This window comes from Streptomyces sp. WAC 04229 (genome assembly GCF_003947455.1).
GTDB lineage: Bacteria > Actinomycetota > Actinomycetes > Streptomycetales > Streptomycetaceae > Streptomyces.
Genome location: NZ_QHJH01000041.1, coordinates 1 through 47,340 on the forward strand (window position 1 = coordinate 1; position 47,340 = coordinate 47,340).

Below are 47,340 nucleotides of genomic sequence, written 5' to 3' on the forward strand. Positions count from 1 at the left end.
CCCCCGGCCCCCCCCCCGGCCGGAGAACCCCCCCCCCCGCCCCCCCCCCCCCGGCCGCCCCCCCCCCCCCGCCCGGGCGGCCCCGCGCCCGGCCCCCCCCCCCCCCCCCCCCCCCCCCCTCCCCCCCCCCCGCCCCCGCCCCCCCCCCCCCCCCCCGCCCGCCCCCCCCCCCCCCCCCCCCCCCCCCGCCCCGCCCGCGGGCGAAGCGGGCGGGGCGGGTGAAGCGGGCGGGGCCGGTGGCGTGTCCGGGGTCTGCGTGAAGGTCATGCGAGGAAGTTAGGACGGCAGTAGGACGGATCACGTCCTAGATGTGCGGCATCCTCGGTGCCATGACGACGGACACTCCGGCCCGGCTGCTGACGCTCCTCTCCCTCCTCCAGACGCCCCGCGAATGGCCCGGCGGCGAGCTGGCCGACCGGCTCGGGGTCTCCCGCCGCACGGTCCGGCGCGACATCGACCGGCTGCGCGAGCTGGGCTACCCCGTGCAGGCCACCATGGGCGCCGACGGCGGCTACCGGCTGGTGGCCGGAAAGGCGATGCCGCCGCTCGTCCTCGACGACGAGGAGGCGGTGGCCATCGCGGTCGGGCTGCGCGCGGGCGCCGGGCACGCGGTCGAGGGCCTGGACGAGGCGTCGGTGCGGGCGCTGGCCAAGCTGGAGCAGGTGCTGCCGTCCCGGCTGCGGCACCGGGTGACCACGCTGCAGGCCGCGACCACGCCGCTGACCAGCGGGGACGGCCCGAGCATCGCACCCGGCACGCTGACCGTCATGGCCTCGACGGTGGCCGGACACGAGCGGCTGCGGTTCGCCTACCGCGCGGGCGACGGCACCGAGTCGCGGCGCGTGACGGAGCCGTACCGGCTGGTGTCGACGGGACGCCGCTGGTACCTGATCGCCTACGACCTCGACCGCGACGACTGGCGGACCTTCCGGGTCGACCGGGTCAGCGAGCCCTTCGCCACCGGCGCCCGGTTCACGCCCCGGGAGCTGCCCACCGGGGACGCGGCCGAATACCTGCGGCGCTCGATGCAGCGGCGCAACGACTCCTACGGGATCGAGGTCGTCTTCCTCGAACCGGCCGAGGCCGTCGCGGCACGGCTGCCGCAGTGGCTCGGGGCGCCGGAGGCGGTCGACGGCGGCACGTCGTGCGTCCTGCGGGCGACGGTGTCCGACGCGCCCGAGTGGATGGCGGTGCGGCTGGCGATGACGGGGCTGGAGTTCCGGGTCCGGCAGCCGGCGGAACTGGTGGACCGGGTGAGGGAGCTGGGGGCGCGGCTGGGACGGGCCGCGGAGCCGGACGCCGGGTGACGGCGCGGCTCAGTCCCGCTCGGCCGGTCCGTCCTCCCACGCGAAGCCGCGGAGGTCCGCCAGGTTCCGCACGGCCTGGTCCAGGGGGCTGCGGGCCGTCTCGCCCGAGGTCGCCCAGTGCTCCGCCGCGACGCGCACGGCGGCGCCCGCCACGGCAGCCGCGAAGTGGAGCCTGGGCGAGGCCGCGAGGCGTTCGGCAACGTTGTCGTCGCCGCCGGACATCCGCGCGGCCAGCGCCTCTACGAGTCCGCGTTCCGTGCTGTGGCAGACCTCCGCCCACACCTTGCGCAGCGCCGGGCTGCTCCCGGCCAGGCGGATCAGGGTGCGGGCCCACTCCCAGGAGGCGGCCGAGACTCCGGCCCCCGGGGTCAGGGTGTGCCGGACGGCGTGTTCCAGCGCCTCGGGCGGGGACAGCTCGGCCGGGGCGTCGCGGACCGCCCGCACCCAGCGCTCGGCGCCGAGGGCGTACAGCGGGGCGACGGCCTCCTCCTTGGCCGCGAAGTAGCGGTAGAAGGTGCGCGGGGCGATTCCGGCGGCGCGGGCGATGTCCTCGGCCCGAGTGGCTCTGAGGCCCTGGCCGACGAAGAGGCGGGCCGCCGCGCGGGCGATCTCCATACGGGTCTCGGCCTTGCGCCGTTCGGTCAGGGAGACCGGCCTCGACCAGGGGTCGGGGAGTGCGGGGATGGTGCTGCTCACTTCGGCAGGCTATGCCGCTGTGGCACAATCTGCCATTCGGCGGGCCACCCCGGGGTTCAGGTTCGGGGTGTCCCGCCGACCCGCCCGGGCTCGCTGCGAAGAGGGAGCCGGGCTGCGGCACCCCGGGGGGAGGGGCGCCGAGCCCGGCTCGGGAAAGTCCCGGCACCGGGGGGAGTGCGTCGGGACGCGGTCCTCAAGGGCGGCGGTCCGTTGGTTCGGGCCGCCTGCGGGTGGGCCCGGAGTTCTTTTTCCCGGGCCCCCGCGGGTTGAAGCAGCGTTGTACGGCCATGTTTGCGCGGGGTTCGGCCACCGGCGTGCGCCCCACCCGGCACGTCACGCCCCCCGCGTCACGCTCCGGCGCTACGCCGCCGCCTCGAAGCCGGTCGAGCGGGCCAGCTTCTTCAGCTCGAGCAGCGCGTGCTTCTCGATCTGCCGGATGCGCTCACGGGTGAGGCCGTGCTCCTTGCCGACCTCGGTCAGGGTGCGCTCGCGGCCGTCGACGATGCCGTACCGCATCTTGATGATGGAGGCGGTGCGCGGGTCGAGGCGGCCGATGAGGTCGTCCAGCTCCTCGCTGCGCAGCAGGGTCATCACCGACTGCTCGGGCGACACGGCGGAGGTGTCCTCCAGCAGGTCGCCGAACTGGGTCTCGCCCTCGTCGTCCACCGACATGTTCAGCGAGACCGGGTCGCGGGCCCAGTCGAGCACGTCGGTGACGCGCTCCGGGGTCGAGCCCAGCTCGGCCGCGATCTCGGCGGGCTCCGGCTCGCGGCCGTGCTCGCGGTTGAACTCGCGCTGCACGCGCCGGATCCGGCCCAGCTCCTCCACCAGGTGGACGGGCAGCCTGATGGTGCGCGACTGGTCGGCGATGGACCGGGTGATGGCCTGGCGGATCCACCAGGTCGCGTAGGTCGAGAACTTGAAGCCCTTGCGGTAGTCGAACTTCTCGACCGCGCGGACCAGGCCGGCGTTGCCCTCCTGGATCAGGTCGAGCAGCGGCAGTCCGCTGCGCGGGTAGCGGCGGGCGACCGCGACGACCAGGCGGAGGTTGGACCGGATGAAGACGTCCTTCGCCCGCTCGCTCTCGTCGATCAGGGCCTGGAGTTCCTCACGGGTGGCATCCGCCCCGGTCTCCTCGTAGCCTTCGAGGACCTGCCGCGCGAAGACACCCGCCTCGATGGTCTGGGACAGCTCGACCTCCTTGGCGGCGTCGAGCAGCGGCGTACGCGCGATCTCGTCGAGGTACATGCCGACCAGATCGCGGTCGGCGAGCTCTCCGCCGTTGGCGCGGACGCTGGTTGCCGCGCCGGAGGTCTCGCCGGTGGCGGACTTACGACGGGCGACGGCACGGGTTGCCATGCGTGCTCCCTTGCGATGGTGGTTCAGCGAGTGATCCGGTGGACGCTCAGCACTGTGGGGGACTCTCCTCGGGTGCCCTGCATCCGATGGAAACAACGACTGGAATCCGGACAGAATTCCCAACCCGCCCCTCGATTTTTCTGATCATGCAGTACCCTGTGCCGCCGCAGGAGGTGGCGAGATGCCGACGGAACGTACGGATGTCCAGGTCAGACCGGGAGTCGAGGACGACCTCAAGGCACTCACCGACCTCTACAACCACTACGTGTGTGAGACGCCCATCACGTTCGACACGGAGCCCTTCACGGTGGAAGAGCGCCGCCCTTGGCTGCTCTCCCACCCTGAAGACGGCCCGTACCGGCTGAGGGTTGCCACGGACGCGGACTCACGGGAGATTCTGGGGTACGCCACCTCCAGCCCCTATCGCGCCAAGCCCGCCTACGGGACCTCGGTGGAGACCACCGTCTACGTCGCCCCGGGCGCCGGCGGCCGGGGCGTGGGCACGCTGCTCTACACGTCCCTCTTCGAGGCGCTGGCCGGTGAGGACCTGCACCGCGCCTACGCGGGCGTCGCCCAGCCCAACGAGGCGTCGGCCCGGCTGCACGAGCGCCTCGGCTTCCGGTACGTCGGCACCTATCGCGAGGTGGGCCGCAAGTTCGGCCGCTACTGGGACGTCGCCTGGTACGAGAAGCCGCTGTAGCCCGCCCGGGCGGGGCTCAGCCGAACTGCACCGACCGCTTGGCCAGACCCATCCAGAAGCCGTCGATCACCGACCGCCGCAGATCCAGCTCGCCGGCCGCGTCCGCGGCCCCCATGGTCACGAACAGGGGCGCGAAGTGCTCGGTGCGCGGGTGGGCGAGCCGCCCCGCCGGGGACTTGCGGGCGAAGTCGAGCAGCCCGTCCACGTCCCCGTCCTCCAGCGCGCGCCGGCCCCAGTCGTCGAACTCCGCGGACCAGGAGGGGACGCCGCCCTGGCGCAGCGCGGCCAGGTTGTGGGTGAAGAAGCCGGAGCCGATGATCAGCACGCCCTCGTCGCGCAGCGGGGCGAGCCTGCGGCCGGTCTCCATCAGGCGCTCCGGGTCGAGGGTCGGCATGGAGACCTGGAGGACCGGGATGTCGGCCTCGGGGTACATCTCGACGAGCGGCACGTAGGCGCCGTGGTCGAGGCCGCGGTCGGGCACGTCCTGGACGGGCGTGCCGGGGGCGCGCAGCAGCTTGCGGACCGACTCGGCCAGCTCGGGGGCGCCGGGGGCCTCGTAGCGCACCTGGTAGTAGTGCTCCGGGAAGCCCCAGAAGTCGTACACCAGGGGCAGGGTCGTGGTGGCGCCGAGGGCGAGCGGGGACTCCTCCCAGTGCGCGGAGACGACGAGGATCGCCTTCGGCCGGGGCAGTCCGGCGGCCCACGCGGCGAGCTGGCCGGGCCAGACGGGGTCGTCGGCGAGCGGCGGGGCGCCGTGGCTGAGGTAGAGGGCGGGCATGCGCTCCTGCGTGGCGGCGGTCATGACGGCTCCCGGTACTTGAACTCTCAATCTCTACGCCGTCAATCTATCCCGGACTTGTTTAACTTTCAAGGAGTAGTTCCGTAGAGTGGGACCCATGAACGACGAACCCCGCTGGCTCACCGACGAGGAGCAGCTCGTCTGGCGCTCCTACATCGAGGCCGCCACCCTCCTGGAGGACCACCTCGACCGGCAGCTCCAGCGCGACGCGGGCATGCCGCACGTCTACTACGGTCTGCTGGTCAAACTGGCCGAGTCGCCGAGGCGGCGGCTGCGGATGACGGAGCTGGCCCGCTACGCGAAGATCACCCGCTCCCGGCTCTCGCACGCGGTCGCCCGGCTGGAGAAGAACGGCTGGGTCCGCCGCGAGGACTGCCCCTCCGACAAGCGCGGCCAGTTCGCCATCCTCACGGACGAGGGGTACGCGGTGCTGAGCCGGACCGCTCCGGGGCACGTGGACGCCGTGCGGCAGGCCGTCTTCGACCGGCTCACCCCCGGACAGCAGAAGTCCCTCGGCGAGATCATGCGGATCGTCGCCGAGGGACTTCAGCCGAGCGAAGCGGGTGCGGACCTGCCCTGGCTGCGCTGAACGCGCGGCCGGGGCAGGTCCTGGGAGCCGTGTGCGGAGGGCGTCCCCTCCCCCCGCACACGGATGGAACGAAGGGCCCGAGCGGGTACCGGGTCCGGCGTCAGTGGGCGACGACCGGCACCGGCAGCTCGTCCTCGACCCCGTCACCGGCGGCCGACCCGGTGACGGTGGTGCCGCCCGGGCGTCCGGCGTTGATGAAGGTCAGGGCGATCACGGCGGCCGCCACCAGGATGCCGACGGCGAACCAGATGGCGCTGGTGTAGCCCTGCACCTGGCCCTGGAGCTGGACCAGCTGCTGCTGGGACCGGGAGGTGGCGCCGCCGATGTGGTCGGCGACGTAGGACGTGGTGGCCGAGGCCGCGATGGTGTTCAGCAGCGCCGTACCGATCGCGCCGCCCACCTGCTGAGAGGTGTTGACCATCGCCGAGGCGACACCGGCGTCCCGCGCCTCCACGCCCATGGTGGCCATGGACATGGCCGGCATGAACGCCGTACCCATGCCGAGGCCGAGCAGGAGCATGCCGGGCAGCAGCACACCGGCGTAGGAGGTGTTGATCTCCAGCTGGGTCAGCAGCAGCATGCCGACGGCGGCGACCAGGAAGCCGGGGCCCATCAGCAGCCGGGGCGCGACCCGGGTCATCAGGCGGGTGCCGATCTGGGTGGAGCCGGTGATCATGCCCGCGATCATCGGCAGGAAGGCGAAGCCGGTCTTCACCGGCGTGTAGCCCTTCACGACCTGGAGGTAGTAGGTCAGGAAGAGGAACAGGCCGAACATCGCGATGATCGCCAGGCCCAGCGAGAGGTAGATCCCGCCGCGGTTGCGCTCGGTGATCACACGCAGCGGCAGCAGCGGGGCCTTGACCCTCGACTCGACGATCACGAAGGTGAGCAGCAGCACCGCCGCGGCGACGAACATGCCGACGGTCAGCGCGTCGCTCCAGCCGTTGGACTCGGCGCGGGTGAAGCCGTAGACGAGCGAGACCAGGCCGAGGGTGGAGAGGATCACGCCGGGGATGTCGAGCGGCGAGCGGTTGCGGCCGCCCTGGGGCTCACGGATGACCAGGTAGGCACCGGCCGCGGCGACGATGGCGAACGGGATGTTGACGAAGAACGTCCAGCGCCAGTTCAGGTACTCGGTGAGGAAACCGCCGAGGATCAGGCCCACGGCGCCGCCGCCACCGGCGATCGCGCCGTAGATGCCGAAGGCCTTGGCCCGCTCCTTGGCGTCCGTGAACATCACGGCGAGCAGGGAGAGCGCGGCGGGCGCGAGCAGGGCGCCGAAGACGCCCTGGAGGGCGCGGGAGCCGAACATCATCGCCTCGTTGGTGGCCGCGCCGCCGAGCGCCGAGGCGACGGCGAAGCCGGCCAGGCCGAGGACGAAGGTGCGCTTGCGGCCCCACAGGTCGGCTATCCGGCCGCCGAACAGCAGCAGACCGCCGAAGGCGAGGGCGTAGGCCGTGACGACCCACTGCCGGTTGCCGTCGGAGATGCCGAGGTCCTGCTGGGCGGAGGGCAGGGCGATGTTCACGATGGTGGCGTCGAGGACCACCATCAGCTGGGCGAGCGCGATGAAGACGAGCGCTTTCCAGCGTCCGGCGTCCGGGACGCCGGGAGCCTTGACGGCTGTTTCAGACATGGGGATACCCACTTCGGGACTTCGTGACGGATAAAGGTGAGTAAAAGGGACGACTGACCTACGGCGACGGCCGGAGGGTCGGGTGTCGCGGGGCTGCTGGAGCTACTGGTCGCAGGGCCGGCGCAGATCCTCCATGGTCACTTCGCTGCCGGGCAGGACGGAGCGGGCCGGTGCCCGCAGTCCGTCCAGGAACAGCTGGAGATGGCGGTGGACGAACCGGTCGGCGCTCAGGCACCCCGTACCGGCCGGGGGCCGGCTCAGCTGGGCGGCGGCGATCATCAGGTCGCCCACGCCCACGTCGTTACGGAGCTGACCGGCCGCCTTCGCCCGGTCCATGACCTCGGCGACGAGTCGCTCGACCCGTTCGCGCGCCGCTTCCAGGTCGGGGTGGTGCTGGTCGAACGTGCTGGAGACCATGGGGCACAGGGCGCTGATCCGCTCGTCGGCGGAGGCGTGCACGAAGCGCTCCAGCGCCTCGAACGCATCACCGGTCTCCGCGAGGGCCAGCTCGGCCGCCCGTGCCGTGCGGTCCATGACCGAGCAGACGACCTCACGGACGATGGCGTCGCGGTCGGGGAAGTTGCGGTACACCGTGGCGTTGCCGACGCCGGCCCGGCGGGCGATCTCGTCGAGCGGCACCTCGGGGCCGTGCTCGACGAACATCTCCCGGGCGGCGGTGACGATCCGCTCCCGGTTGCGCAGAGCGTCGGCACGGGGCCTGGACACCTTGCGCTGCTCGGGGGTCGCGGTCTGCACGGCGTACTCCTTGGCGTGGGGTTCGCGATCCGGGGAGGCACTCCCCGTTTCGCTCGGACACAGGACTAAACGGGGAAACGATCCCCGGTTATTTCCCGGACTCGAGAAGAAGCACCGTGACCTGAGTCACACCACCGGAACGGATCGGCCCCTCACCCTCCGTGATCCCTCAACGCCCGTGCCCCGGACGGAAGCTACCGGCGGGAAACCCACGATCGGCCGCTCCAGCGCGCGCCCGCACACCCCTCGGCACAGGGTGAGCGCAGGAGCGCAGCCGGTGGTGCCGGGCGGCTGCCGTGATCCGGGGAGGTCCGCATGCAGGCGCAGCCGCCGAGCCGACGCATACGTCCGCGCCGGCTGGCCGCGATCGGGACCGTCGGCGTCCTGACCCTCGCGCTCAGCACCTCGGCGAGCACCGGCGGCCTCGCGCCGGGCACCGCGCCCGCGGGCGCCGGACCGGCCGCCCTCTCCCGCTCCTCCGCGCACGGCCCCTGCATGATCAGTGGTGGACCCGAGATCCAGATGTCCGAGGGCGTCCCGACCTCCGCCGGCTACGCCCCCTCGACCGGCACCGTCCGGGCCCTGAACCTGATGATCGACTTCTCCGACGCACCCGGCGAAGGCGAGGCGCTCGACCGGTTCGCGGAGTTCTTCCCGAAGACCGAGGACTGGTTCCGCACCAGCTCCTACGGCCGCCTCGACTACCGCCCCGAAACCCCCATAGGGGACTGGCTGCGGATGCCGAAGTCGTTCGCGGAGTACGGCATAGAGCGCGGCGCCCCCTTCGAACCCGGCTACCGCAAAATGGTCCAGGACCTCGTGGCGACGGCCGACGCGGACGTGGACTTCCGCTCCTACGACCTGCTGAACGTGCTGGTCACCCCCAACGCGGGCCCGTCCGCCCTGGACACGGTGCTGTCCGTGACCTTCGCCGGGAACGCCGACGCCCCGGTCGCCGACGGCGTCCCGGTGGCCAACGCGTCCTTCGTCTACTCCCGCCAGGACGACGGCTCCGGCTCCTACGACGAGACCGGCTACCGGGTGCTGCCGCACGAGAACGGCCATGTCTTCGGACTCCCCGACCTCTACACCCAGGAGGGCGGGGGCGCGGTCGGGCACTGGGACATCATGAGCGAGGACTGGGGCGCCAACAACGACCTCCTCGGCTGGCACAAGTGGAAGCTGGGCTGGCTCGACCCCTCCCAGGTGCACTGCGCCGCCGCGGCCGGGACGACCGAGTACACGCTGACGCCACTGGCCCGCAAGGGCGGCGACAAGCTGGTGGTCGTCCCGCTGGACGGCGAGTCCGGCTACGCGGTGGAGCTGCGCACCCAGGCGGGCAACGACGAGACGGTGTGCCGGCCGGGTGTGCTGGTCTACAAGGTCGACGCGGACGTCGACACCGGCATGGGCCCGGTGAAGGTCTACGACTCCCAGCGCGACAGCGGCGGCTGCACCCGCGGCCCGAACGTCCACGCCGAACTCTCCGACGCCGCCTTCACCCCGGGCGAGACCTTCGAGGACCCGGCCCGCGACGTCACGATCAAGGTGTCGGGCGCGGACGGGAACGGCGACCACCGGGTGCGGGTCACCCGCGGCGAGCGGGATTAACGTAGCCCTGCCGCGAACGCCGTACCGGAGAGCCGATGCCCGCCAACACCACGAACGCCGTCGCACGCGACGGGGCCGCCGCCGTGCCGGACGAGGCGGTGGCGCCGCTGCTGCGCGGGATCGCCGTGCTGCACCGGCTGACCGAGGCGGACGGCGGCGCGCTCAGCCTCAGCGCACTGGAGAAGGCCACCGGACTGGCCCGGTCCACCGTCGACCGCCTCACCGCGACCCTCGCCCGCGTGGGATACGTCCGCCTGGACGGCCGCGACGTGTCCCTCGCCCCCCGGCTGATGGAACTGGGCAACGCCTACCTCGCCGCGCTGCGCCTGCCCGACCTGCTGGCCGCCCGCGCCGACGCCCTCGCCGACGAACTGGACGAGTCGGTGTCGCTGGCGGTCGGCGACCGGGACGGCATCCGCTTCATCCACCAGGCCACCCGCCGCCGCGCGATGTCCCTGAGCTTCCGCATCGGCGACCTCCTGCCCGCCGAACGCACCGCGCCGGGACCGCTGTTCGCTGCCGAGTGGACGCCGGCCGACTGGCACCGCTGGCACCGGCGCCGGGCGGCCGACCCGGAGGACCGCGGCTTCCCCGCCGTACCGCCGCGCGAACACGGCACCCCGGACGAGGACTTCGAGCGGCGTACGGAGCGGGCGGCGGGCGACGGCTGGGCGCTGGACGACCAGTTGATCGAACCGGGCCTGGTCGCGGTCTCGGTCCCGGTGCGCGACCCCGGCACCGGACGGGTGGCCTGCGTGGCGAGCGTGGTGAGCCACACCAGCCGCCACACGGCACCGGACCTGCGGGCCGCCCTGCTCCCCCGGCTGCGCGCGGCGGTCGCCGCGATGGAGGACGACCTGCGTACCGCGCCGCCACCGGAACCGGGGCCGCCGCCCTCCGGCCTGGCCGGCTGGACCGGTGCGTCCAAGCAGGAGCTGGGCCGGGAGTTCGTGGAGTCGCTGGCCCGCGGGCTGACCGTGCTGACCGCCTTCGGCGCGGGCCGCCCGGCGCTGACCCTCACCGAGGTCGCGAAGGCCACCGGCCTGGCCCGCGCGACCGCCCGCCGGGCGCTGATCACCTACGAGCACGCGGGACTGGTGGCAGCGGCGCCCGACCGGGCGTTCGCGCTCACCCCCCGGGTGCTCTCCCTCGGCTTCCCGCCGCTCTCCCGCACCTCCCTGCCCGAGATCGCCCAGCCTCACCTGACCGCGCTGGCCGGCCGCGTCCACGAGTCGGCGGCGCTGGCCGTCCTGTCGGAGACGGGCGAGGAGATCCAGTACACGGCCCGGGCGTCCACCGGCCGCGTGCTCAGCGCCCGGGTCACGGTCGGTACCCGGCTGCCCGCGTACGCGACCGCGCTGGGGCGCGTGCTGCTGGCCGGCCGTCCGGACGGCGCCGCGACACCGTCCGACGTGCTGCGGGAGGTGCGGGAGCGGGGCCACGCCCTGGTCGACGAGGAGCTGGAGGCCGGGCTGCGCGCCGTCGCGGTCCCGGTGCGCGACCGTACGGGACGGGTGGTGGCCGCCGTGAACGTGGCGATGCACGCGGCCCGCCGGACGACGGAGGAGTGCGTGACGCGGGTCCTGCCGGAGCTGCGGCGCACGGCGGACCTCATCGAGACCGAACTGCGGGTGGCGGGGCGCTTCTGCCGGGTGCCCGCCGTCTGACCCGGCGGAAACGCCGGCGGCCCGGGGGCGGCGGTCCGCAGAGGCCGGATCGCCGCCCCCGGGCCGGTTCGAACGGAGCCTGCGGGGGAATTTCAGGCCCTGGCACGAGGGTACGGAGACCGCCCCGCGCGCCACACCTGACGTTCGTCAGGCGTGGAACTTACCTTCGGCAGTACGGCTCACGCCCCGCTGCGCTGCTCCCGGAGGAACTCCGCGACGCGGAAGGCGAGTTCGATGGACTGGGCGGCGTTCAGGCGTGGGTCGCAGGCGGTCTCGTAGCGGCTGGCCAGGTGGGTGTCCAGCACCTCGTCCAGGTCGCCGCCCAGGCATTCGGTGACGTCGTCGCCGGTGAGTTCGAGGTGGATGCCGCCCGGGTGCAGGCCCTCCTCGCGGTGCACGGCGAAGAACTCGGCCACCTCGGTGGTGATGTCGGACAGCCGGCGGGTCTTGTAGCCGCTCTCCGAGACGAAGGTGTTGCCGTGCATGGGGTCGCAGGCCCACACCGGGGTGTGCCCGGCGTCCCGCACGGCCCGCAGCAGCGGCGGCAGCAGTTCCGCGCCGCGTCCGGCGCCGAGCCGGCTGATCAGGACGAGCCTGCCCGGGGCGCGGTCCGGGTCGAGCCGTTCGCACAGCTCGCGCAGGTCGTCGGCGCCGGTGGACGGGCCCACCTTGACGCCGACCGGGTTGTCCACCCCGGCCAGCAGCTCCACATGCGCCCCGTCGAGCCGCCGGGTGCGGTCGCCGATCCACAGCATGTGGGCGCTGGTGTCGAACCAGCCGCGCCGCTTCTCGTCGTAGCGGATCAGGGCCTGTTCGTACTGGGGCAGCAGCGCCTCGTGCGAGGTGTAGAGCTGCACCTGGTGCAGGGCCGCCTGGGAGCGGGTGTCCAGGCCGCACGCGGACATGAACCTGAGCGCCCAGGTGATGTCGTCGGCGGCCTTCTCGTACCGCTGTCCGGCGGCGCTGCGCCGGACGAACTCCTGGTTCCAGTCGTGCACCTGGCCCAGGTCGGCGTAGCCGCCCAGGGTCAGCGCGCGCAGCACGTTCAGGGCCGCCGAGGCGTGGTGGTAGGCGCTCAGCAGCCGTCCGGCGTCCGGGCGGCGGGCCTCGGCGGTGAACTCGGGCCGGTTGACGATGTCGCCGCGGAACGCGGGCAGTTCGACGCCGTCGACGGTCTCCGTGGGGCGGCTGCGGGGCTTGCCGAACTGGCCGGCGATCCTGCCCACCTTGACCACCGGCAGCCCGGATCCGTAGGTGAGCAGGATGGCCACCTGGAGGATCACCCGCAGTTTGCCGCGCACCCCGGCCTCGGTGCAGGAGCCGAACCGCTCGGCGCAGTCGCCCGCCTGGAGCAGGAAGCCCTCCCCGGCGGCGACCTGGGCCAGGGAGCGGCGCAGGTCGAGGATCTCCTCGGGGAGCACCAGCGGCGGCCGCAGCGCGAGGGTGTCCTCCACCCCGCGCAGCTCCTCGGGGTCGGGCCAGTCGGGCTGCTGGGCCGCCGGACGTCCGCGCCACGAGTCCGGGCTCCACGCGCCCCGTCCACCGCCGCCCGCCGTCCGGGTCCCGTCGGGGACCGCCCGTCGTGTCGTGTGCGTGTCGCTCGCCGTCATCCGACCAGTTCCTTGATCGTGGCACCGGGATCCCCGGCCCGCATGAGCAGTTCTCCGACCAGGACCGCGTCGACCCCGGCCCCTTCCAGCGCACGGGCGTCCGCCGCGCCGCGGACTCCGCTCTCCCCGACCATGACGCGTCCGGTGCCCACCCGCCCGCGCAGCCGGGCCGAAAGAGTCCGGTCGATCGAGAAGTCCCGCAGATCCCGGTGGTTGACGCCGATGACGTCGGCGCCCGCCGCGAGGGCCACGTCCACCTCCCGCTCGTCGTGCACCTCGACCAGCGCCTCCATGCCCTGAGCCCGGGTGTGCGCGAGGAGTTCGGCCAGCCGCTCCGGGCTCAGCGCGGCGACGATCAGCAGCAGGGCGTCGGCGCCGAGCGCGCGGGCCTCCAGGATCTGGTACTCGTCGGTGACGAAGTCCTTGCGCAGCACGGGCAGCTCGCAGGCGGCGCGGGCGACGGCCAGGTGCTCGGGGCTGCCGCCGAACCCGGCCTCGTGGGTGAGCACCGACAGGGCGTGCGCGCCGCCGTCCCGGTAGGCGCGGGCCAGCTCGGCGGGGCGGTAGTCGTCGGTGAGCGGCCCCTTGGAGGGGCTGCGGGGCTTCATCTCGGCGATGACCGCGAGGCCCGGTCCGCGCAGTGCGGCGGCGAAGTCCCGGGCGGGGGGCGCCGCGGCGGCCAGGTCTGCCAGTTCCGCCTCGGGACGTGCCGCGCGGCGGCGCCGCGTCTGGAGTTCCGCGTCGGCGACGAGGGTGGTGAGGATGCCGGTCATGCCGGCACCTCCACGTCCGCGTCCGCGTGCTGCCAGGAGGCGCGGGTCCAGCGGTCGAGCAGGTCGGCGGCGGCGCCGTCGTCCACGGCGGTCCCGGCGGCCCGCAGCGCGTCGGGCCAGGTGCCGGCCAGGCCTGCGACGCGCAGGGCGGCTGCGGCGTTGAGCAGCACCACGTCCCGCGCGGGGCCGCGTTCACCGGCCAGGACGCGGCGGACGACGGCCGCGTTGACGGCGCGGTCGCCGCCGGCCAGGTCGCCGGGCCGGGATCTGGCCAGTCCGTGGTCGGCGGGGTCGAAGCGGTGGGTGGTGCGGCGGCCGTCGCGCAGCTCGACCATGTGCGCCGGTGCGCCGGTGCTCAGTTCGTCCATGCCGTCCTCGCTGTGGAAGACCAGGGCGCTGGTGACGCCGAGCCGGTGGAGGACCTCGGTCATCGGTTCCACCAGCTCCCGGCTCGGCACGCCCAGGGTGCGCAGCCGGGCGCCCGACGGGTTGCACAGCGGCCCGAGCAGGTTGAAGACGGTCCGCGCGCCCAGTTCCCGGCGCGGGCCCGCCGTGTGCCGGAAGGCCGGGTGGAAGACCGGGGCGAACAGGAAGGTGATCCCGGCGCGGTCCAGGCAGGCCGCGGCCTCCTCGGCGCCGAGGTCGATGCGGATGCCCAGTTCCTCCAGCACGTCGGCGCTGCCGCAGGCGGAGGAGGCGCTGCGGTTGCCGTGCTTGGCGACCCGTACCCCGCAGGCGGCGGCGACGATCGCGGACGCGGTGGAGATGTTGAAGGTGTTCAGCCCGTCGCCACCGGTTCCGCAGGTGTCGAGCAGGTCGCCCTCGCACGGCACGGGCGTGGCGAACTCCTGGGCGGCGCGGGCCATGCCGACCAGGTCGTCCACGGACGCGCCGCGCACCGTGACGGCCAGCGCGAACCCGGCGATCTGGGCCGCGGTGGCCTCGCCGCGCATGATCACGCGCATCGCCTCGGCGGCCTCGCCCTCGGTGAGGGGGCGCCGCACGAGTGTTCTCAGGGACTCAATCATCAGCGCACTCCAGGAAGTTCGCGATCAGCTGCTTGCCCTCGGGGCTGAGCACCGACTCCGGGTGGAACTGCACCCCGTGGACGGGGTGCTCGCGGTGGCGCAGGCCCATGATCGTGCCGTCCGCGGTGCGGGCCGTGACGACCAGTTCGTCCGGCAGACCGGTGGGCTCGACCACGAGCGAGTGGTACCGGGTGGCGGTGAACGGGTCGGGCAGGCCGGCCAGGACGCCGCTGCCGTCGTGGTGCACCGCGGACGCCTTGCCGTGCGCCTGCTCGCCGCGCACCACCGAGCCGCCGAAGGCCGCGGCGATGCTCTGGTGGCCCAGGCAGACGCCGAGGATCGGCAGCCGGGCACCGAGTGCGCGGACCGCCTCGACGCAGATCCCCGCCTCGTCCGGCGTGCCGGGGCCGGGCGAGAGCAGCAGCAGGTCGAACGCGGCGAGGTCGGCGAGGCCGACGGCGTCGTTGCGGAAGACCGTGGGCCGGCCGCCCTGTTCGGCGACGTAGTGGACGAGGTTGTAGGTGAACGAGTCGTAGTTGTCGACGACCGCGACGCGAGGCCCGGCACCCGGGCGGGTCCCGTGCGGGGCGCTCATGTCCCGGCCTCCGCCCGCCGTACGGCCGTGAGCATCGCCCGCGACTTGTGCAGCGTCTCGCGGAACTCGGCGGCGGGGTCGGAGTCGGCGACGATCCCGGCGCCCGCCTGCACGTGCACCTGCCCGTCGGCGACGACCATGGTGCGCAGCGCGATGGCGAAGTCGGTCAGGCCGTCCGCGCCGACGAACCCGAGGGCGCCGCCGTACACGCCGCGCCGCTCGGGCTCCAGCTCGGCGATGATCTCCATGGCCCGGATCTTGGGCGCCCCGGAGAGGGTGCCGGCGGGGAAGGCGGAGCGCAGGGCGTCCAGCGCGTCCCGGCCCGGTGCGAGGTCTCCGGCGACGGTGGACGACAGGTGCATCACGTGGGAGAAGCGCTCGACCCGCATCAGCCGCTCCACCCGGACGGTGCCGGGTTCGGTGACCCGGCCGAGGTCGTTGCGGCCGAGGTCGACCAGCATCACGTGTTCGGCGCGCTCCTTCTCGTCGGCGAGCAGTTCCCGTTCCAGCCGCAGGTCCTCGGCGGGGTCGGGGTGGCGGGGTCGGGTGCCGGCCAGGGGCCGGGTGCGTACCGTGCGGCCGGTCGCCTTGACGAGGAGTTCGGGCGAGGCGCCGATGATGTGCCGGCCGCCGCCGAGGCTCAGGTGGTACATGTACGGCGAGGGGTTGGTGGCACGCAGGTGCCGGTACAGGTCGAGCGGTGCGGCGCGCAGGGGTCTGCTGAGCCGCCGGGAGAGCACGATCTGGAAGGCGTCGCCGGCCGCGATGTGCTCGCGGGCGCGGGCGACGCGGTCCGTGAACTCCGCCTCGGTGAGGTTGGCGGTCCAGCCGTCCGTCTCGGTGTCCGCCGGTACGGCTCCGGCGAGCGGCCGGCCGGCGAACCCGGCGGGCCGGTCCGCCTCGCGCAGCCTGCGGTTGAGGTGCGTGATCCGGGCGACGGCGTCGTCGTAGGACTCCCGGGCCGGGCGGTACAGGGTCATCAGCAGCACCCGGCGCGTCGCGTGGTCGAAGACGACGAGGTCGTCGGCGGCCAGGAAGGCGGACTCGGGCAGGCCGGGCGGCGGGCCGGCGGCGACGGGGAGGTCCTCGAAGTGGCGGGCCGCCTCGTAGCCGAGATAGCCGACGATCCCGCCGTGGAACGGCGGCAGTCCGCGCACCGGGGCCGCGGACCGCGCCTGGAAGCCGCGCAGCGCGGTCAGCGGGTCGCCGCCGGGCAGGTCCAGCGGGACGGGACGGTGGCCGACGTACGAGTAGCGTGCCACCCCGCCGGAGACGGGCACGCTCTCCAGCAGGAAGCCCGCTTCGTCCGGTCCGCACAGCTGGGAGAAGGCGTTGACGGGGCTGACGGAGTCGTCCAGGAACTCCTGGTGGAGCGGGATGACGTCGTGCTCCCGGGCCAGTGCCGCGGCGGCGGAGCGGTCCGGGACGGTGGCGCGGGCCGCCTCGGCCGCCTCGCGGGGGTCCGGTGCGTACGCCGTGCGCGCCCCGGCCTCGGCGGCGTGGGTGGTCATGCCGCCTTCCCGGCGGCGGAGGAGACCCGGCCCACCGCGACGACGGCGCGCCGCGGGATGGTGACGCGGGAGGCGGCGCTCGCGGTCCCAGCCGCCTCCCGGGCGGCGATCCGCCTCACGTCGTCCCCGGTCACGGGGTGTCCGCTCGTCTGTGCGTGCATGCGTCGGGATCTCCTCGGGTGGGGGTGGGCCGGCGCGATGCCCCGGCTGCCGGCACGACGCTAGGAGCGTCAACTTTCTGCTCGATATCGATCGGCTTTCGACCCGCCGGGCCAAGATCCGTCCCTGTCGAAAGTAAGGCGCAAGAGACGTCGTTCGTGCCTGGTGGCGGTGGATGGCGGGCTCCTACAGTCACGTGGCGGGGGACGCAGCCGAGACCGGAACTGAGCGCGGAGTCGAGCCCGGGAGGGCGTCAGGGATGAAGAACCAGTTGGACGAGCCGGGGGGCACGACGCGCGTCGGCGGGAGAGTCGGCCTGAGCGCGGCGGAGGTCGCCGAACGGGTCGCGGCGGGGCAGGTCAACGATGTGCCGGCCCGGTCTAGCCGCAGCATCGGCGAGATCGTCCGGGGCAACCTGTTCACACGCATCAACGCGATCATCGGCGTGCTGTTCGTCATCGTGATGATCGTCGGGCCGGTGCAGGACGGACTGTTCGGCGGGGTCATCCTCGCCAACACACTGATCGGCATCGTCCAGGAGGTCCGTGCCAAGCGCACCCTGGACCAGCTCGCCATCGTCGGTGAGAGCCGGCCGCGGGTCTGGCGGGACGGGCAGCGGGTCGAGCTGAGCGCCTCCGAGATCGTCATCGACGACATCATCGATCTCGGTCAGGGCGACAAGATCGTGGTGGACGGCACGGTCACCTCGGGCGACAACCTGGAGGTCGACGAGTCACTGCTCACCGGCGAGGCCGACCCGGTGGTAAAGCAGCCGGGCGACCCGGTGATGTCCGGCAGCTTCGTGGTCGCCGGATCGGGGGCGTTCACCGCCACCCGGGTGGGCCGGGAGGCGTACGCCTCGCAGCTCGCCGAGGAGGCCAAGCGTTTCAGCCTGGTCAACTCCGAGCTGCGCAACGGCATCGACCGGATCCTGAAGTTCGTCACCTGGGCGATCATCCCGGCGGGCATCGCGCTGATCATCACCCAGTTCGTGGTGAACGACGACGACTTCTCCGAGGCGATCCGGCGCATGGTGGGCGGTCTCGTCCCCATGGTTCCCGAGGGCCTGGTGCTGCTGACCTCGCTGGCCTTCGCGGTCGGCGTGGTCCGGCTCGGCAAGAAGCAGTGCCTCGTCCAGGAGTTGCCGGCGATCGAGGGACTGGCCCGGGTGGACACGGTCTGCCTGGACAAGACGGGCACGCTCACCGAGGCGTCGATGGACGTCGACGAGGTCCTGCCGCTGCTGCCGGACATGCCGGTCGAGGCGGTGCTCGGCGCGCTCGGCGCCGCCGACGAGCGACCCAACTCCAGCCTCCAGGCGATCATCGAATCCTACCCCGCTCCCGGGGACTGGCGGCGCACCGCCACCGCGCCCTTCTCGTCGGCGCGGCGCTGGAGCGGTGCCTCCTTCGTCGAACCGTCCGGCACCGAGTCGGCGTGGCTGCTCGGCGCGCCGGACGCGATGCTGCCGGCCGGCCACTCGGTGCTCACCGCCGCCGACTCCTACGGGGCGCGGGGGCTGCGTGTGCTGCTCCTCGCGCGCTGTTCGCGGCCGCTGGACGCGCTCATGGACGACCCCGCCGCCGTGCCCGACGCGGTCACGGCGGCCGCGCTCGTCGTGATCAAGCAGCGGGTGCGCCAGGAGGCGCCGGCGACGCTCCGGTACTTCGCCGACCAGGGCGTGACGGCGAAGGTGATCTCGGGCGACAACGCCGTCTCGGTGGGCGCCGTCGCCTCCAGCCTGTCGCTGCCGGGTGCCGAACGGCCGGTGGACGCCCGGTTCCTGCCCGAGGACCCGAAGGAACTGGCCGACGCCGTCGAGGAGAACTCCATCTTCGGCCGGGTCGGGCCGCAGCAGAAGCGGGACATGGTGGGCGCCCTCCAGTCGCGCGGTCACACCGTGGCGATGACCGGCGACGGCGTCAACGACGTCCTCGCGCTCAAGGACGCGGACATCGGCGTGGGGATGGGCTCGGGCAGCCCGGCCACCCGGGCGGTCGCGCAGATCGTCCTGCTGAACAACAACTTCTCCGCGCTGCCCTCGGTGGTCGCGGAGGGGCGCCGGGTGATCGGAAACATCGAGCGGGTGGCCAACCTGTTCCTCACCAAGACCGTGTACTCGGTGGTGATGGCGCTGGTCGTCGTGCTCGCCCAGGTGCCCTACCCGTTCCTGCCGCGCCACATCACGCTGATCGGCTCCCTCACCATCGGCATCCCGGCGTTCTTCATCGCGCTCGCCCCCAACAAGGAGCGTGCCCGGGCCAACTTCGTCGGCCGCGTCCTCAGGTTCGCGGTCCCGGCCGGCGTGCTGGCGGCGACCGCCACCTCGGTGGCCTACCTGGTCGCCCGGGCCGTGTACGACGACAACCTGGACGCCGAGACCTCGGCGGCGACCCTCGCGCTGTTCCTGACCGCGCTGTGGGCCCTGGCCATCATCGCCCGCCCGTACACCTGGTGGCGGGTGGCGCTGGTGCTGACCATGGCGGTGAGCTTCGCGGTGGTGCTCGTGGTGCCGTGGCTCCAGGAGTTCTTCCAGCTGAAGCTGGTCGGTGTCGCCGCCCCGTGGACGGCGGTCGCCTGTGCGGCGGTCGCCGGACTGCTGCTGGAGGTGGTCTGGGCCCGCATGCGGCGCGGGCTCGACGCCGAGTGAGCTACCGGGCGGTCATCCCCCGTACCGCCCGGTGAGAGGAAGGGACGCCCGGCCCGTGCCGGGCGTCCCTTTCGTCTGTGCGTCTGTACGGCTCCCTGACGCCAGGAGCGTCACGATCCAGCCAAACCTCCGCACCGGTCCCCCCGGACGCGACGGCTCCGGAGCGACCCGGACCCCGGCGGCCGTGCCCGCCGGGGCGGGCCACAACATCCGCCGCCACCAGCGGAGTTCACATCTTTTACACAATCCGCAGGGGCGGTGACCGGCGGGTAACCGCGGGGGCCGGTCCAAGCCCCGGGACAATAGGAAACGACGCACTGACCAAAGCCAGGGCAGAGACCTGACGAAAGTTGAGTGTTGGACCCAAAGAAGGTCCGTATTATTCGACTGCAGGCAGGGGGGAGCCAGCTACGACGGATAAATTCCGCAGGTCACATTGGGCCGAGCCGCAGGCGGTGCCGCGCCGGCGACCACGACAGTGACATTCGCGACGTTCTCCCTCTCACACTGCCGCCCGGCCACCGGGCCGGGCGTATGAACCCGAGCGGAAGTGAGGAACTCACACAACCCAGGAACTCCTGACGAAGCAACCTGATCCGGAGGTGAGCGACATGGCGACGAGGTCCCTACCAGCGGTGAACCCGGCTGACCCGATCTTCGCGCAGTTTTCATGTCCGCGGCACCCGATGGATCCGGAGCATTTCGGCACGCAGAAATCAGCACAACTTGACGCGGGGGTATCAAGAGGTCATGGATCTTCGGCTGATAGAACCGATACACAAGAGAATCGACACCGCGGAGAACTCCCAAAAGGAAATACCCGCCATCGGTGTTGAATTCGGAGTGCTCGGGCCGCTCGAAGTAAAAATGAACGGCCGAGGTCTTACGGTGGGCGGTCCCAGGCAACGGGCCGTACTCTCCGCCCTGCTTCTCTCGTTCAATCAGGTCGTTTCTTTTGATTCCCTGATAGAGAAGGTCTGGAACGGGCGCCCGCCGAGTACGGCGCGCACTCAGGTGGCCATTTGCATCGCCACTCTGCGCAAGATCCTCCGCACCGCGGGCTGGGACCAGGAAACCATCATCACGGCCACGCCCGGTTACATGCTCAGCCTCGCCGGTCACTCGCTCGACTCGCTCCGTTTCGAGCAACTGGTCGCCCGGGCCACGGAGCTGACGGCGGAGAACCGTGCGGCACCGGCGGCGGAGGCGCTGCGCCAGGCCCTGGCCCTGTGGCGCGGCCCCGCGCTCGGCGGCGTCTACGCGCCCTTCGCCGAGACCGAGGCGGCCCGCCTCGACGAACAGCGGATGCTGGCCGTGGAACAGCACATGGCGCTCCGCCTCCAACTCGGCGAGCACCAGGCCGTACTGGGTGAACTCCAGGCCCTGGTCGGCGCCTGCCCGCTGCGGGACCGACTGCGCTACTACCTGATGCTCGCCCAGTACCGTTCGGGCCGACGGGCGGAGGCGCTGACGACATTCCGCGACGGAATGCGGCACTCCATCGAAGAGATCGGTCTCGAACTGGGCACCGACCTCCAGACACTGCACGACTCGATCCTCCGGGACGAATTCCCGCAGCTCGACGTCCCGGGCATAGCGGCGCCGCGAAGAGAGGTCCGGCAGACCGTTCCGAGTCAGCTTCCGGAAAGCGACGCCTACTTCATCGGGCGTAGTCGGGAGCAGTGGCTGATGGATGATGTGCTGCTCGACGGATCGACACAGAATCCATCCCCCATCGCCTACATCACCGGAAGTCCCGGAATCGGAAAGACGAGCCTCGCTGTCAACTGGGCGCACCGCACGGCACACAGATTTCCCGACGGGCAGCTCTTCGCCGACCTCCGGGAGAGCGACACGCCGGCTGTGCTCCACCAGTTCCTGCGCCAGCTGGGAGCCGAGGGCCCACTGCCCGCCGAGCCCGCGGACGCGGCCGAGCGGTACCGCGGGATGCTGGAGGGACGGCGCGTCCTGATCGTGCTCGACCACGCCTCGTCGTACGCCCAGGTGCGTCATCTGCTGCCCACGAGCGGCGGGTGCTGTGTCCTGATCACCGGCCGGGCCAACCTGGACGAGCTGATGCAGAAGTACCGCGCCCTGCGGCTGCGCGTCGCGCCGCTGTCGGACGACGAGTCCCGGGAGACGCTCACCAGTGTGCTGCGGGACGCCAGGGCGGAGGACTCCCCCGAGGCGACCAGCCGCCTCGCCGCGCTGTGCGGGCACACGCCGCTGGCGCTGCGGGCCGCCGCGGCCCGGCTGCTCACCAAGACGCACTGGCGGGTCCTCGATCTGGTCCGCCGCCTGGAGCGCTCGGGCGACCGGCTGGCGGAACTCAGCATCGGTGACGACTCGTTGCGCGCCCGGCTGGACCGCAGCATGCGGGACCTGGATCCCCGGGTGGCCGCCGCCTACCGGGAGTTGAGCCGGCTCGACGACGCGGAGTTCGAGGCGGCGGAGGCGGCGAAGGTGCTCGGCACGGATCTGCTGGAGGCCGAGGATCTGATCGAGACGCTGGTCGACGCCCAGCTCGTGGAGGCGGTGGGCCGCAGCGCCTGGGGCGAGATGCGCTACCGGTGGCAGGAGCTGGTGCGGCTGCACGCCTTCCACTGCCTGGCGGCCGCCACCCCGTGCGGGGTGGGCACCGACTGATCCGGCCACGACTACGGCCCGTACGCCCCTGCCGGGGCCGTACGGGCCGTCGCGTCGTGCGGGAGCGTCAGCTGCCGGCGCTCATGGCCTCCACGAGGCTCCTGGGCCGCATGTCCGTCCAGTTCTTCTCCACGTACTCCAGGCACGCCTCCCGGTCGGACTCGCCGAAGGCGACCGTCCATCCGGCGGGCACGTCCACGAACGACGGCCACAGCGAGTGCTGCCCCTCGTCATTGACCAGCACGAGGTAGCGGCCGTCTGCGTCTTCGAACGGATTGGTCACTTCACATTCCTTCCGGGAGCGTCGGGCAAAGACTCTGCGCGGGTTGCGGACCCTGCCGACCACCGTCAAGGTACGGGGGCCGTTTTTCCTTCCGATATCGATCCGTTTTTCCGCGGGCCGGCGCGGGTCGCCAAGGGCCGCTCAGCGGCCGTGGTCGACGACCTCCGGGGCGGTCCGGGCCGCCGTGTCGAGCCGGGGGCCGTGGAGGCGCAGCCGCTCGTCGAGGAAGGCCACCACCAGCTCCCGGGTGATCCGCTGGGCGTCCGCCGCGCCGAGCGTGACCCCGGGGCCCGCCGCGCCGGTCCGCTCCAGGAGCGGCGCGTAGTCGGTGAAGGACAGGTGGCCCGCGCCGCGCAGCGAGAGCCAGCGGCGCGGCCCGGACAGGTCCTCCCAGGCCCGCTCCCAGGTGGGGTCGGCGCCCGGACGGCCGTGCCCGCCCGCGCCGAGCAGCAGGAACGGCCGGTCCACCGGGCTCTTCCCGCCGGTGTGCACGGTGCCGTCCAGGTTGGCGGCGGCGGCGAAGCCGGTATCGGTGCGCAGCGCCTCGAAGGCCGCGGCGCCGCCCACGGAGTGGCCCACCACCGCCACCCGCGACGGGTCCAGCGGCATCAGCCCCGCGGTGGCGGGCGACCGCAGCAGGCGCTCGCGCAAAAAGCGGAGGTCGGCGGCGCGGACGGCGGCCACCCGGGCGCCCTCCGGGCGTCGTTCGCAGGCCAGACAGCCGGTCACGCGGCCGTCGGAGTGGCTGATGGCCGGGGCCTCGTAGGCGTGGTCCACGGCGGCGACGGCGTAGCCCCGGCTGGCCAGTTCCTCGGCGAGCCCGGTCAGCGAGGTGCGGGGCAGCGTGAAGCCCGGTGACAGCAGGACGAGGGGCAGCCCGCGCGGGGGCGCGGGCAGCGGCGGCGGGGCCAGGCGGGCGTGGACGCGGGTGCGGCTGAGCAGGTCGGCGGGGACGCCCTTCACCCGGTGGAAGCGCAGGATCAGCTCCGACTCCCGCGCGGTGACGTAGGAGGCGTGCGGCGCCCGGGAGGGCAGCGCGGGGTACCAGAGCGACACCGTCAGCTCGCGGTGCCGGTCCGGGTTCCAGGGGTCGCGCCGGGAGGTGTCGCTCAGCTCTGCCGTGCGCAGGCCGACCGGCAGGGCGCCGGTCGGCGCGGGCAGGGCGGGCAGGGCGGTGGGCGCGGCCCGCGCCACCTCGGGGGCCGGGGCGGCGGCCGCGCTCCGGCCGGCCGCGCAGGAGGGTGCGACGGCCAGCAGCAGCGCGGCCGCGAGGGCGGCGCATCGACGCGCCGGACGGCCGGACCGGGTCACCTTCGTCATCGGCGCTCACTTCGTCGGAAGCAGGAACACCGATGACGTTAGGAGTGGGAAAGGCGTGGTGAAAGCGGGGACGGCGGATTCATGACCTTGGTCGGCAAGGGTCTGTGCGATCTCCGTGGGCCGAACGGTGACACGCCTCGACTTTCGTCGGGGCCGTCACATGAAGATCGTCGTGAGGCTCGTGTCCCGCACCCCGGTGACGTTCTCCGGGCCGTGCTCCGACTCGGTCGGATCGTAGGCGAACTCGACGTACGCCTCGCCGCCCGGGAAGTGGGGGCAGGCCATGGAGCTGGTGCTGGAGGCGGTTCCGGACGCGGTCTCCCAGGTGATGTACCAGGCCACGCAGGCGGAGTCGCCGCCGGTGAAGGGGCCGCCGGGCTTGAGGTCCTCGACATGGCCGGTCACGCGTACGCCGTCGTCGCCGACGCAGACGGTGATCTCGCCCCGGCCGAAGTCCTCGGTCCCGCTGTCCGTCACACAGCCCTGCGCCGCGGCCCGGCCGGGCGTGGCGGAGGCCGCCGTCGAGGGGAGCAGGGCGGCCGCGCCGATCGCCGCGGTGAGAGCCGTGGCGCGCAGGATCCCGCGCATGGTCGTGTCCTTCCGTCGGTGGTGCCGGTCCGAGGTCCTGTTCCGTGGTCCTCCCCGGTCTCAAGGCCGGGGTGTGTCCGGTTCCCGGATGCGGGCCCGGCCCGCCACGCCGAAGCGCAGGGTCTCCCGCAGCCGGACCGGCCCGGTGGCGTCCCCGGACCGGGCGGCGTCCCGCAGTTCGCGGGCCATGGCCTGCGCCTCGGCCGCCCAGTCGTCCAACTGGTCGGCGACGGGACCGGCGTTGGCGGTCAGGGTCCGGGCCCACCGCTCGGGATTGCCGTCCGCGGTCCTGGTGACGTCGCGCAGGTCCTGGCCGGCCAGCCGCACGGCCGACTCGTCGCCGCCCAGCAGGCGCGCGGCGACGAGGCTCGCGACCAGGTGCGGCGCGTGCGAGACGAGGGCGACGGCACGGTCGTGGGCCTCGGGGTCGAGCAGCACCGAGACCGCCCCGCACAGCGCGACCAGTTCCAGCGCGCAGTTCAGGGCGAGGTTCCCGGTGGCCTCGGTGGGGGTGAGCGCCCAGGGCCTGCCGTCGAAGAGGTCGGCCCGGGGCTGCGCGGGGCCCTCTCCACCGCCGACCACGGGGGCGCCGCTGACCAGCGAGGTCAGGTCACAGCCGTAGGCCCTGACCTCGCGGTGCAGGCGTACCTTGACGCCGGAGACGTCGGTGTAGCAGCGGGCCGTGCCGAGCTTCTGGTGCTCGGCGAGGACCGGGGCGACCTGGTCGGGCGGCACCGCGAGCACCGCGATGTCGGCCTGCCGCGGGGGATGCGCCGCGAATCCGGCCCCGCAGCGTTCGCCGGCCAGCGCCGCCTCGGGGTCGGCGTCCTCCAGGTAGGTGGTCACGCCGTGCCGTCGCAGTGCGAGCCCCACGGAGCGGCCGATCACCCCGGCGCCCACGATGACGACGCTGCGCATCCGTCTTCCTCTCCTCGGCCAGGACCTGGTCCCGGGCCCGGTCCCGCTCCCGCCCTCGCTCCCGCTCAGCCGAAGATCTTGACCGCCTGGTAGTAGGTCCAGGCGGTGCTGTTGCAGGCCGTGTTCTTCTCGCCGGTGTAGCCGGTGCAGACGCGCTTCATGTCCTCGTAGAAGGCGCTGTCGATGCGGCTCTTGTTGGCGTCGAACTGGCCGGCCGCCTTGTAGTTGCGGTAGCCGAAGTCGTGGCGCGCACAGGCGTTGTCGAAGGGGAAGCCGAAGGGGTTGTCCGGCGCCTGGGTGCACAGGTCGGTCGACCAGTCGAATCCGTAGGCGGCCCAGGCGGACTGGTTGCGGTTGGCCGCGAGCCACGCGTTCTGGCTGGACGCGCTGGTCTGTGTGAAGGAGGAGAGCACCTGCGGCTTGTCCGCGGGGGCCGCCTGGGCGGGGGCGGCGGCGATGCCGAGCGCGAGCGCCGAACCGAGGGCGGCGAGGGTGGTCCTGGTCTTCGTCGTGGTGCGCATGGGACGACCTCCAAGGGTGGGGTGAGGATGCGGCTCAACCACCTTGGCGAGACCCGCTATGGGCCCCTTATCGCACCGCTATCGCGCCCCGCCGGACGCGGCGAAGGTGACACGGCGAAGGTGACACGGCGAAGGGGCCGCACCCCGGCTGTCGGAGTGCGGCCCCTTCCTCTTCCGTGGGGGGAGGAGTACGGGCGTCCTAGGCATCTCGGCGGCGCAGGACCGCGGCGCCGGCGAGGTAGGCGGCCAGCGCCCACAGCAGGAGGACCAGCAGCGCGGTTCCGCCGCCGTACGGGTCGCCGTCCTGGGTCAGCAGGACGGTGCCGGCGACGCTGGGCATGTAGTCGGAGGCGGTCTCCAGCCACTTGGCGCCCACGACGCCCATCAGCTGGGGCAGGGCGAGCAGCACCATGATGAGGGTCGTGATGGTGCCCGCGGCACTGCGCAGGACGGTGCCGAGTCCGATCGCCATGACGGCGAGGAGGGCGAGGTAGACCCCGGCGCCGAGCGCGGTGCCGAACAACTGGCCGCCGGTGTAGTCGCCGTGGTCGCCCATCAGGGGTGCGGCCACCAGGGTGCCCAGCAGGCTGAAGACGAAGCCGGCGACGACCACGACCGCGGCGATCACCAGCGTCTTGGAGCGGAGCATCCGGCCGCGCTTGGGCACGCTCTGGAGCGTGGTGCGGATGGAGCCGCTGGAGTACTCACTGGTGAGGGCGAGGGTGGCGAGCACCACGATGGTCAGCTGGGAGATGAGGAAGGCCTGGGAGGCGTGGTGCGGGGCGGGCATCGTGACGTCGACGCCCTTCTTCGCGCTGGCGTCGGCCGACGCGCCGACGATGGCGGCGAAGCCCACGGTGAGCAGCAGGCCGACGGCCAGGTTCCACCAAGTGGCCCGGACGCTCCAGAACTTGGTCCACTCGAACGCGACGGCGCCCTTGAAGCCGCCGCCCTTCACAGGGCCCACGAGCTTGGGGACGGTTGTAGTAGTCATATCCAGTTACGCCTTCTGGTGGTCCGGGACTTCGGTGACCTGGGAGAGCGCGGGAGAGCCGTACTCCACACTCGCGGCGGTGAGTTCCATGTACGCCTGTTCCAGGCTGGCCTTGCGCATGCTGAGTTCGTGGATGGGGACGCGGTGGTGGAAGGCCAGGTCGCCGATCTCCTCCAGGGTGCCGCCCACGACGAGGAGTTCGTCGGGCTCGGAGCCGGCGTCCGGCTCGACCCGCAGACCGAACTCCAGCAGCTCGCGCCTGAGCACGTCGGGCTGCGGGGTCCGGACCCGGACGGCGGTGAGCGAGCTGCCCGCGATGACCTCCTCGATCGGCGCGTCGGCGATGATCTTTCCGCGGCCGATGACCAGGAGGTGGTCGGCGGTCTCCTGCATCTCGCTCATCAGGTGACTGGAGACGAAGATCGTCCTGCCCTCGGCGGCCAGGGAGCGCATCAGCTCGCGGACCCAGCGCACACCGTCGGGGTCGAGGCCGTTGACCGGCTCGTCGAAGAGCAGCACCTTCGGGTCGCCCAGCAGGGCCGCGGCGATCCCGAGCCGCTGGCCCATGCCGAGGGAGAAGGAGCCGATGCGCTTCTTCGCCACCTCGGTCAGGCCGACGGTCTCCAGGACCTCGGCGACCCGGGAGGCCGGGATGCCGTTGCTGCGGGCCAGGCCGAGCAGGTGCTGGTGGGCCGAGCGGCCGGGGTGGCCCGCGCGGGCGTCCAGCAGGGCGCCGACCTCGCGCAACGGGTGCCGCAGCTCCTCGTACGGCTTGCCGCCCACCAGGGCCCGCCCGGACGTCGGCGCGTCCAGACCGACGATCATGCGCATGGTCGTCGACTTTCCCGCGCCGTTCGGGCCGAGGAATCCGGTGACCTTTCCCGGGTTGATCTCGAACGAGAGGTCCGAGACGGCCGTCTTGTCGCCGTACCGCTTGGTCAGTCGGTCCAAAGTGATCATCGCCTGGTGGCTCCTTCCAAAGTCACGTCCTCAACGCTAGGGAGAGGGGAAGGGCGAAAACATCTGGCGATCGGCAACGACCGCATTCGACTTTCGGCAGATCCGGAGCCCGCAACGCCTCTTGTAGCGTGCTGGAATGCACCGATGGCAGGCCGTGCGCCGACGAACCGAATCGCTTCTGCGGATCCTGGGCTCCGAACGTCCGTTCGCCCGGCGTGGCGATCTGGTGCTGCTCCTGGTGCTGCTGGCCCCCTCCGCCTTCACGACCGAGACACTCGTGAGCACGCCGGTCAGCTGGCTGACCGCCTGCCTGGTCATCACGGCCGCGGTGGCGGTGCAGCGCACCGCGCCGCTGCTGTCGCTGCTGCTCGCGGTGCTCCTCACGCTGTTCTATCCGTGGTTCGGCGCGAGCCTGTGGCCGTCGATGGCGGCGGTGGTGCTGAGCTGTCTCGCGGGCCGCAGACTGACCCGTCTGTGGCCGGCGCACCTGGTGTTCCTCTGCGTCGCGGTCGCCGGGCTCCTGCTGGTGAGCACGGTCGCCCAGTCCAAGGACTGGCTGAGCCTGCTGATGACGGAGTTCGTCGCCTGCGTGCTGCCCTGGTGGGCGGGCAACTGGTGGAGCCAGCGGACCGCGTTGACGCACGCCGGCTGGGAGCACGCCGAGCAACTGGAGTGGCGCCAGCGCTACATCGCCGACCAGGCCCGGCTGAAGGAGCGGGCCCGGATCGCGCAGGACATGCACGACTCCCTGGGCCACGAGCTGAGCGTGATGGCGCTGCTCGCCGGCGGTCTCGAGCTGGCCCCCGGCCTGTCCGAGCAGCACCGGGAGTCCGTCGGGCAGTTGCGCGAGCGGTGCACGATGGCCACCGAGCGGCTGCACGAGGTGATCGGGCTGCTGCGGGAGGACCCCACGCCCTCGCTGACCCCCGCCCACGAGTCCATCGCCCAGCTCGTGCGCCGCTTCCAGCGGTCGGGCACGCCGGTGGAGTTCCGGGAGGACGGCGCGCGGGACCGGCCGGGAGCCCCGCCGCTGTCCGACCTCGCGGCCTACCGGGTGGTGCAGGAGGCCCTGACCAACGCGGCCAAGCACGCGCCGGGCGCCTCCATCACCGTACGGGTCACGCACACGGCGGACGAGACCGTGGTCTCGGTCGTCAACGAACGGCCGGAGCAGGGCGCGGACGCGCCCGCGACGGGCAGCGGGTCCGGGCTGATCGGCCTCGACGAGCGCGTCCGGCTCGCGGGCGGCACGCTGCGGACCGGCCCGCGGGCCGGCGGCTTCGAGGTGCACGCGCGCCTGCCGCGCAGCGCGTCCTCGCCGTCGCGGCACGTCGGACCGCCGGGCACCGGCACCGGCGGTCCGGGACCGCACCCCGACGACCACGACACGGTCGGCGGCGACGAGGACGCGGGTGCCGGCGCCGCTACGACCGCGCGGGGCCCCGGGGCGGACACGGCCCGGCCGGCGTCCGCCGCGCCGTGGCTCAGCGCCTCGCGGACCGCGCTGCTGCGCACCCGGGCCCGGCTCAGACGCGACGCGCGGCGGGCCGCGCTGATCCCGGCGGTGCTCGGTGCCGCCATCGTGGCGCTCCTCGGGGGGCTCTACGTCTTCACCTCGGCGACGACGTCGCTCAGCCCCGAGGACTACGCGGGGATACGTGTCGGGGAGACCCGCGACGAGCTGGCGCCGGTGCTGCCGGACCGGCGGATCAGGAAGCCGCCGCCGGTCACCTCCGAGCCCGCCAAGCCGGCCGGGGCGACGTGCGAGTACTACCGGGCGAGCAGGAATCTCCTCGACTTCGGCGACACCATGTACCGGCTGTGTTTCGAGGATGATGTCCTCATGGCCAAGGACACGCTCTGACCGACCATCTCTCACCACCAGGGAAGAACCGGATGATTCGCGTACTGCTCGCCGACGACGAGACCATCATCAGGGCCGGGGTCCGCTCCATCCTGACGACCGAGCCGGGCATCGAGGTGGTCGCCGAGGCGTCCGACGGGCGGGAAGCGGTCGAACTGGCCCGCAAGCACCGCCCCGACGTGGCGCTGCTCGACATCCGGATGCCGGAGATGGACGGCCTGACCGCCGCGGGCGAGCTGCGGACCACCAACCCGGACACCGCGGTCGTCGTCCTCACCACCTTCGGTGAGGACAAGTACATCGAGCGCGCCCTCGACCAGGGGGTCGCCGGATTCCTGCTCAAGGCGTCCGACCCGCGCGACCTGATCTCCGGCGTGCGGGCCGTGGCGTCCGGGGGGTCCTGTCTCTCCCCGCTGGTGGCGCGGCGGCTGATGACCGAGCTGCGCCGGGCGCCCTCGCCGCGCTCGGAGGTGTCCGGGGAGCGCACGACGCTGCTGACCAAGCGGGAGCAGGAGGTCCTCGGCATGCTGGGGGCCGGGCTGTCCAACGCGGAGATCGCGCAGCGGCTGCACCTGGTCGAGGGCACCATCAAGACGTATGTCAGCGCCATCTTCACCCAGTTGGAGGTCCGCAACCGGGTGCAGGCGGCGATCATCGCCTATGAGGCGGGGCTGGTGCAGGACGCCGATCTCGGGCCTGTCTGACCATTCCCGTCGTCGCCCGGAGGGCGGCCTCGCGGCGTCAGGTGCGTGCTCTCGGCGTGCCGGGCGTAGAGCCTCGTACTGGATGTACTTGGCTCTGCGCCCGGTGCGGCGAGAGTGCGTGCATGGCGTCGCGAGGCAGACGGGAATGGTCAGACAGGCCCGAGGGGCGTTGAGCGGTCCTTGACGAAGCGGGCCAGCCGGGCCGCGCCCTCGGCGGCCCGGTCGGTGGTGAGGTAGCTGCACGAGAGCCGGATCTGCCGGTCGCCCGCGTCGTCCAGGTGGAAGTGGCGCATCGGGGTCCAGATGACGCCGTACTTCTCCGCGGAGACGTCCAGCGCGGCCTCGTCCGCCTCGAAGGGCACGTCGAGGGTGAGGAAGAAGCCGCCGTCGGGGTCGTTCCAGCGCACCCCGGCCGTCTCCGGTGAGCCGGGCGGCAGTTCGGCGGCGAGCGTCTCCCGCAGGCACCTCATGGTGGCCTGGTAGTGGCGTGCCGAGGACTCGTTGGCCGACCGCAGCCCGCCGCCGTTCTGGAGGAGCAGTCCGGCGACCGCGGCCTGGCTGAGGCTGGAGGTGTTGACGGTGACCATGCTCTTGACCTTGGCCACCTCGTCCGCGAGCAGACCCGGCGGGCGGCCGTCCGCGCCCGCCACCAGCTGGTCGGCGACGACGAATCCGACCCGGGCGCCCGGGAAGGCGGTCTTCGCGAAGGAGCCCAGGTAGACGACGCGCCGGTCGGTGTCGAGGGACTTGAGCGTGGGACGGCGCACCCGGCTGAACACACCGTAGGGGTTGTCCTCCAGGAGCAGCAGCCCCAGCCGGGCGGCGGTGCCGAGCAGGGCGGTGCGGTCCTCGCGGCGCATGCTGACGCCGGTCGGGTTGGAGCAGTCGGGCACCACGTACAGGCACCGGGCTCGCCGGCCGCTCGCCTCGATCTCCCGGACGGTGCGTTCGAGCCCTTCCAGGCTGGGGCCGTTCGGGGTGCCGGGCACGGGCACGACGGGGATGTCCAGCAGACTCGCGGCGCCGGTGATGCCGACGTAGGCGGGGCTGTCGACGAGGAGCACGTCGTCGGGGCCGGTGAACAAGGCGCGCAGGGTGAGGAGTACGGCCTCCTGGCAGCCGACCGTCACGACGACGGAGGCCGGGTCGACCGTCATGTCCTCGTCGACGGCGAGCATGCCCGCGACGATGTCCCTGATCTGGCCGGCGGTCTCGCCGTACTGGTAGAGCGCGGTACGGACGCGGTCCTCGGGCAGGCCGCGGGCGCGCAGGTGGTCGAGGTAGGTCTCGATGAGCCCGGGGACGCGCGCGACGTCGAAGTCCCCCTCGTACGGCCGCCCCGGCGCGAAGGAGATCGCCTGCGGATAGCGGAGGGTGACCTCGTTGAGGAAGGTCATCGTGTCGAGCAGCGGCGCGGAGAGGCTGGCGTGCAGACCGCTCCGCGGCAGCACACCCGCCGGCTCCGTGCTCACGCGGGCGGTCGTCATCCGTGGCTCCTGTCTGTGTGCGGCGCCGCACGGCTCGCGGCGGTCTGGCCTGGGTGGGGCGGGAACAGCGTGTCCGGGGTGATCGTCCCGGTCGTCGCGTGGCCCGTGAGGGTCATCGTGTCGGCGAAGTCCGCCGTCAGCAGGGTGAGCATGCGGCGTACGGCCGGTCCGCCGCCCGCCGCGAGGGCGTACAGCGCGGGACGGCCGAGGAAGACCGCGCGGGCGCCGAGGGCCAGGGCGGCGAGGACGTCGGCGCCGGTGCGGACGCCGCCGTCGAGGAGGACCGGGACGCGTCCGCGCACGGCGGCCGCCACCTCGGGCAGCGCCTCCAGGGTGGCGGGCGCGCCGTCGAGCTGGCGGCCCCCGTGGTTGGAGACGACGACGCCCGCGACACCCGCCCGCACGGCCGCCTCGGCGTCCGCCGCGCTCAGGACGCCCTTGGCGAGCACCGGCAGCCCGCTCTCGGCACCCAGCCGGGCCACGAAGGACCAGTCCAGCCGGCGGTCGAAGGCCAGCCTGCTGTGCGCCGAGGGGGCCGCGCTGCCGGCCGCCGCCGAACCGGCCAGGTTGGCCGGGGTGATGTGGGCGGGGACCGCGAAGCCGTTGCGCAGGTCGCGCAGCCGGCGGCCGGTGAACGGGGTGTCGACCGTGAGCACCAGCGCCTGGTAGCCGCTGTCCCGCGCGCGGCGGGCCAGGTCCAGGGTGGTGCCGTGGTCGCGGAAGCAGTACAGCTGGAGCCAGAGCGGCGCGCTCGCGGCGTGGGCCACCTCTTCGAGGGACCGGCTCGCGAAGGTGCTGACGACCAGTGGGAGCCCGAGCGCGCCGGTGGCGGCGGCGGTGGCGGTCTCGCCGTCCGGGTGGGCGAGTTCGTGGTAGGCGACCGGCGCGATGCCCACCGGTGCCGCCCACCGGGAGCCGAGCAGCTCCACCGAGGTGTCCGGCTCCTCGATGCCGGGCAGCGCCCTGGGCCGCAGCCGCACCGCGTCGAAGACGGCCTCGTTGGCGGCGAGGGTCCGCTCCCGTCCGGCGCCGCCCGCGATGAAGTCCCACACCGCGGACGGCAGTTCCGTGCGGGCGAGCGCGGCGAAGTCGTCGAGCGTGAGCGGCTCCCGCGCCGGGTCCCCGGCGGTGGCGTCGGCGGGCCGCCGGGTGGCGGTCGTCATCGACCGGCCACTTCCCGCTCCCTCTCGACGGCCTCGTACAGCGCCTTGATGTTGGAACTGCCGAAGCCGCGGGCGCCGTTGCGCTGGATGTACTCGTAGAAGAGCGTGCCGCGCGGGTAGGGCGAGCGGGTGAAGATCTGCAGCAGGTAGCCCCACTCGTCGCGGTCCGCGAGGACGTTGGTCTCGCGCAGGTCGCCGATGGCGTCGGCCATGGCGCCGACCCGCTCGGTGAGCAGGTCGTAGTAGGCGCCCGGGGTGCGCAGGAAGGCCACGCCTCGGTTGCCGAGCGAGCGGACCGAGTCGACGATGTCGTCCACCAGGAAGGCCAGGTGCTGGACGCCCGGACCGTCGTGGGCGGTCAGGAACTGGTCGATCTGGCCCGGCACCCGGGTGTCGTCGGGCTCGATGAGCGTGAAGGTGATGCCGCCGCCGGCGTTGCGCACGACGATGGAGTCCATCGCCTGCTCGCCCACCTCGATGTACTCGGAGGAGTAGTAGGGCATGTCGAAGGCCGCCTCGTAGAACTCCGCGGTGCTCCGCAGCGTGCCCGCCTCCAGGCAGACGGCGACGTGGTCGAGGAAGGGCCGGGGGCCCGCGTGGCCGGTGGCGGCCGGCAGCAGGGCCCAGTCGCGGTCGGGCGGCAGCAGCGCCGCGCCGTCCCCGTCGGTGGCGACCAGCGTGTGCCGCAGGTCCCCGAAGCCGGAGACGGCGGCGAACCAGGCGTCCTGGCCCGCCCGTTGCGAGGGCGTCGGCGTCTGCAGCGCCCTGGCGCCGGCGAGGACCGCGCGGTCGAAGCAGGACCGCACGTCCTCGCAGCTGAAGGCGAGGTCGGCGATGGAGTCGCCGTGCCGCTCCACGTACCGGGCGATGTCGGTGTCCGGCCGCAGCGCCTGGGTGACCACGAGGGTGACCTCACCGCTGCGCAGCACGGTGGACCGGCGGTCGTGCGTCCCGGTGGCGGGGCCCGCCACGGCCAGGGGGACGAAGCCGAGGCTGTCGACGAGGAAGCCGGAGGCGTCCCGGTCGTCCGCGACGTACAGCTCGGCGTACGCGATGGCACTGGGCGGCATGCGGATCTCCAATGAATGAAGGGGAGAAATGCGGGAGCACCCGCCGGGGAAGAGGGGTCACCGCATTCTCGGGCAGTAATGGAAAATGCGCGTGACCACACTCTACAAATGGCCCGTATAACCTCGCTATCGGCTGGTTATCAAGCCTCCTACCTGCGGTTATCTACTCGGATAACTATATTGACCATCTCGTCGCAGCCTTGCTAGCGTCCCAGTTCGCCCTTAATTGAATGCCATCCGGGCAACACCTTGTTTGTTTTGGTGCGCGCCACTGAGAGGCCGGGGGTTCCGGCGGAGGATTGTGAGGAGACAGGTGTCTGAGAACTCTTCGGTTCGGCACGGTCTGACCAGCGCCCAGCACGAGGTGTGGCTCGCGCAGCAGCTGGACCCGCGCGGCGCGCACTACCGGACCGGGTCCTGCCTGGAGATCGACGGGCCGCTGGACCACGCGCTGCTGAGCGCGGCCCTGCGGCACACCGTGGCCGAGACGGAGACGCTCTGCTCCCGCTTCCTCACCGACGAGGAGGGCCGGCCGTACCGCGCGTACTGCCCGCCCGCGCCGGAGGGTTCGGACGCCGTCGAGGACCCGGACGGGGTGCCGTACACCCCCGTGCTGCTGCGCCACATCGACCTCTCCGGCCACGAGGACCCCGCGGGCGAGGCACAGCGGTGGATGGAGCGGGACCGCGCGACGCCGCTGCCGCTCGACCGACCCGGCCTCAGCAGCCACGCCCTGTTCACGCTCGGCGGCGGCCGGCACGTGTACTACCTGGGCGTCCACCACATCGTCATCGACGGCACCAGCATGGCCCTGTTCTACGAGCGGCTGGCCGAGGTCTACCGCGCGCTGCGGGACGCGCGCGAGGTGCCGGCGCACTCCTTCGGGGACACGGACCGGATGGTGGCCGGCGAGGAGGCCTACCGCGGCTCGGCGCGGCACGAGCGCGACCGCGCCTACTGGACCGGCCTGTTCGCCGACCGTCCCGAGCCCGTCTCCCTCACCGGCCGGGGCGGCGCCCGGGTGCTCGCGCCGACCGTGCGGAGCCTGTCCCTCGGCCCGGAGCGCACGGGCGTGCTCGACGACGCCGCCGAGGCGACCGGCGCGCACTGGGCCCGCGTGGTGATCGCCGGCGTGGGCGCCTTCGTGCACCGGATGACGGGCGCCCGGGACATCGTGGTCTCCGTACCGGTCACCGGCCGCTACGGCGCGAGCGCCCGGGTGACGCCCGGCATGGTCTCCAACCGGCTGCCGCTGCGGCTGGCCGTGCACCCCGGTGACCGCTTCGCGCGGGTGGTCGAGAACGTGTCCGCGGCGATGAGCGGCCTGATGGCGCACAGCCGCTACCGCGGCGAGGACCTCGACCGCGAGCTGGGCGGCTCCGGGGTGTCGGGACCCACCGTCAACGTCATGCCGTACATCAGGCCGGTGGACTTCGGCGGGCCGGTCGGCCTGATGCGCAGCATCAGTTCGGGCCCGACGGCCGACCTGAACATCGTGCTGTCCGGCACCCCCGAGGCCGGGCTCCGCGTCGACTTCGAGGGCAACCCGCAAGTGTACGGCGCCCGGGACCTGGACTCGTTGCAGGAACGCTTCGTCCGGTTCCTGACCGAGCTGGCGGCCGACCCCGCGCGCTCCGTCGACGACGTGGCGCTGCTCACGCCGGACGAGCGGGACCTCGTCCTCGACGGGTGGAACGACACCGTGCGCGAGGTGCCCGCCGCGACGCTGCCCGGACTGCTCGCCGCGCGGGCCGCGCGCACCCCGGACCACGAGGCCGTCGTGTTCGAGGGCACCTCGCTGACCTACGCCGAACTGGACGCCCGCGCCGAGCGGCTGGCAGCCGCGCTGGCCGCCCGGGGCGCCGGTCCGGAACGCTTCGTCGCGGTGGCCGTGCCCCGGTCCGCCGAGCTGGTCGTGGCGCTGGTGGCGGTGGTCCGGACGGGCGCGGCGTACGTGCCCGTCGACCCCGGCTATCCGGCCGACCGCATCGCGCACATCGTGCGGGACGCGGGCGCGATGCTCGTCCTGACCACGCGCGAGGCCGAGGAGCGGCTGCCGCGGGACGGCACGCCCCGGCTGCTCCTCGACGACCCGGCCGCCTCCCCGGAGCCCGCCGCCACCGCGCCGACGGCGGCGCCCTCCCCCGACCACCCGGCCTACGTCATCTACACCTCGGGCTCCACCGGCCGCCCCAAGGGCGTCGTGGTCTCGCACCGGGCGATCGTCAACCGCCTGGCCTGGATGCAGGACACCTACGGCCTGGAACCGTCCGACCGCGTGCTGCAGAAGACGCCCTCCGGCTTCGACGTGTCCGTGTGGGAGTTCTTCTGGCCGCTCGTCCAGGGCGCCACCCTGGTCGTCGCCCGGCCCGAGGGCCACCTGGACCCCGCCTACCTGGCCGACACCGTCCGCAGCGCGGGCGTGACCACCCTGCACTTCGTGCCGTCGATGCTCGACGTGTTCCTGCGCGAGCCGTCCGCGTCCGCGCTGAGCGGCCTGCGCCGGGTCTTCTGCAGCGGCGAGGCCCTCTCGGCGGAGCTGCGCGCCCGCTTCCGTGCCGTGTCGGACGTGCCGCTGCACAATCTGTACGGGCCCACCGAGGCCGCCGTCGACGTGACGTACTGGCCGTGCGCCGAGGACACCGGTGACGGGCCGGTGCCGATCGGACGCCCGGTGTGGAACACCCGGATGTACGTGCTGGACGCCGCGCTGCGCCCGGTCCCGCCCGGCGTGCCCGGCGAGCTGTACATCGCCGGCGTGCAGCTGGCCCGCGGCTACCTGGGCCGCCCCGGACTCAGCGCCGAACGCTTCACCGCCGACCCGCACGGGGCGCCCGGCAGCCGGATGTACCGCACCGGCGACCTCGCGCGCTGGAACCACGACGGCAGCCTCGACTACCTGGGCCGCGCCGACCACCAGGTCAAGCTGCGCGGCTTCCGCATCGAACTCGGCGAGATCGAGGCGGCGCTGGTGCGGCAGCCGGAGGTCGCCCAGGCCGCCGTCGTCCTGCGCGAGGACCGGCCCGGCGACCAGCGGCTCGTCGGCTACACCGTGCCCGCGCCGGGCGCGGAGGCGGACGCCGCACTGCTCACCGCGCGCCTGCGCGAGCTGCTGCCCGGCTACATGGTGCCCGCGGCCTTCGTCACCCTGCCCGAGCTGCCGGTCACCCCGAACGGCAAGCTCGACCGCAGGGCCCTGCCCGCCCCCGCCCGCACCGAGCGCTCCGCCGGGCGGGCCCCGGGCACCCCGAACGAGGAGCTGCTGTGCGCGCTCTTCGCCGAGGTGCTCGGCGTCGACGAGGTCGGCGTCGACGACAGCTTCTTCGAACTGGGCGGCCACTCCCTGCTCGCCACCCGGCTGATCAGCCGCATCCGCGCCGCGGCCGGCGCGGAGGTGCCGATCCAGCGGGTCTTCGAGTCGCCGAGCGTGGCGGAGCTGGCCCCGGCGCTGGCGGAGACCGGGCGGGCCCGCGCGGCGGTCACCGCCCGGCCGCGCCCCGAGCGGCTGCCGCTCTCCTTCGCGCAGCAGCGCCTCTGGTTCATCCACCAGTACGAGGGACCCTCGCCGCTGTACAACATCCCGGCGGCGCTGCGGCTGACCGGCGCGGTGGACGAGGCCGCGCTGTCGGCGGCCGTCGGCGACGTGGTGGCCCGGCACGAGAGCCTGCGCACGGTCTTCGCCGAGGACGCCCACGGACCCCACCAGGTGATCCTCTCCCCCGAGGGGGCCCCGTGCCGCCTGGAGACGCTGGACAGCGCCCCGGAGCGGCTGGCCGACGACCTGGCGCGCACCGCCCGGCACCGCTTCGACCTCACCCGCGACGTGCCGCTGCGGGCCACGTTGCTGCGGGTGGCGTCCGAGGACCACGTCCTGCTCCTCGTGCTGCACCACATCGCGGGCGACGGCTGGTCGCTGGCGCCCCTCGCCCGTGACCTGGGCACCGCCTACGCCGCCCGGTCGGCCGGTGCGGCCCCCGACTGGGCGCCGCTGCCGGTGCAGTACGCCGACTACACGCTCTGGCAGCGCGAACTGCTCGGCACCGGCGGCGACGAGGCCGGGAGTGCGGGCGGCGAGGGCGCCCGGCAGCTCGCGCACTGGCGCAAGGCGCTCGCCGGGCTGCCGGAGCGGCTGGAGCTGCCCACCGACCGGCCGCGTCCCGTGCGCCGCGACAACTCCGGCGCCCGCCTCGACCTGACGGTGCCCGCCGCCCTGCACCGCTCGCTGGCCGCGCTGGCCGCCGAGACGCGGACCAGTGTCTTCATGGTGCTCCAGGCGGCCCTCGCGGGGCTGCTGACGCGGCTCGGCGCGGGCGAGGACGTGCCGATCGGCTCGACCATCGCCGGCCGCACCGACGCGGCGGTGGAGAACCTGGTCGGGTTCTTCGTCAACACGCTGGTGCTGCGCACCGACACCAGCGGCGACCCGGCCTTCCGCGACCTGCTCGGCCGGGTCCGCGAGCGCGACCTGGCCGCCTACGCCCACCAGGACCTGCCCTTCGAGCGGCTCGTCGAGGCGGTCAACCCCGACCGCGCCACCTCCCACCACCCGCTGTTCCAGGTGATGCTGACCTTCGACACCACCCAGCAGGACGCCCTGGGCGAGCTGGGACGGCTGCCCGGGATCAGCACGTCGCGACTGCCGGTGCACACCGGGCTGTCCCGCTTCGACCTCGTCCTCGCCTTCGACGAGCGGCGGGACGCGGACGGCGGGCAGGCCGGTCTCGACCTCGCCGTGGAGTTCAGCACCGAACTCTTCGACGCGGGGACCGTGCGCACACTCACCGAGCGGCTGCTGCGGCTGCTCACGGCGGTCGCCGACGACCCGGACCTGCGGCTGGGCGACGTCGACGTGCTCGTCCCCGGCGAGCACCACGACCTGCTGGTGACCGCCAACCGGCCGGACGGCGCGCCCGCTGCCTCCTCGCCCGTCACCGCCACGCTGCCCGAGCTGTTCGAGCGGCAGGCCGCCCGGCACCCGGGCCGGACCGCGCTGACCTTCGAGGGCACCTCGCTCTCCTACGCCGACCTCAACGCCCGCGCCAACCGCCTGGCCCGGCAGCTGACGGCGCGCGGCATCGGCCCCGACGCCCTGGTCGCCCTCGCCCTGCCGCGCTCGCCCGAGCTGGTCGTGGCGCTGCTCGCGGTGGTCAAGTCGGGCGCCGCCTACGTGCCCTTGGACCCGGACTACCCGGCCGACCGGCTCGCCCACGCGCTGTCCGACTCCGCGCCCGCGGCCCTGCTCACCGACCGCGCCACCGCCGACCGGCTGCCCGCCCACGAGGTGCCCCGCATCGTCCTCGGCGAGGCGGACGGCCACCCGTACCCCGCCACCGACCTGACGCAGGACGAGCGGGTCCGGCCCCTCGACCCGGCGGACACCGCCTACGTCATCTACACCTCCGGCTCGACCGGACGCCCCAAGGGCGTGGCCGTGCCGCACCGCAACGTCGTGCGGCTCTTCTCCGCCACCGAGCACTGGTTCGGCTTCGACGAGCACGACGTGTGGACGCTGTTCCACTCGTACGCCTTCGACTTCTCGGTGTGGGAGCTGTGGGGGCCGCTGCTGCACGGCGGCCGGCTCGTCGTCGTCCCGCACGACGTGAGCCGGGACCCCGCCGCGTTCCTCTCCCTGCTCGCCCGCGAGCGGGTCACCGTCCTCAACCAGACGCCGTCCGCGTTCCACCAGCTGGCCGCCGCCGACCGCGAGAACCGCGAGGAACTCGCCCTGCGCACCGTGGTGTTCGGCGGCGAGGCCCTCGACCTGTCCCGGCTGGCCGACTGGTACGAGCGGCACGCCGAGGACGCGCCGGCGCTGGTCAACATGTACGGCATCACCGAGACCACCGTGCACGTCTCGCACTTCGCCCTGGACCGCGCCACGGCGGCCGCCTCGTCGGCGAGCACGATCGGCGTCAACATCCCCGACCTGCGCGTCTACGTCCTCGACGACCACCTGCGCCCCGCCCCGCCCGGCGTCACCGGCGAGATGTACGTGGCCGGCGCGGGACTGGCCCGCGGCTACCTGGGCCGCCCGGCGCTCACCGCGGACCGGTTCCCCGCCGACCCGTACGCGGCCCTGTTCGGCGAGCACGGCACCCGGATGTACCGCACCGGTGACCTGGCCAGGCGCCGCACCGACGGCGGCCTGGACTACCTGGGCCGCGCCGACCAGCAGGTGAAGATCCGCGGCTTCCGCATCGAGCCCGGCGAGATCGAGGCCGTGCTCGCCGCGCACCCCGCCGTCGACGACGTGGCCGTGGTGGCGCGCGAGGACGTCCAGGGCGACCCGCGGCTCGTCGCGTACGTGGTCACGGGCACCGACACGTCCGCCCGCGCGCTGCACGACCACGCCGCCGGGCACCTGCCCGACCACATGCTGCCGTCGGCGTTCGTCACCCTGGACGTGCTGCCGCTGACGCCCAACGGCAAGCTCGACGCCAAGGCGCTGCCCGCCCCCGCCCACGCGGGGCAGGTCACCGGACGCGCCCCGCGCGGCCCGCGCGAGGAGATCCTGTGCTCGCTCTTCGCCGAGGTGCTCGGGGTGCCCCGGCTGACCGTCGACGACAGCTTCTTCGACCTCGGCGGCCACTCCCTGCTCGCCACCCGGCTGGCCGCCCGCATCCGCAGCACCCTCGGCGTCGAACTGTCCGTGCGGCGGCTGTTCGAGAGCCCGACCGTGGCCGGGCTGTCCGCCGTCCTGGACGGGGCCGAGCGGGCCGGGACGGCGCTGACGGCGGGGCCGCGCCCGGATCGGCTGCCCCTGTCGTACGCCCAGCAGCGGCTCTGGTTCCTGCACCAGCTCGAAGGCCCCTCCCCCACCTACAACATCACCGGCGCGCTGCGGCTGACCGGCGCCCTCGTCCCGGAGGGGCTGCGCGCGGCCTTCCAGGACGTCGTCGTACGCCACGAGAGCCTGCGGACCGTCTTCACCGAGGACGCGCAGGGCGCCCGGCAGACCGTCCTGGACGCCGCCGGCGTGCGCTTCGGCCTGCCGGTCACCGACCTCACCGAGGACGCGCTCGGCCGCCGCCTCGAAGAGGCCGCCCGGCACTGCTTCGACCTGACGGCCGACATCCCGGTGCGCGCGGAGCTGTTCCGGCTCGGCGCGGACGAGCACGTCCTGCTGCTGATGGTCCACCACATCGCCGGTGACGGCTGGTCCCTCGGCCCGCTGGTCCGCGACCTGGCCGCCGCCTACACCGCCCGTGCGGCCGGCCGCGCCCCCGACTGGGCGCCGCTGCCCGTGCAGTACGCGGACCACACCCTGTGGCAGCGGGCCTCGCTCGGGGACGCCTCCGACGGCACCAGCCCCGCCGGCCGCCAGCTCGCGCACTGGAAGAAGGCTTTGGCCGGGCTGCCCGACCGGCTCGAACTGCCCGCGGACCGGCCGCTGCCGGCGGTCGCCTCGCACCGCGGCGGCCGGGTCCCGCTGACCGTCCCCGCCGACCTGCACCGGGGCGCGGTGGAGCTGGCCAGGGAGTCCCGCACCAGCGTCTTCATGGTGCTCCAGGCGGCCCTGGCGGCCCTGCTGACCCGGCTGGGCGCGGGCGACGACATCCCCCTGGGCACCCCGGTGGCGGGCCGCGGCGACGACGCCGTGGACCAGGTCGTCGGTTTCTTCGTCAACACCCTGGTGCTGCGCACCGACACCAGCGGCGACCCCACCTTCCGGGACCTCCTCGACCGGGTGCGGGACACCGACCTGAGCGCCTACGACCACCAGGACCTGCCCTTCGAGCACCTGGTGGACGTCCTCTCACCGACCAGGTCGCTCTCCCACAACCCGCTCTTCCAGGTGCTGCTCAGCCTGGACACCACCCAGCAGGACGCCCTCGCCGCGCTCGCCACCACCGGCCTCGGCGTGAGCCTGATCGACGTGACCACCGGCGTCGCCAAGCTGGACCTCGCCCTCGAACTCGCCGAGCACCGTGACGCCGACGGCGCCCCCGCCGGGCTGGTGGGCGCGGCCGAGTACAGCGCGGACCTGTTCGACGAGGGCACGGTCGCGCTGCTGGTGGAGCGGTTCCTGCGGCTCCTGGAGGCGCTGGTCGCCGATCCGGGCCGCCGCATCGGCGACGTGGACGTGCTCAGCGCCCGGGAGCTGGACCGCGTCCTGGTCGAGTGGAACGACACCGCCCGCAGGCCGGTCGACCGCACCTTCGCCGACTACGTCGCCCAGCACGCCGCCGACCGCCCGGACCACCTCGCCGTGGAGTCCGCCGACGGGACCCTGACCTACGGCGAGCTGAACGAGCGCGCCAACCGGCTGGCCCGCCGCTTCCTCGAACTGGGCGCCGGCCCCGAGCGGTTCGCAGCGGTCGCCCTCCCCCGCTCCGCGGACCTGGTCGTCTCCGCGCTCGCCGCGTTCAAGGCGGGCGCGGCCTACCTGCCCGTCGACCCGGCCTACCCCGCCGAGCGGATCACCCACCTCGTCCGGGACGCGGCCCCCGCCCTCGTCGTCACCACGTCCGCCCTGGCCGCCGGCCTCCCCGACACGGGGACGCCCGTCCTCCTCCTCGACGACGCCGGGACCGCGACGGCCCTCGCCGCGCTCCCCGGCCACGACGTCACCGACGCCGACCGGCCGTCCCCGCTGCGTCCCGAGCACCCCGCGTACATGATCTACACCTCGGGAACGACGGGCCGCCCCAAGGGAGTCGTCGTCACCCACACCGGGCTGCCCGGCCTCGTGGACATCTTCACCCGCGACTGCGCGGCGGGCCCGGGCGGCAAGGTCCTCCAGCATCTCTCGCCGAGCTTCGACGCGTCGTTCTGGGAGCTGGCGATGGGCCTGCTCACCGGCGCCGCCCTGGTCGTGGCACCGCCGGAGACCACGCCGGGGCCCGAGCTGGCCGAGCTGGCGACCCGGCACGCGGCGACCCACCTGAGCCTGACGACCTCCGTCCTCGGGCTGCTGCCGGAGGGGTCGCTGCCCGGCGGGCTGACCCTCGTCGTGGGCGCCGAGGCGATCCCGCCCGAGCTGGTGGAGCGCTGGTCGCCGGGCCGGACGATGCTCAACTCCTACGGTCCCACCGAGACCACGGTCTGCTCCACGATGAGCGGGCCGCTGTCCGGCCCCCTCACCCCGCCCATCGGCTCCCCCGTCACCAACAGCGCCGTCTACGTGCTGGACGCGGCCCTGCGCCCCGTCCCGCCCGGCGTGCCCGGTGAGCTGTACGCCGCCGGACCGCACCTGGCCCGCGGCTACCACGCCCGCCCCGCCCTGACCTCCGAGCGGTTCGTGGCCAACCCCTTCGGCGGCCCCGGCACCCGCCTCTACCGCACCGGCGACCTGGTGCGCTGGCTGCCCGACGGCGAGCTGGAGTACCTGGGACGCGTCGACACCCAGGTCAAGATCCGCGGCCTGCGGATCGAGCCCACCGAGATCGAGGCGGTCGTCACCGAGCGCCCGCACCTGGCCCGGGCGGCCGTGATCGTCCGCGAGGACCGGCCCGGCGACCGGCGGCTCGTCGCCTACGTCGTGCCCGAGACCGGCCGCACCGTCGACACCGCCGCGCTCCGCGCCGAACTGCGCGAGACCCTGCCCGACCACATGATCCCGACCGCTTTCGTCGTGCTGGAAGCGCTGCCGCTGACCATCAACGGCAAGCTGGACCGCAAGGCGCTGCCCGCCCCCGACTACTCCGCCCGCACCTCGGGCCGGGCCGCCCGCGACCCGCGCGAGCGGCTGCTGGTCGACCTGTTCGGCGAGATCCTCGGCGTGGAGTCGCCCGGCGTGGACGACGGATTCTTCGACCTGGGCGGCGACAGCATCCTCTCCATCCAGCTCGTCGGCCGCGCCCGCGCGGCGGGCCTGGTCCTGTCCGTGCGGGACGTCTTCGAGCACCAGACGCCCGCCCTGCTCGCCCGGTCGGCCGCCGAAACGCCCGGCCCGGACGACGCCGCGCGGGACTCCGACGTCCCGGCGTACGGCCCGGCGCCGCGGACCCCGATGATGGGCTGGTTCGCCGATCTCGGCTCCGGCAAGGCCGAGTTCAACCAGTCACTGGTCCTGCGCGTGCCCGCCGCCCTCGACTTCGACACGCTCGGCGCCGCGCTGCGGGCCGTGCTCGACCGTCACGACGCGCTGCGCATGCGGGTGGCCGACGACTGGACCATCGAGATCCCGGAGCCGGGCTCCGTGACACCGGCCGACTGCCTGGTCCGCTTCGACGCCGTACGCCTCGACGAGTCCGCCGTGCGCGCCGCGGTCACCGAGCAGGCGTGGGCGGCCCGCGCCCGCCTGGCTCCCGCCGACGGCCGCATGCTCCAGGCCGTCTGGCTCGACCGGGGCGCCGCCCAGGACGGTCTGCTCGTGCTGGTCGCCAACCACCTGGTCATGGACGGCGTCACCTGGCGCATCCTCATCCCCGACCTGGCGGCGGCCTACGCCGGCGACGCCCTCGCCCCCGTGGGCACACCGTGGCGCCGGTGGGCGCTGGCCCTGACCGACCTGGCCGCACAGCCGCGGACCGAGGACGAGCTGGACCACTGGCGTGCGGTACTCGGCGACACCCCGCGCGCGCTGCACGTGGACCCCGCGCGGGACACCCACGCGACCGCGGGCGAGATCACCGCCGAACTCGACGCGGAGACCACCGAGGCCCTGCTCACCCGGGTCCCCGGCGTCTGCCACGCGACCATCAACGACGTACTGCTGAGCACCTTCGCCCTGGCCGTCGCCCAGTGGCGGCACGGCCGCTCCGAGGACCCCGCCGCACCCGTCGTCGTGGACCTGGAGAGCCACGGCCGCCACGAGGAGGCCGTTCCGGGAGCCGAACTCAGCCGCACCGCCGGATGGTTCACGTCGATGTACCCGGTCCGGCTGGCCCCGCCCGCCCTCTCCGGCAACGCCGGATCGGCGATCCGGGCGCTGAAGGCCGTCAAGGAGCAGCTGCGCGCCGTACCGGGCGACGGCCTCGGCTACGGCCTGCTGCGCCACCTCAACCCGCGCACCCGGGAAGCCCTCGCCGCGCTGCCCGTACCGGAGTTCGGCTTCAACTACCTGGGCCAGATCGGCCAGGAGGGAGCCGACGAGGCCCCGTGGACCATCGAGGGCGGCGATGTCGCCGGCATCGACGGTGCCATGCCGCTCGCCCACCCGGTGGACGTGAACGCCGTCGCCCGGGAGACCCCCGACGGCACCCGGCTGCGCGCACGCTGGACCTACTCCCGCACCGAGCTGGAGCCCGAGGACGCCCAGCGGCTGGCCGACGCCTGGTTCCGGACGCTGCGCCTCCTGGTCGAGGAGGCCCGGCAGCCCGGCGCGGGCGGCCTCACCCCCTCCGACATCGCCCACCCCTCACTCGCCCAGGACGAGATCGAGCATCTGGAGGACACCCTCCCCGGCCTCCAGGACGTCCTGCCCCTCGCGCCGCTCCAGGAGGGCTTCCTCTTCCTCAACCTGTACGACGAGTCCGCCCGCGACGTCTACGTCGGCCAGCTCTCCTTCGACCTGGCTGGCGACTTCGACGGTACCCGGATGCGCGCGGCGGCCCACGCCCTGCTGCGCCGTCACGCCAACCTGCGGGCCGGGTTCCGGCAGACCGGGTCCGGCGCGTGGGTGCAGGTGGTCCCCGCCGACGTCGAACCGGACTGGAGCGAGTACGACCTGACCGACCGCGCCCAGGACGCACGTGAGGCCGAGGCCGGACGGCTGGCGGCCGCGGACCGGGAACGCCGCTTCGACCTCACCAGCCCGCCGCTGATGCGCTTCACGGCGATCCGCCTGACCGCCGACCGCGTCCGCCTGGTGATGACCAACCACCACATCGTGCTCGACGGCTGGTCCATGCCCCTGCTCTGGCAGGAACTGACCGAGCTGTACGTCTCCGGCGGCGACCCCGTGAGCCTGCCCCGGGTCCGCCCGTACCGCGACTACCTGGCCTGGCTCGACGCCCGCGACCGGGATGCGGCAAGGACCGCCTGGCGGGAGTCCCTGTCCGGCCTCGAAGAGACCACCCTCCTCGCCCCGGGCGCCGGCCCGGCCGAGACGGCGCCCTCGAGCGTCCCGTTCGGCCTGGACGGGGACGCCACGGCGGCCCTCTCCGCGTGGGCGCGGGGGCAGGGCGTGACCATGAACACCGTGGTCCAGGGCGCCTGGGCTCTCGCCCTGGCCCAGGCCACCGGCCGCGACGGCGTGGTCTTCGGCGCCACCGTCTCCGGCCGCCCGCCCGAGCTGCCCGGCGTCGAATCGATGATCGGCCTGTTCATCAACACCCTGCCCGTCCGCGCCCGCCTCGACCACGCCGAACCCCTGGGCGCCCTCTTCCGCCGCCTCCAGGCCGAACAGGCCCGACTGCTGGACCACCAGTGGGCCGGACTCGCCGACATCCAGCGCTGGGCCGGACACGGCGAACTCTTCGACACCGCCATGGTCTTCCAGAACTACCCGGTGAGCGCCGACACGACGAGCCGCCAGCTCGACGGGCTGCGGGTGGCAGGCTTCGACGCGGTCGAGAGCACGGACTTCGCCGTCAACCTCGTGGCCCACACCCGCGACGACAGCCTGCGGCTGCGCCTCGACCACCGCGCGGACACCTGCTCCGGCGACCTGGTCCGCTCGCTGGCGGACCGGATGCTGCGCGTCCTGGAGACCTTGATCTCCGACGCGGACCTGCCCGTCGCCCACCTGGACACCCTCGACCCGGCCGACCGGGAGCGGGTCCTGGTGGAGTGGAACGGAGCGCGGACCGAGCTTCCCGGGACGCCGCTGCACGAACTGATCACCGAGCAGACCGAACGGACGCCGGACGCGGTCGCCGTGGTGTGTGACGGGGCCACGCTTACGTATGCCGAGCTGGACGGGCGCGCCAACCAGCTCGCCCGGCACCTGCTGGAACAGGGCCTGGGCGCGGAGGACTTCGCCGCGATCGCACTGCCGAAGTCGCTGGACGCGATCATCAGCATGCTGGCCGTACTCAAGACCGGTGCCGCCTACCTGCCCATCGACCCGGAGTACCCCGCCGAGCGCATCAACTACATGCTCGACGATGCGCGACCGGCGCTCGTTCTCACCGAGCCGTTGGCCCCGGCGGCGTATGAGGGTCGTCCCGACGGGCCTCTCACGGACGCCGAGCGCCGCAGCCCGTGGTCGCCGCGCCACGCGGCCTACATGATCTACACCTCCGGCTCCACCGGCCGCCCCAAGGGCGTCGTCATCGAACACCACGCCCTCGCCACCTACCTCCACCGAGCCCGCACCACCTACAGCGCCGTGAACGGCGCCACCCTCCTGCACTCACCCCTCGCCTTCGACCTCACCATCACCGCCCTGTGGACCCCCCTCACCGCCGGCGGAACCGTCCACCTCACCACCCTGGAAGAAACCGCAACCCAGCCGACCCTCATCAAGGCCACCCCCAGCCACCTCCCCC

The 47,340-nt window shown here is 73.4% G+C and carries 31 protein-coding genes; 10 read left to right on the forward strand and 21 right to left on the reverse strand.

Features of this window, described 5'->3' with window-relative positions; translation table 11 throughout:
* The first annotated feature begins 329 nt into the window (after window positions 1-329).
* Entirely contained in the window at window positions 330-1,307 is a 978-nt protein-coding gene (locus DMH12_RS14300) for a YafY family protein (protein WP_125491950.1), read from the forward strand.
* A gap of 9 nt (window positions 1,308-1,316) precedes the next feature.
* Here DMH12_RS14300 and DMH12_RS14305 read toward each other — a convergent pair whose 3' ends face one another.
* On the reverse strand, window positions 1,317-2,003 hold the full coding sequence (locus tag DMH12_RS14305) for a TetR/AcrR family transcriptional regulator (protein WP_125491951.1): 687 nt from the start codon (window positions 2,001-2,003) through the stop codon (window positions 1,317-1,319).
* Window positions 2,004-2,363: 360 nt separating this feature from the next.
* On the reverse strand, window positions 2,364-3,362 hold the full coding sequence (locus DMH12_RS14310) for an RNA polymerase sigma factor RpoD/SigA (RefSeq protein ID WP_122617530.1): 999 nt from the start codon (window positions 3,360-3,362) through the stop codon (window positions 2,364-2,366).
* Window positions 3,363-3,543: 181 nt separating this feature from the next.
* On the opposite strand from DMH12_RS14310, the gene DMH12_RS14315 reads away from it, so the two are divergent.
* Window positions 3,544-4,062, forward strand: a complete 519-nt coding sequence (locus DMH12_RS14315) for a GNAT family N-acetyltransferase (RefSeq protein ID WP_125491952.1) — start codon at window positions 3,544-3,546, stop codon at window positions 4,060-4,062.
* A gap of 16 nt (window positions 4,063-4,078) precedes the next feature.
* Here the strand turns inward: DMH12_RS14315 and DMH12_RS14320 are convergent, their stop codons facing one another.
* Entirely contained in the window at window positions 4,079-4,864 is a 786-nt protein-coding gene (locus tag DMH12_RS14320; protein WP_185832313.1) for a dioxygenase, read from the reverse strand.
* 94 nt (window positions 4,865-4,958) lie between these two features.
* Here DMH12_RS14320 and DMH12_RS14325 point away from each other — a divergent pair, with 94 nt between their 5' ends.
* Window positions 4,959-5,450: a MarR family winged helix-turn-helix transcriptional regulator gene (locus tag DMH12_RS14325; protein WP_122617532.1), complete on the forward strand. Its 492-nt coding sequence runs from the start codon at window positions 4,959-4,961 to the stop codon at window positions 5,448-5,450.
* 100 nt (window positions 5,451-5,550) lie between these two features.
* Here the strand turns inward: DMH12_RS14325 and DMH12_RS14330 are convergent, their stop codons facing one another.
* On the reverse strand, window positions 5,551-7,086 hold the full coding sequence (locus tag DMH12_RS14330; RefSeq protein ID WP_125491953.1) for an MFS transporter: 1,536 nt from the start codon (window positions 7,084-7,086) through the stop codon (window positions 5,551-5,553).
* A 102-nt stretch (window positions 7,087-7,188) separates the two neighbouring features.
* Window positions 7,189-7,842 carry a TetR/AcrR family transcriptional regulator gene (locus DMH12_RS14335; RefSeq protein WP_125491954.1) on the reverse strand — a complete coding sequence of 218 codons (654 nt, stop codon included), beginning with the start codon at window positions 7,840-7,842 and terminating at the stop codon, window positions 7,189-7,191.
* 315 nt (window positions 7,843-8,157) lie between these two features.
* Here DMH12_RS14335 and DMH12_RS14340 point away from each other — a divergent pair, with 315 nt between their 5' ends.
* On the forward strand, window positions 8,158-9,453 hold the full coding sequence (locus DMH12_RS14340) for a M6 family metalloprotease domain-containing protein (protein WP_125491955.1): 1,296 nt from the start codon (window positions 8,158-8,160) through the stop codon (window positions 9,451-9,453).
* A 35-nt stretch (window positions 9,454-9,488) separates the two neighbouring features.
* Window positions 9,489-11,120: an IclR family transcriptional regulator C-terminal domain-containing protein gene (locus DMH12_RS14345; RefSeq protein ID WP_125491956.1), complete on the forward strand. Its 1,632-nt coding sequence runs from the start codon at window positions 9,489-9,491 to the stop codon at window positions 11,118-11,120.
* 179 nt (window positions 11,121-11,299) lie between these two features.
* On the opposite strand, the gene DMH12_RS14350 is transcribed toward DMH12_RS14345, so the two are convergent.
* From DMH12_RS14350 to DMH12_RS39065, 6 genes are read right to left on the reverse strand one after another with little or no spacing between them, the layout of a single operon-like run.
* On the reverse strand, window positions 11,300-12,730 hold the full coding sequence (locus DMH12_RS14350; protein ID WP_125491957.1) for a class II 3-deoxy-7-phosphoheptulonate synthase: 1,431 nt from the start codon (window positions 12,728-12,730) through the stop codon (window positions 11,300-11,302).
* Window positions 12,727-13,503 carry an indole-3-glycerol phosphate synthase TrpC gene (trpC, locus tag DMH12_RS14355; RefSeq protein ID WP_125491958.1) on the reverse strand — a complete coding sequence of 259 codons (777 nt, stop codon included), beginning with the start codon at window positions 13,501-13,503 and terminating at the stop codon, window positions 12,727-12,729. Before trpC ends, DMH12_RS14350 begins: the two co-directional genes overlap by 4 nt.
* Entirely contained in the window at window positions 13,500-14,507 is a 1,008-nt protein-coding gene (trpD, locus tag DMH12_RS14360) for an anthranilate phosphoribosyltransferase (protein ID WP_125491976.1), read from the reverse strand. Before trpD ends, trpC begins: the two co-directional genes overlap by 4 nt.
* A gap of 16 nt (window positions 14,508-14,523) precedes the next feature.
* Window positions 14,524-15,126 (reverse strand): aminodeoxychorismate/anthranilate synthase component II, encoded by a 603-nt coding sequence (locus tag DMH12_RS14365; protein ID WP_125491959.1) that lies wholly within the window; start codon window positions 15,124-15,126, stop codon window positions 14,524-14,526.
* Window positions 15,123-16,637, reverse strand: coding sequence for an anthranilate synthase component I family protein (locus DMH12_RS14370; RefSeq protein WP_125491960.1), 1,515 nt, complete (start codon window positions 16,635-16,637; stop codon window positions 15,123-15,125). Before DMH12_RS14370 ends, DMH12_RS14365 begins: the two co-directional genes overlap by 4 nt.
* Window positions 16,634-16,798 carry a hypothetical protein gene (locus DMH12_RS39065; protein WP_185832315.1) on the reverse strand — a complete coding sequence of 55 codons (165 nt, stop codon included), beginning with the start codon at window positions 16,796-16,798 and terminating at the stop codon, window positions 16,634-16,636. Before DMH12_RS39065 ends, DMH12_RS14370 begins: the two co-directional genes overlap by 4 nt.
* A gap of 257 nt (window positions 16,799-17,055) precedes the next feature.
* On the opposite strand from DMH12_RS39065, the gene DMH12_RS14375 reads away from it, so the two are divergent.
* Window positions 17,056-19,446 carry an HAD-IC family P-type ATPase gene (locus DMH12_RS14375; RefSeq protein WP_125491961.1) on the forward strand — a complete coding sequence of 797 codons (2,391 nt, stop codon included), beginning with the start codon at window positions 17,056-17,058 and terminating at the stop codon, window positions 19,444-19,446.
* A gap of 750 nt (window positions 19,447-20,196) precedes the next feature.
* The gene (locus DMH12_RS14380) at window positions 20,197-22,092 is read left to right on the forward strand and encodes an AfsR/SARP family transcriptional regulator (RefSeq protein ID WP_125491962.1); all 1,896 of its coding nucleotides are present in this window, start codon (window positions 20,197-20,199) and stop codon (window positions 22,090-22,092) included.
* A 67-nt stretch (window positions 22,093-22,159) separates the two neighbouring features.
* Here DMH12_RS14380 and DMH12_RS14385 read toward each other — a convergent pair whose 3' ends face one another.
* The 7 genes from DMH12_RS14385 to DMH12_RS14415 form a co-directional block, all read right to left on the reverse strand.
* Window positions 22,160-22,375, reverse strand: a complete 216-nt coding sequence (locus DMH12_RS14385; protein ID WP_125491963.1) for an MbtH family protein — start codon at window positions 22,373-22,375, stop codon at window positions 22,160-22,162.
* Between the two features lie 141 nt (window positions 22,376-22,516).
* Entirely contained in the window at window positions 22,517-23,695 is a 1,179-nt protein-coding gene (locus tag DMH12_RS14390) for a lipase (RefSeq protein WP_125491964.1), read from the reverse strand.
* 156 nt (window positions 23,696-23,851) lie between these two features.
* Complete coding sequence (locus tag DMH12_RS14395; RefSeq protein WP_125491965.1) at window positions 23,852-24,283, reverse strand: hypothetical protein; 432 nt, start codon at window positions 24,281-24,283, stop codon at window positions 23,852-23,854.
* A gap of 60 nt (window positions 24,284-24,343) precedes the next feature.
* The gene (locus DMH12_RS14400) at window positions 24,344-25,201 is read right to left on the reverse strand and encodes a prephenate dehydrogenase (protein WP_125491966.1); all 858 of its coding nucleotides are present in this window, start codon (window positions 25,199-25,201) and stop codon (window positions 24,344-24,346) included.
* A gap of 65 nt (window positions 25,202-25,266) precedes the next feature.
* On the reverse strand, window positions 25,267-25,722 hold the full coding sequence (locus tag DMH12_RS14405) for a phospholipase (RefSeq protein WP_122617547.1): 456 nt from the start codon (window positions 25,720-25,722) through the stop codon (window positions 25,267-25,269).
* A 199-nt stretch (window positions 25,723-25,921) separates the two neighbouring features.
* A complete protein-coding gene (locus DMH12_RS14410; RefSeq protein ID WP_125491967.1) occupies window positions 25,922-26,716 on the reverse strand; it encodes an ABC transporter permease subunit in 795 nt (264 codons plus the stop codon).
* Window positions 26,717-26,722: 6 nt separating this feature from the next.
* Window positions 26,723-27,676 (reverse strand): ABC transporter ATP-binding protein, encoded by a 954-nt coding sequence (locus DMH12_RS14415; RefSeq protein ID WP_125491968.1) that lies wholly within the window; start codon window positions 27,674-27,676, stop codon window positions 26,723-26,725.
* 136 nt (window positions 27,677-27,812) lie between these two features.
* Here DMH12_RS14415 and DMH12_RS14420 point away from each other — a divergent pair, with 136 nt between their 5' ends.
* On the forward strand, window positions 27,813-29,540 hold the full coding sequence (locus DMH12_RS14420; RefSeq protein WP_125491969.1) for a histidine kinase: 1,728 nt from the start codon (window positions 27,813-27,815) through the stop codon (window positions 29,538-29,540).
* Window positions 29,541-29,572: 32 nt separating this feature from the next.
* Window positions 29,573-30,244, forward strand: coding sequence for a two component system response regulator (gene absA2, locus DMH12_RS14425; RefSeq protein WP_125491970.1), 672 nt, complete (start codon window positions 29,573-29,575; stop codon window positions 30,242-30,244).
* 149 nt (window positions 30,245-30,393) lie between these two features.
* Here the strand turns inward: absA2 and DMH12_RS14435 are convergent, their stop codons facing one another.
* From DMH12_RS14435 to hppD, 3 genes are read right to left on the reverse strand one after another with little or no spacing between them, the layout of a single operon-like run.
* Window positions 30,394-31,731, reverse strand: coding sequence for a PLP-dependent aminotransferase family protein (locus DMH12_RS14435; protein ID WP_125491971.1), 1,338 nt, complete (start codon window positions 31,729-31,731; stop codon window positions 30,394-30,396).
* Window positions 31,728-32,894 (reverse strand): alpha-hydroxy acid oxidase, encoded by a 1,167-nt coding sequence (locus DMH12_RS14440; RefSeq protein WP_125491972.1) that lies wholly within the window; start codon window positions 32,892-32,894, stop codon window positions 31,728-31,730. Before DMH12_RS14440 ends, DMH12_RS14435 begins: the two co-directional genes overlap by 4 nt.
* Complete coding sequence (gene hppD, locus DMH12_RS14445) at window positions 32,891-33,964, reverse strand: 4-hydroxyphenylpyruvate dioxygenase (RefSeq protein WP_125491973.1); 1,074 nt, start codon at window positions 33,962-33,964, stop codon at window positions 32,891-32,893. Before hppD ends, DMH12_RS14440 begins: the two co-directional genes overlap by 4 nt.
* 313 nt (window positions 33,965-34,277) lie before the next feature.
* Between hppD and DMH12_RS14450 the strand changes: the two genes are divergently transcribed.
* Window positions 34,278-47,340: non-ribosomal peptide synthetase (locus tag DMH12_RS14450; protein ID WP_125491974.1), on the forward strand; the 13,063-nt coding region annotated here is incomplete at its 3' end.

Excerpts from the sequence above, each read along its gene's own strand:
- DMH12_RS14330 (WP_125491953.1), bottom strand. The coding sequence starts at position 7,086 with ATGTCTGAAACAGCCGTCAAGGCTCCCGGCGTCCCGGACGCCGGACGC.
- trpC (WP_125491958.1), bottom strand. The coding sequence starts at position 13,503 with ATGACCGGCATCCTCACCACCCTCGTCGCCGACGCGGAACTCCAGACG.
- DMH12_RS14380 (WP_125491962.1), top strand. The coding sequence starts at position 20,197 with ATGGATCTTCGGCTGATAGAACCGATACACAAGAGAATCGACACCGCG.
- DMH12_RS14405 (WP_122617547.1), bottom strand. The coding sequence starts at position 25,722 with ATGCGCACCACGACGAAGACCAGGACCACCCTCGCCGCCCTCGGTTCG.
- DMH12_RS14390 (WP_125491964.1), bottom strand. The coding sequence starts at position 23,695 with ATGACGAAGGTGACCCGGTCCGGCCGTCCGGCGCGTCGATGCGCCGCC.
- DMH12_RS14395 (WP_125491965.1), bottom strand. The coding sequence starts at position 24,283 with ATGCGCGGGATCCTGCGCGCCACGGCTCTCACCGCGGCGATCGGCGCG.
- DMH12_RS14315 (WP_125491952.1), top strand. The coding sequence starts at position 3,544 with ATGCCGACGGAACGTACGGATGTCCAGGTCAGACCGGGAGTCGAGGAC.
- DMH12_RS14365 (WP_125491959.1), bottom strand. The coding sequence starts at position 15,126 with ATGAGCGCCCCGCACGGGACCCGCCCGGGTGCCGGGCCTCGCGTCGCG.
- DMH12_RS14345 (WP_125491956.1), top strand. The coding sequence starts at position 9,489 with ATGCCCGCCAACACCACGAACGCCGTCGCACGCGACGGGGCCGCCGCC.
- DMH12_RS14325 (WP_122617532.1), top strand. The coding sequence starts at position 4,959 with ATGAACGACGAACCCCGCTGGCTCACCGACGAGGAGCAGCTCGTCTGG.
- DMH12_RS14340 (WP_125491955.1), top strand. The coding sequence starts at position 8,158 with ATGCAGGCGCAGCCGCCGAGCCGACGCATACGTCCGCGCCGGCTGGCC.
- DMH12_RS14400 (WP_125491966.1), bottom strand. The coding sequence starts at position 25,201 with ATGCGCAGCGTCGTCATCGTGGGCGCCGGGGTGATCGGCCGCTCCGTG.
- DMH12_RS14310 (WP_122617530.1), bottom strand. The coding sequence starts at position 3,362 with ATGGCAACCCGTGCCGTCGCCCGTCGTAAGTCCGCCACCGGCGAGACC.
- DMH12_RS14300 (WP_125491950.1), top strand. The coding sequence starts at position 330 with ATGACGACGGACACTCCGGCCCGGCTGCTGACGCTCCTCTCCCTCCTC.
- absA2 (WP_125491970.1), top strand. The coding sequence starts at position 29,573 with ATGATTCGCGTACTGCTCGCCGACGACGAGACCATCATCAGGGCCGGG.
- DMH12_RS14410 (WP_125491967.1), bottom strand. The coding sequence starts at position 26,716 with ATGACTACTACAACCGTCCCCAAGCTCGTGGGCCCTGTGAAGGGCGGC.
- DMH12_RS14375 (WP_125491961.1), top strand. The coding sequence starts at position 17,056 with ATGAAGAACCAGTTGGACGAGCCGGGGGGCACGACGCGCGTCGGCGGG.
- DMH12_RS14435 (WP_125491971.1), bottom strand. The coding sequence starts at position 31,731 with ATGACGACCGCCCGCGTGAGCACGGAGCCGGCGGGTGTGCTGCCGCGG.
- hppD (WP_125491973.1), bottom strand. The coding sequence starts at position 33,964 with ATGCCGCCCAGTGCCATCGCGTACGCCGAGCTGTACGTCGCGGACGAC.
- DMH12_RS14350 (WP_125491957.1), bottom strand. The coding sequence starts at position 12,730 with ATGACGGCGAGCGACACGCACACGACACGACGGGCGGTCCCCGACGGG.
- DMH12_RS14415 (WP_125491968.1), bottom strand. The coding sequence starts at position 27,676 with ATGATCACTTTGGACCGACTGACCAAGCGGTACGGCGACAAGACGGCC.
- DMH12_RS14420 (WP_125491969.1), top strand. The coding sequence starts at position 27,813 with ATGCACCGATGGCAGGCCGTGCGCCGACGAACCGAATCGCTTCTGCGG.
- DMH12_RS14320 (WP_185832313.1), bottom strand. The coding sequence starts at position 4,864 with ATGACCGCCGCCACGCAGGAGCGCATGCCCGCCCTCTACCTCAGCCAC.
- DMH12_RS14370 (WP_125491960.1), bottom strand. The coding sequence starts at position 16,637 with ATGACCACCCACGCCGCCGAGGCCGGGGCGCGCACGGCGTACGCACCG.
- DMH12_RS39065 (WP_185832315.1), bottom strand. The coding sequence starts at position 16,798 with ATGCACGCACAGACGAGCGGACACCCCGTGACCGGGGACGACGTGAGG.
- DMH12_RS14440 (WP_125491972.1), bottom strand. The coding sequence starts at position 32,894 with ATGACGACCGCCACCCGGCGGCCCGCCGACGCCACCGCCGGGGACCCG.